The sequence below is a fragment of the Paraeggerthella hongkongensis genome (assembly GCF_003726035.1).
Taxonomy (GTDB): domain Bacteria; phylum Actinomycetota; class Coriobacteriia; order Coriobacteriales; family Eggerthellaceae; genus Paraeggerthella; species Paraeggerthella hongkongensis.
The window spans coordinates 55,439-112,586 of record NZ_QICD01000006.1 but is presented as its reverse complement, the minus strand read 5'-3'; the positions used below and the strand labels follow the sequence as shown (position 1 = coordinate 112,586).

General features: G+C 62.7%; 50 protein-coding genes (1 of these 50 only partly in view). 14 read left to right on the top strand and 36 right to left on the bottom strand.

Features of this window, described 5'->3' with window-relative positions; all coding sequences use genetic code 11:
- Positions 1-354: 354 nt before the first annotated feature.
- The 8 genes from rplW to DMP08_RS05090 form a co-directional block, all read right to left on the bottom strand.
- Complete coding sequence (rplW, locus tag DMP08_RS05125) at positions 355-639, bottom strand: 50S ribosomal protein L23 (protein ID WP_114567128.1); 285 nt, start codon at positions 637-639, stop codon at positions 355-357.
- Positions 639-1,262 (bottom strand): 50S ribosomal protein L4, encoded by a 624-nt coding sequence (gene rplD / locus DMP08_RS05120; RefSeq protein ID WP_123191880.1) that lies wholly within the window; start codon positions 1,260-1,262, stop codon positions 639-641. The genes rplW and rplD overlap by 1 nt, the downstream gene beginning before the upstream one ends.
- A gap of 31 nt (positions 1,263-1,293) precedes the next feature.
- Positions 1,294-1,914, bottom strand: coding sequence for a 50S ribosomal protein L3 (rplC, locus tag DMP08_RS05115; protein ID WP_123191879.1), 621 nt, complete (start codon positions 1,912-1,914; stop codon positions 1,294-1,296).
- A 15-nt stretch (positions 1,915-1,929) separates the two neighbouring features.
- A complete protein-coding gene (gene rpsJ / locus DMP08_RS05110) occupies positions 1,930-2,238 on the bottom strand; it encodes a 30S ribosomal protein S10 (RefSeq protein WP_009304899.1) in 309 nt (102 codons plus the stop codon).
- 33 nt (positions 2,239-2,271) lie between these two features.
- Positions 2,272-4,377: an elongation factor G gene (gene fusA / locus DMP08_RS05105; protein ID WP_123191878.1), complete on the bottom strand. Its 2,106-nt coding sequence runs from the start codon at positions 4,375-4,377 to the stop codon at positions 2,272-2,274.
- 14 nt (positions 4,378-4,391) lie between these two features.
- The gene (gene rpsG / locus DMP08_RS05100) at positions 4,392-4,862 is read right to left on the bottom strand and encodes a 30S ribosomal protein S7 (RefSeq protein ID WP_114567124.1); all 471 of its coding nucleotides are present in this window, start codon (positions 4,860-4,862) and stop codon (positions 4,392-4,394) included.
- A gap of 117 nt (positions 4,863-4,979) precedes the next feature.
- Entirely contained in the window at positions 4,980-5,351 is a 372-nt protein-coding gene (gene rpsL / locus DMP08_RS05095; RefSeq protein WP_114567123.1) for a 30S ribosomal protein S12, read from the bottom strand.
- Between the two features lie 525 nt (positions 5,352-5,876).
- Positions 5,877-6,992: a M20/M25/M40 family metallo-hydrolase gene (locus DMP08_RS05090; protein WP_123191877.1), complete on the bottom strand. Its 1,116-nt coding sequence runs from the start codon at positions 6,990-6,992 to the stop codon at positions 5,877-5,879.
- Between the two features lie 167 nt (positions 6,993-7,159).
- On the opposite strand from DMP08_RS05090, the gene DMP08_RS05085 reads away from it, so the two are divergent.
- Complete coding sequence (locus DMP08_RS05085) at positions 7,160-7,738, top strand: nitroreductase family protein (RefSeq protein WP_244596811.1); 579 nt, start codon at positions 7,160-7,162, stop codon at positions 7,736-7,738.
- A gap of 67 nt (positions 7,739-7,805) precedes the next feature.
- Here the strand turns inward: DMP08_RS05085 and DMP08_RS05080 are convergent, their stop codons facing one another.
- Positions 7,806-8,096 carry a hypothetical protein gene (locus tag DMP08_RS05080; protein ID WP_123191876.1) on the bottom strand — a complete coding sequence of 97 codons (291 nt, stop codon included), beginning with the start codon at positions 8,094-8,096 and terminating at the stop codon, positions 7,806-7,808.
- Positions 8,097-8,244: 148 nt separating this feature from the next.
- Between DMP08_RS05080 and DMP08_RS05075 the strand changes: the two genes are divergently transcribed.
- Entirely contained in the window at positions 8,245-9,135 is an 891-nt protein-coding gene (locus tag DMP08_RS05075) for a LysR family transcriptional regulator (RefSeq protein ID WP_123191875.1), read from the top strand.
- Here DMP08_RS05075 and DMP08_RS05070 read toward each other — a convergent pair.
- The gene (locus tag DMP08_RS05070) at positions 9,132-10,499 is read right to left on the bottom strand and encodes a putative manganese-dependent inorganic diphosphatase (RefSeq protein WP_114568004.1); all 1,368 of its coding nucleotides are present in this window, start codon (positions 10,497-10,499) and stop codon (positions 9,132-9,134) included. The genes DMP08_RS05075 and DMP08_RS05070 overlap by 4 nt on opposite strands.
- Positions 10,500-10,728: 229 nt before the next feature.
- Between DMP08_RS05070 and sdaAA the strand changes: the two genes are divergently transcribed.
- Entirely contained in the window at positions 10,729-12,378 is a 1,650-nt protein-coding gene (gene sdaAA, locus DMP08_RS05065; RefSeq protein ID WP_123191874.1) for an L-serine ammonia-lyase, iron-sulfur-dependent, subunit alpha, read from the top strand.
- Between the two features lie 96 nt (positions 12,379-12,474).
- On the opposite strand, the gene DMP08_RS05060 is transcribed toward sdaAA, so the two are convergent.
- From DMP08_RS05060 to DMP08_RS05030, 7 genes are all read right to left on the bottom strand, one after another.
- Positions 12,475-13,329 (bottom strand): DegV family protein, encoded by an 855-nt coding sequence (locus tag DMP08_RS05060; RefSeq protein ID WP_123191873.1) that lies wholly within the window; start codon positions 13,327-13,329, stop codon positions 12,475-12,477.
- Between the two features lie 236 nt (positions 13,330-13,565).
- Positions 13,566-15,917 carry an ATP-dependent helicase gene (locus DMP08_RS05055; RefSeq protein WP_123191872.1) on the bottom strand — a complete coding sequence of 784 codons (2,352 nt, stop codon included), beginning with the start codon at positions 15,915-15,917 and terminating at the stop codon, positions 13,566-13,568.
- A gap of 142 nt (positions 15,918-16,059) precedes the next feature.
- A complete protein-coding gene (locus DMP08_RS05050) occupies positions 16,060-17,790 on the bottom strand; it encodes a Na/Pi cotransporter family protein (RefSeq protein ID WP_123191871.1) in 1,731 nt (576 codons plus the stop codon).
- A 545-nt stretch (positions 17,791-18,335) separates the two neighbouring features.
- Entirely contained in the window at positions 18,336-19,136 is an 801-nt protein-coding gene (aroF, locus tag DMP08_RS05045) for a 3-deoxy-7-phosphoheptulonate synthase (protein WP_123191870.1), read from the bottom strand.
- Entirely contained in the window at positions 19,133-19,414 is a 282-nt protein-coding gene (locus DMP08_RS05040; protein ID WP_114568017.1) for a chorismate mutase, read from the bottom strand. Before DMP08_RS05040 ends, aroF begins: the two co-directional genes overlap by 4 nt.
- A gap of 177 nt (positions 19,415-19,591) precedes the next feature.
- Entirely contained in the window at positions 19,592-20,527 is a 936-nt protein-coding gene (locus DMP08_RS05035; RefSeq protein WP_123191869.1) for an undecaprenyl-diphosphate phosphatase, read from the bottom strand.
- Positions 20,528-20,593: 66 nt separating this feature from the next.
- Entirely contained in the window at positions 20,594-20,962 is a 369-nt protein-coding gene (locus DMP08_RS05030; RefSeq protein WP_123191894.1) for a propionyl-CoA carboxylase subunit beta, read from the bottom strand.
- Positions 20,963-21,195: 233 nt separating this feature from the next.
- On the opposite strand from DMP08_RS05030, the gene DMP08_RS05025 reads away from it, so the two are divergent.
- The gene (locus DMP08_RS05025; RefSeq protein WP_161555420.1) at positions 21,196-24,132 is read left to right on the top strand and encodes a DEAD/DEAH box helicase; all 2,937 of its coding nucleotides are present in this window, start codon (positions 21,196-21,198) and stop codon (positions 24,130-24,132) included.
- Here the strand turns inward: DMP08_RS05025 and DMP08_RS05020 are convergent.
- Positions 24,109-24,501, bottom strand: coding sequence for a (deoxy)nucleoside triphosphate pyrophosphohydrolase (locus DMP08_RS05020; RefSeq protein WP_123191893.1), 393 nt, complete (start codon positions 24,499-24,501; stop codon positions 24,109-24,111). The two genes, DMP08_RS05025 and DMP08_RS05020, sit on opposite strands and share 24 nt — an antisense overlap.
- Before the next feature lie 204 nt (positions 24,502-24,705).
- Between DMP08_RS05020 and guaA the strand changes: the two genes are divergently transcribed.
- Positions 24,706-26,304 carry a glutamine-hydrolyzing GMP synthase gene (gene guaA, locus DMP08_RS05015; protein WP_123191867.1) on the top strand — a complete coding sequence of 533 codons (1,599 nt, stop codon included), beginning with the start codon at positions 24,706-24,708 and terminating at the stop codon, positions 26,302-26,304.
- 617 nt (positions 26,305-26,921) lie between these two features.
- On the opposite strand, the gene DMP08_RS05010 is transcribed toward guaA, so the two are convergent.
- Positions 26,922-27,335, bottom strand: coding sequence for a helix-turn-helix domain-containing protein (locus tag DMP08_RS05010; RefSeq protein WP_123191866.1), 414 nt, complete (start codon positions 27,333-27,335; stop codon positions 26,922-26,924).
- Between the two features lie 140 nt (positions 27,336-27,475).
- On the opposite strand from DMP08_RS05010, the gene DMP08_RS05005 reads away from it, so the two are divergent.
- From DMP08_RS05005 to DMP08_RS04995, 3 genes are read left to right on the top strand one after another with little or no spacing between them, the layout of a single operon-like run.
- On the top strand, positions 27,476-27,679 hold the full coding sequence (locus DMP08_RS05005) for a hypothetical protein (RefSeq protein WP_006681531.1): 204 nt from the start codon (positions 27,476-27,478) through the stop codon (positions 27,677-27,679).
- A 1-nt stretch (position 27,680) separates the two neighbouring features.
- Positions 27,681-28,751 (top strand): site-specific integrase, encoded by a 1,071-nt coding sequence (locus DMP08_RS05000; protein WP_123191865.1) that lies wholly within the window; start codon positions 27,681-27,683, stop codon positions 28,749-28,751.
- Between the two features lie 5 nt (positions 28,752-28,756).
- Complete coding sequence (locus tag DMP08_RS04995; protein ID WP_123191864.1) at positions 28,757-29,182, top strand: plasmid mobilization protein; 426 nt, start codon at positions 28,757-28,759, stop codon at positions 29,180-29,182.
- Positions 29,183-29,185: 3 nt separating this feature from the next.
- Here the strand turns inward: DMP08_RS04995 and DMP08_RS04990 are convergent, their stop codons facing one another.
- From DMP08_RS04990 to DMP08_RS04945, 10 genes are all read right to left on the bottom strand, one after another.
- Positions 29,186-30,115 carry a DUF4268 domain-containing protein gene (locus tag DMP08_RS04990; protein WP_123191863.1) on the bottom strand — a complete coding sequence of 310 codons (930 nt, stop codon included), beginning with the start codon at positions 30,113-30,115 and terminating at the stop codon, positions 29,186-29,188.
- On the bottom strand, positions 30,112-30,459 hold the full coding sequence (locus tag DMP08_RS04985) for a hypothetical protein (protein WP_123191862.1): 348 nt from the start codon (positions 30,457-30,459) through the stop codon (positions 30,112-30,114). Before DMP08_RS04985 ends, DMP08_RS04990 begins: the two co-directional genes overlap by 4 nt.
- Positions 30,456-32,588: a hypothetical protein gene (locus DMP08_RS04980; RefSeq protein ID WP_123191861.1), complete on the bottom strand. Its 2,133-nt coding sequence runs from the start codon at positions 32,586-32,588 to the stop codon at positions 30,456-30,458. Before DMP08_RS04980 ends, DMP08_RS04985 begins: the two co-directional genes overlap by 4 nt.
- Before the next feature lie 142 nt (positions 32,589-32,730).
- Entirely contained in the window at positions 32,731-34,674 is a 1,944-nt protein-coding gene (locus DMP08_RS04975) for a DEAD/DEAH box helicase (protein WP_123191860.1), read from the bottom strand.
- Positions 34,661-35,872 (bottom strand): ParB N-terminal domain-containing protein, encoded by a 1,212-nt coding sequence (locus tag DMP08_RS04970; RefSeq protein WP_123191859.1) that lies wholly within the window; start codon positions 35,870-35,872, stop codon positions 34,661-34,663. The genes DMP08_RS04975 and DMP08_RS04970 overlap by 14 nt, the downstream gene beginning before the upstream one ends.
- Positions 35,859-37,172: a hypothetical protein gene (locus tag DMP08_RS04965; RefSeq protein WP_123191858.1), complete on the bottom strand. Its 1,314-nt coding sequence runs from the start codon at positions 37,170-37,172 to the stop codon at positions 35,859-35,861. The genes DMP08_RS04970 and DMP08_RS04965 overlap by 14 nt, the downstream gene beginning before the upstream one ends.
- A 4-nt stretch (positions 37,173-37,176) precedes the next feature.
- On the bottom strand, positions 37,177-40,560 hold the full coding sequence (locus DMP08_RS04960) for a DEAD/DEAH box helicase (RefSeq protein WP_123191857.1): 3,384 nt from the start codon (positions 40,558-40,560) through the stop codon (positions 37,177-37,179).
- A 2-nt stretch (positions 40,561-40,562) separates the two neighbouring features.
- Complete coding sequence (locus DMP08_RS04955; protein WP_211328387.1) at positions 40,563-42,650, bottom strand: Eco57I restriction-modification methylase domain-containing protein; 2,088 nt, start codon at positions 42,648-42,650, stop codon at positions 40,563-40,565.
- A 3-nt stretch (positions 42,651-42,653) separates the two neighbouring features.
- Positions 42,654-42,866 (bottom strand): YlcI/YnfO family protein, encoded by a 213-nt coding sequence (locus DMP08_RS04950; RefSeq protein WP_244596810.1) that lies wholly within the window; start codon positions 42,864-42,866, stop codon positions 42,654-42,656.
- A gap of 166 nt (positions 42,867-43,032) precedes the next feature.
- Positions 43,033-43,305, bottom strand: a complete 273-nt coding sequence (locus DMP08_RS04945) for a hypothetical protein (protein ID WP_123191855.1) — start codon at positions 43,303-43,305, stop codon at positions 43,033-43,035.
- A 543-nt stretch (positions 43,306-43,848) separates the two neighbouring features.
- Here DMP08_RS04945 and DMP08_RS04940 point away from each other — a divergent pair.
- The 6 genes from DMP08_RS04940 (at position 43,849) to DMP08_RS04915 (ending at position 48,600) form a co-directional block, all read left to right on the top strand.
- Complete coding sequence (locus DMP08_RS04940; RefSeq protein ID WP_123191854.1) at positions 43,849-44,220, top strand: YraN family protein; 372 nt, start codon at positions 43,849-43,851, stop codon at positions 44,218-44,220.
- Positions 44,221-44,425: 205 nt separating this feature from the next.
- Positions 44,426-45,190 (top strand): ParA family protein, encoded by a 765-nt coding sequence (locus DMP08_RS04935; RefSeq protein WP_123191853.1) that lies wholly within the window; start codon positions 44,426-44,428, stop codon positions 45,188-45,190.
- On the top strand, positions 45,177-46,133 hold the full coding sequence (locus DMP08_RS04930) for a ParB/RepB/Spo0J family partition protein (RefSeq protein ID WP_123191852.1): 957 nt from the start codon (positions 45,177-45,179) through the stop codon (positions 46,131-46,133). Before DMP08_RS04935 ends, DMP08_RS04930 begins: the two co-directional genes overlap by 14 nt.
- 210 nt (positions 46,134-46,343) lie before the next feature.
- A complete protein-coding gene (locus DMP08_RS04925) occupies positions 46,344-46,790 on the top strand; it encodes a CopG family transcriptional regulator (RefSeq protein WP_123191851.1) in 447 nt (148 codons plus the stop codon).
- Positions 46,778-48,049 carry a relaxase/mobilization nuclease domain-containing protein gene (locus DMP08_RS04920; protein WP_123191850.1) on the top strand — a complete coding sequence of 424 codons (1,272 nt, stop codon included), beginning with the start codon at positions 46,778-46,780 and terminating at the stop codon, positions 48,047-48,049. The genes DMP08_RS04925 and DMP08_RS04920 overlap by 13 nt, the downstream gene beginning before the upstream one ends.
- Positions 48,046-48,600, top strand: coding sequence for a hypothetical protein (locus DMP08_RS04915; RefSeq protein ID WP_123191849.1), 555 nt, complete (start codon positions 48,046-48,048; stop codon positions 48,598-48,600). Before DMP08_RS04920 ends, DMP08_RS04915 begins: the two co-directional genes overlap by 4 nt.
- Positions 48,601-48,698: 98 nt before the next feature.
- Here the strand turns inward: DMP08_RS04915 and DMP08_RS04910 are convergent, their stop codons facing one another.
- The 7 genes from DMP08_RS04910 to DMP08_RS04875 form a co-directional block, all read right to left on the bottom strand.
- The gene (locus DMP08_RS04910) at positions 48,699-50,636 is read right to left on the bottom strand and encodes a tellurite resistance TerB family protein (protein ID WP_123191848.1); all 1,938 of its coding nucleotides are present in this window, start codon (positions 50,634-50,636) and stop codon (positions 48,699-48,701) included.
- 250 nt (positions 50,637-50,886) lie between these two features.
- Positions 50,887-51,618 (bottom strand): class B sortase, encoded by a 732-nt coding sequence (locus tag DMP08_RS04905; RefSeq protein WP_123191847.1) that lies wholly within the window; start codon positions 51,616-51,618, stop codon positions 50,887-50,889.
- A 72-nt stretch (positions 51,619-51,690) separates the two neighbouring features.
- Positions 51,691-54,420 (bottom strand): VaFE repeat-containing surface-anchored protein, encoded by a 2,730-nt coding sequence (locus DMP08_RS04900; protein ID WP_123191846.1) that lies wholly within the window; start codon positions 54,418-54,420, stop codon positions 51,691-51,693.
- A gap of 12 nt (positions 54,421-54,432) precedes the next feature.
- On the bottom strand, positions 54,433-54,891 hold the full coding sequence (locus DMP08_RS04895) for a hypothetical protein (protein WP_042433176.1): 459 nt from the start codon (positions 54,889-54,891) through the stop codon (positions 54,433-54,435).
- A 109-nt stretch (positions 54,892-55,000) separates the two neighbouring features.
- A complete protein-coding gene (locus DMP08_RS04890; RefSeq protein WP_420541186.1) occupies positions 55,001-56,002 on the bottom strand; it encodes a VirB6/TrbL-like conjugal transfer protein, CD1112 family in 1,002 nt (333 codons plus the stop codon).
- Between the two features lie 2 nt (positions 56,003-56,004).
- Positions 56,005-56,724, bottom strand: a complete 720-nt coding sequence (locus DMP08_RS12520; RefSeq protein WP_211328386.1) for a hypothetical protein — start codon at positions 56,722-56,724, stop codon at positions 56,005-56,007.
- A gap of 9 nt (positions 56,725-56,733) precedes the next feature.
- A protein-coding gene (locus tag DMP08_RS04875) for a glucosaminidase domain-containing protein (protein WP_244596809.1) crosses the window boundary here: on the bottom strand, positions 56,734-57,148 show its end. Its footprint extends 1,187 nt past the window's final position; the window shows 415 of its 1,602 coding nt (coding positions 1,188-1,602); its start codon lies beyond the right edge, outside the window; its stop codon occupies positions 56,734-56,736.

Here is a 57,148-nt window from a genome sequence, read left to right as displayed (position 1 = left end):
GGCGGGTGGCGCGTCGAGGCACAAGGCGCGGGTGGGTACCGGCGCCGTTGTCCAGGCGGCAGGGCGGGCGCAGGCAGAATGCGGGGACGGGAGGCGCAGAACGCGCAGGAAGCAGGAAACCGAACCGCCGACTTCAACGTCGGGCATCGTCAGCGTCGGGCATCGTCCGAAAGCAACTCATGATGCGAGCGCGAAACGCGCCACCGGGAGTGAAAAGGTCCAGGTCGCTGCATCTTTCGCTCGTGCCGTCCGGCCGTGATCGCCAAAGCGGCCACCGCTCCCTTGCCTCTCGCAATCTAAAAAAAGCGCCCCGCGTGTGCGGGGCGCTTTCGGCAAACCGTATGGTGAAACGGCTTAGGAAGCGAACAGCTCGATGGTGTCGCCTTCCTTCAGCGTGACCATGGCCTTCTTCCACGTGCGGGTCTTACCAAGCTGGTAACGCACGCGCTTCGGCTTCGACTTCACGTTCAGGGTGTTCACCTTGACCACCGTCACGTCGAAGATAGCCTCGATGGCCTGACGGATCTCGACCTTGTTGGAGTCCTTGGCCACCTCGAACGTGTAGGTGTTCTTCTCCATCTGGTCGTAGCTGTGCTCCGTGATAACGGGGCGGATGATAACCTCGCGGGGATCCTTCATTATGCAAGCACCTCCTCGATGCGCTTCAGAGCGGCAGCCGTGAACACGATCGCCTTGTTGTCGATGAGCTCGTACGTGTTAGCAGCGCCAACAGGCAGGATGTTCACCGTGGGGATGTTGCGGAACGACAGGTAGGCGTTCACGTCGTCATCGGAGATCACGATGGTCGTGCGACCCTCAAGACCGAAGGCCTTCAGGATGGCAACGGCGTCCTTGGTGCAGGGCTTCTCGAAGTTGAAGCCGTCGATCACGTGCAGCTCGCCGTCAGCCAGCTTGGCGGACAGCGCGGAGCGCATCGCCAGCTTGACCTCCTTGTTGTTCACGCGGAAGGCGTAGCTGCGGGGATGCGGACCGAACACGGTACCGCCGCCAGCCCACTGAGGAGCGCGGATGGTACCCTGACGGGCGCGACCGGTGCCCTTCTGGCGCCACGGCTTCTTGCCGCCGCCGCGAACCTCGCCGCGGGTCTTCGTGTCATGCGTACCCTGGCGCCAGGACGCACGCTGAGCGCGCACAACCTGGTGCATGACGGGCACGTTCGGCTCGATGCCGAACACGGAGGGGGCCAGGTCGGCAGAACCGGCCTTGTTTCCCTTCGCGTCTTTGATGTCGATAGTCGTCATGTTGTTCAAGCTCCTTATTTCAATTCGCGCTCTACGCCATGCGGACGCGAACGATGCCGTTCTTGCTGCCGGGGATGGCACCCTTCACGAGGATCAGGTTCTGCTCCTCGTCGATGCGCACCACTTCAAGGTTCCGCACGGTGACGGTGTCGACGCCCATGTGACCCGGGAGCTTGAGCCCCTTGAACACGCGGGACGGCGTAGCGCACTGGCCGACCGAACCCGGAGCGCGATGGAAGTGCGCACCATGGCCGCCCGGACCGCCGCGGAAGCCCCAGCGCTTCATGACGCCGGCGAAGCCCTTACCCTTGGACGTGCCCGTGACGTCGACCTTCTTCGTCTCGGCGAAGGCGGCAACCATCTGCTCGTCGCCCACCTTGTACTCGCCGGCGTTCTCGACGCGAACCTCGCGCAGGTAGCGCGTGGGCTCCGTGCCCTGCTTGGCGAAGTGGCCAGCCATGGGCTTGTTGACCTTCTTCTCCTTGATGGTGCCGAAGCCCAGCTGCACAGCCTCATAGCCGTCGCTGTCCTTCGTCTTCACCTGGCACACCTTGTTCGGCTCAGCCTGGATCACGGTTACGGGGATGACGCGGTCGTCCTCGCCGAAGATCTGGGTCATGCCGATTTTCTTACCATAGATGGCGTTGATCATATCGCACATCCCCCTTTACAGCTTGATCTCGATGTCGACGCCGGCGGGGAGATCGAGACGCATCAGGGAATCGACCGTGTTGGGGGTCGGCTCCAAGATATCGATCAGGCGCTTGTGCGTGCGCATCTCGAACTGCTCGCGCGAATCTTTGTCGACGTGCGGGCCCTTGACGACGCAGTACAGGTTGCGCTCCGTCGGCAGCGGAATGGGACCGGACACTTTGGCACCCGTCTTCTGCGCGGTATCGACGATGAGCTTCGTGGACTGATCCACGATCTCATGATCGTACCCCTTCAAGCGGATGCGAATCTTCTGATTAGCCACTTACTTTACCTCCGTTATGCTCGCGCGCACGCCCTAGGCGTTGCCGCCGGCCTTGCTGATAATTTCTTCCGCCACGTTCTTCGGCACCGGATCGTACGAATCGAACTGCATCGTGTACGAAGCGCGGCCCTGCGTCGCAGAACGCAGGTCGGTGGCGTAACCGAACATCTCGGACAGCGGAACCTTCGCCTTGATGGTCTTGGCGTTGCCACGGTCGCCCATGCCCTGGATCTGGCCACGACGGCTGGACAGGTTGCCCATAACGTCGCCCATGTACTCCTCGGGAGTCTCGACCTCGACGGCCATCATCGGCTCGAGGATGACCGAGCCGCCCTTGCGCAGCGCGTCCTTGATAGCCATGGAACCGGCAACCTTGAACGCAGCTTCGGAGGAGTCGACATCGTGGTAGGAACCGTCGACCAACTCGACGCGGATGTCCACAACGGGGTAGCCCGCCAGCACGCCGGAGTTCAGCGCTTCCTGGATGCCCTTGTCGATCGGAGCAATGTACTCCTTCGGCACGACGCCGCCCACGATCTTGTTCTCGAACTCGTAGCCCTTGCCGACCTCTTCCTGCGGGTACATGTTGATAACCGCATGGCCGTACTGGCCGCGACCGCCGGACTGGCGAACGAACTTGCCCTCGGCGCCCATGACCGGCTTGGTGGCCGTCTCACGGTAAGCAACCTGCGGCTTGCCGACGTTCGCCTCGACCTTGAACTCGCGCAGCAAGCGGTCGACGATGATCTCGAGGTGCAGCTCGCCCATGCCGGCGATGATGGTCTGGCCGGTTTCCTGGTTGGTGGACACGCGGAACGTCGGGTCCTCTTCAGCCAGCTTCTGCAGCGCGACGCCCATCTTGTCCTGCTCGGCCTTCGTCTTCGGCTCGACGGCGATGTCGATAACCGGCTCGGCGAATTCCATGGACTCGAGGATGACCGGAGCGCTGTCGTCGCACAGGGTGTCGCCCGTGGACGTAGCCTTCAGACCCACGACGGCAACGATGTCGCCTGCGCCGCAGGAGTCGATGTCAACACGCTGGTTGGAGTGCATCTGCAGCAGACGGCCGATACGCTCTTTCTTGTCCTTGGACGCGTTGATCACGTAGGAGCCGGAATCCAGCTTGCCCGAGTACACGCGCAGGTAGGTGAGCTTGCCCACGAACGGGTCCGTCATGATCTTGAAGGCCAGCGCGCTGAACGGCGCCTTCAGGTCGGCGGGACGCTCTTCCTCGGCACCCGTATCGGGGTTCGTGCCCTTGATGGCGGGGATGTCGAGCGGGCTCGGCAGGTAGTCCACCACGGCGTCGAGCAGTTCCTGAACGCCCTTGTTCTTGTAGGCGGAGCCCACGAACACGGGGTTCATCTGGCAGTTGATGACGCCCTTGCGGATGGCGGTCTTCAGTTCCTCGACCGTCACCTCTTCCTCCATGAGCACCTTTTCCATAAGAGCGTCGTCGCAGTCGGCAGCGGCCTCCATCAGCTCCTGACGGCGCAGCTCAGCCTCCTCGGCGAACTCGGCCGGAATGGCGTCCATGGGCTCGGGGTAGGTCATGCCCTTGTCGTCGGCCTTGAAGTCCCATGCGGTCATGGTGACCAGGTCGATGACGCCCCAGAAGTTGTCCTCGGCGCCCATGGGCATCTGAGCGGCGATAGCGGCAGCGCCCAGACGGTCCTTCATGGTCTCGATGGCATGGAAGAAGTCAGCGCCCACGCGGTCGTACTTGTTGATGAACGCGATGCGGGGCACGCCGTAACGCTCGGCCTGACGCCACACGGTCTCGGACTGCGGCTGCACGCCGGCAACGGCGTCGAACACCGCGACGGTGCCGTCGAGAACGCGCAGGGAGCGCTCGACCTCGGCGGTGAAGTCAACGTGGCCCGGGGTGTCGATGATCTGGAAGCGGTACTCAGCACCGTCCTTTTCCCAGAAGCAGGTGGTAGCGGCAGCGGTGATGGTCACGCCGCGCTCCTGCTCCTGCACCATCCAGTCCATCGTCGCGGCGCCGTCATGCACCTCGCCGATCTTGTGGGTCTTGCCGGTGTAGTACAGGATGCGCTCGGTCGTCGTCGTCTTGCCCGCGTCGATGTGGGCCATGATGCCGAAGTTGCGCGTTTGGTTCAGAGGGGATTTAGCCATGAGCGCGTGCCCCCTTAGAAGCGGTAGTGCGAGAACGCACGGTTGGACTCGGCCATCTTGTACAGATCCTCGCGCTTCTTCACCGACGCGCCGGTGTTCTCGGCGGCGTCCATGATCTCAGCGGCCAGGCGGGCCTTCATGGTGTGCTCCTTGCGCTTACGAGAGAAGTCGACGATCCAGCGGATCGCAAGCGTAGTGGCGCGGCGGGAGTTGACCTCCATCGGCACCTGGTAGGTAGCGCCACCGACACGCTTGGGCTTAACCTCGAGCGTGGGGCGGACGTTGTCCATAGCCTTCTTGAAGACGGCCAGCGGGTCGCCGCCGGTCTTCTCCTCGATGATGGCGAAAGCGCCGTAGACGATGCCTTCGGCGGTGGCCTTCTTGCCGTCAAGCAGGATCTTGTTGATCAACTGCGTGACAAGGCGGTTGTTGTACTGGGCGTCCGGCTGTACTTCACGGCGGACTGCTGCTGCACGACGCGGCATGTGTTCTCCTTCTTGTTCCTGCGCGCTTCGAGACGGTTTTCATCCCGTCCATTAGGCCCCCGTCGCCTCCCCCTTTGGGAAGCAGCGGTTTCGCGGCCCGCGCGACTTAATGGTTACTTACTTCGGGCGCTTGGCACCATAGCGGCTGCGAGCCTGCTTGCGGTTGTCCACCGCAGAGCAGTCGAGCGCTGCGCGGATGACCTTGTAGCGCACACCGGGGAGGTCCTTGACGCGACCGCCGCGGATGAGCACCATCGAGTGCTCCTGCAGGTTGTGGCCGATGCCCGGGATGTAGGCCGTAACCTCCATGCCGTTCACCAGGCGCACGCGGCAGACCTTGCGCAGAGCCGAGTTCGGCTTCTTCGGCGTGGTCGTGTACACACGGGTGCACACGCCGCGCTTCTGCGGGTTGCCCTTCAGAGCCGGCGTCTTCTTCTTGTCGACCGACTGCTTGCGGCCCTTGCGGACCAACTGGTTGATAGTAGGCAAAGCTTCTCTCCTTTTACCTCTTACTTGTCCGATTGCCTTTATACTGAAATAAGGAATCGCTTGTCGCATCGCCTTCCTGTGTGCTCAGCTGATTCACACAGGAAAACGTACGTCATTAAGACGCGAACGAGAACTCTACCACCCGCCATCAGGGTTGTCAAACGCCACGCATCCGGGAGTATCTATAGGTATTGACATACGTTTCCGCAGGTAAAACAAATATCGAGGGCAAACAAGCAACAAAATGTCCATTGTTTTCCGAAGAATCGCGATGAATTCTTGACAAGCAGGCGGACGCACCGAGCAAACGCACCTGTTTGTCGCCTCGAGCGGCGGCGACATAGAACCAGGCGCGCCGAACAGCGGCGCGAACGGGGGCGCCACCCCGCTTCCGCGCACAGATGCGATGCGCGTGGAAGCGCGACGCTCGAGCCATCGACCATGCGGCAGCAGCACTCGGTTCGGATCGCCGACCACGCGGCGGCGGCAGCAGCAGCAGCCCGAGCCGCCAAGCCCCGCCAGCGCCTACGAGCGGGCGGCCCGCCGCACGAGCTCTTCGGCCAGGCGCGCGGTGCCTTCCAGATCCTGCACGGTAATGAACTCGTCAACGGAATGGAAGTTCGTCATGCCGATGCCCAAGGTCACGGCACGTACGCCACGCGCAGACAGGATGTTCGCGTCCGCGCCGCCGCCCGAGTAGCGAAACGCCGGTTCAAGCCCTGCTGCACGAGCCGCCGCGGCAACGCCCTGCACCAGCGGATCGGACTCCTGGTACAGCACGGGGCCGTAATCCTCGCGCCAGCTCACGTCCACCGAACCCCCGAAACGCGCGGCAGCCTCCTCGAGCGCGACGGTCATGGCCTGGCGCTGCGCATCGGCCCGATCGCGGTACAGCGAACGGCACTCCCCCGCCAGCGTGCACGAGTCGGCCACCACGTTCACCTCGCGCCCGCCTTCGATGAGCCCGATATTCGCCGTGGTCGCATCGTCAAGGCGCCCCAGACGCATGGCCGAAACAGCCGCCGCAGCCATCTGGATAGCGGAAACGCCCGCTTCGGGCTCCACGCCGGCATGCGCCGCGCGGCCGGAGAACGTCGCGCGCAGCGTGTGGTGGCACGGGGCGCCCAGAATGACGGTGCCCGGAGCGCCGTCGGCATCGAACACGTAGCACGGGGCTCCCGCAGGCAGTTCGCCTTCGGACAGCGCGCCCGAACCAAGCAGGCTCAACTCCTCGCAGGTGGTAAGCAGCACCGTCACCGAAGGCATGTCCTCGTCTGCTTCGACAAGCGAACGCAACGCCTCGAAGATGCCCGCGACGCCCGCCTTGTCGTCGGCGGACAGAATGGTGTCTCCGGCAGACCGCACGACGCCGTCTTGGACCTCCGGGGAAATCCCCGCGCACGGCTGCACCGTATCCATGTGCGCGGAAAGCACGATCTGGCCCTTCGACCGCCCCTCGCGATAGGCGATGAGATTGCCCGTCTCCGAACCCGTTTCGCTTGCAGAATCGTCGAAGCGCACCTTGAATCCCAGGTCGAGAAGCTCTTGCTGACAGCGCTTCGCCATAAGGCCCTCTTTGCGCGAGGGACTTTCGATGCGGACGATCTCCAGGAACAGGTCGAGCAAACGGTTCGGATTCATGAGCTTTCCTTCGGGACGTGCGGACGGCTGCGTTTCGATTTGGCCGCAACGGAGGCGCCAGGGCGCCCAATCGCAGCGAACTTCATTATAATCATCGGGGTAACCCGATGCGCGAAAACCCGGCAACGGGAGCGCAACCGCCGCCCGAACAACAAGGAGGAGGCACCATGCTGCACGACCTTGTCAAAGCCTGCCGAAGCTACCGCCGATTCGACGAAGCTACTCGCATCGAGCGATCGACGCTCGTTTCCTGGATCGATGCCGTCCGCTTGGTAGCTTCAAGCGGAAACGCCCAGCCCCTGCGCTACGCTCTGGTAACCGACGAGCTCGCCTGCGAGAAAGTCTTCTCTTGCTGCGCATGGGCGAAGGCCCTCCCCGACTGGCCGGGGCCGGAACCGGGTGAAAGGCCGAGCGCCTACATTGTGATCCTAAGCGACTGCGACCGCACGCTCGCCGACGTATTCACCGCCTGGGACGAGGGCATCGCCGCGCAAACCATCATGCTGCAAGCCGTTGAAGCCGGCTACGGCGGCTGCATCCTGGGATCTTTCAAGCGACGTAGCCTGACGCAGGCGCTGGGAATCGACGAGGATCGCTTCAAGCCCGACCTGGTGCTTGCTCTGGGAAAGCCCGCCGAAAAGGTAGTCGTTTCCACCATTTCCGCCAATGGAGCGACGGAATACTGGCGCGACGAGGCGAGCGTCCATCACGTTCCGAAGCGCCCTCTTTCCGACGTGCTTCTATAAGGGTCGTCAACGCAAGCGGAGGTCGTCGCCCGCACGGAACGTAGACCTCGAGCCGCGCGGGCAGAGGTTACAGGACGAGCAGTTCCTCTTCCCGCGCGGCATCCAGCCGACGGTTGCGCACGTACACGATCCAGTTCACCCCAATGCACACGAGGTTGATAAAGTACACGGCCAGCACCCAGTTCACCGAGCCCGAAACGAACTTCGCGGCAATGCCCGCCAGGTAGCCGGCCGTAATCAACCCGATGAACTGCCAGCTTGTGCCTGCAGCGGTTTCCGACCTGAAGCTCTTGTACGCGTTGAGCGGCCACGACAACCCAAAGCATATGAGCATCGCGGCCTCCAGTATTTCCGCCATCCGCAGACCATCTCCTACGCGCGGCCTTTCCAGTCGCGCTCGCGCTTGCATTCCGACGGTAACGGTATACCCGCGCCCCTTCTGCGTCAAATATATTGATTATACTGAATTCATAATGCTGAACGTATGAATGAAGAGGAGAGCCCTCATGGAGCTACAGCAACTGCGCTACTTTCACGAAGTGGCGCGCAGCGAGCATATTACGAACAGCGCCAAGAAGCTCCATGTAGCACAGCCAGCGCTCACGCAGACCGTCCACCGGCTGGAACAGGAACTGGGCGTAAAGCTGCTCGAACGAGCAGGACGAGGCGTGCGCTTGACCGCGTGCGGACGCGCGCTCGACGAACGCATCAGGCCGGTGCTGGCTGCCCTCGACGCCATTCCCGACGAACTCGCCGAGGTGGCGGGTCGCGAGAACGCCACGGTGAGACTGTCGATCTTGTCGGCCTCGGGCTTGGTGGTAGACGCGATAGCAGCATGGCGATCCCAGCATCCCGACACGCGATTCGTAATCACCCAGCAAGAGGCGCAGGAGCATTGGGACATACGACTGAGTACCGAAGGAGTGAACCGACCGCACGGATCGACCTCCTTGCACGTGGAGCCGCCGCATCTGTACCGCGAGCGCATTGGGATAGCGGTTCCCATCGAGCGGGCGGGACAAGGACCCATCGACCTGGCCGATCTAGCCGAGGATCCTTTCATCTGCCTGGCGGGCAGCCGGGCGTTTCGGGAGGCATGCGACCGTCTATGCGCCGAAGCGGGATTCCGTCCCAGCGTGGCGTTCGAAAGCGACGGCCCGGAAGTGGTCAGGAACATGATCGGCCTGGGACTGGGCGTGGGGTTTTGGCCTGAGCGCAGCTGGGGAGCGCTCGGGGACGGCAGCGCGCGCCTGGAGCCGCTTTCCGACGATCGCTTCGTGCGCACCATCAAACTGGAGACGGCGCACCCCCTTCGAGAAGAAGCCGCGGCATTCCACGGCTTCTTGGCAACGTATTTCGATGAGCGTTGGCGAGAAGCTTCCCCGCTTGACGGCTAAGCGCCGAGGATCTTGGCGGCCACCTGCTTTTTGCGGCTGAGCACGCCGGGCATCCACGTGCCGCCTTCGCCCGTGCAGTTGATGCCGAACACGCGGTTCACGATGCGGCGGTTGCCTTCGCACATGAACTGGCTGCCCTCCGCCACGATGTCGGTGACCAACAGCAGCACGAACTCGTAGCCGTGATCGTCGCGCAGCTGGCGCATGTGATCGCGAATTTCCTGCTCGCGCTTCATAACGGCCGGCAGATCGACGGTCTCGTGCTGGGCGATGAGAACCGTGGCGTCGCCGATCTGGAACTCCTTGGCGTCAGCGCCCACCAGCTTGTCGACCGGCATGTCGTCCTCGCCGCCGCGGCACTTGAACACGGCCAGTCCGAACTCGGTCGGATCGACGCCCGCGATGTCGGCCAGGTACTTCACCTGCTCGCGATCCACGTCGGTGGTCGTAGGCGACTTGAGGATAACCGTGTCGGTCATGACGGCGGACAGCAGCACGCTTGCGATGGACGCGGGTATCTCCACGCCATGGCGACGGAATTCCAGGGTGACGATGGTAGCGGTCGATCCCACGGGCAGGTTGAGGAACTGGATGGGGTTGACCGTCATGACGTCGGCAATGCGATGGTGATCGATGATCTCCACCACGTCGGCCTCCTCGATGCCGTTCGCCGCCTGGCGCGTCTCGTTATGGTCCACGAGCACCACCTTGCGACGGGGACGCACGGCCACGTCGGAGCGCGTGACGATGCCGATGGCCACGTCGTTGTCGTCGAGCACGACGGCTTCGCGCAAAGCGCTGGACATGAGATCTTCGATGGCTTCCTTGAGAAGCCCCTCCTTGTCCAGAACCAGCACGTCGGTTTCGGTCATGTCGGCCACCTTTTGGCCGAGCGACGCGATAAGGTCGCCGGCGACGGCCATTTCGTTCGCACCGCCCTCCTCCAGGGCGTCGGTAGCGGCGATGTAGCGCTCGGCGATCATGCGCGTGGTGATGAGCCCTCGATAGGTGCCGTCGTCGTTGGTGACCACCAGCGCGCGCACGTTGTGCTGGCGCAGCAGGCGACCGGCCTCAAGCAAGGTTGCATCATAGCCGATGGAAATAGGGTTCGGCGTCATGACGTCGGCCACGCGCGCATGCACGTGGGCGACCACCTCGGGGGCCTGCAGGCCGCTGCGTTCCAGGATCCAAGCGCTCTCAGGCGGCATGGGGCCCAGACGAGCGGGGACGTACACGCGCTTCGGATCGGCATCGCCCGAAGCGCGCTTCTCCAGCTCGTTCTTGAGATACGCGTACCCGACGGCCGCGCTGATGGAATCGTTGTCAGGATTCTTATGGCCCACGACGATGATGGGTGCCGGCATTGTTCGCTCCTTTACCGCGAGGCCCTTCCGCGCGTGCGGGGCCTCTGTTCTCCGCCCAGTGATGTGCTCGGGATCAAAACGCCCGATTATGACCAGTTCAGTATAGCGTTGAAGCTTGAAGCGCAAGCCCCTACGGGCTTTTCGTCGTTAAAACTCACGAAAGTGCGGGTAAAACGATGCCCCATGCGCTACCATGGCGGCGACGAACGCAACGCGAAGGAGGACGAGCATGGCGACGCTCGGCTTAACCGACATCATCGGCCCCATCATGGTAGGACCCTCGAGCTCCCATACGGCGGGAGCTTTGCGCATCGCGTTCATGGCGCGCCGGCTCTGCCTTGCCGAACCGAGAAGCGTCGAGTTTCGTCTGCTGGGATCGTTCGCGCACACTCTGACCGGGCACGGCACCGACAAGGCGCTCGTGGCGGGCATGCTGGGCCTGGCAACCGACGACCTGCGCATACGCGATTCGTTCGAGCTGGCCGAACAGGCGGGACTCTCGTTTCGCTTCACGACCCTGCCCGACGCCGACGACTACGAGCACCCCAACACCATCGACATTCTCATACAGGACGCCGCCGGCAACAAGATGAGCGTGCGCGGCGAAAGCGTGGGCGGCGGGGCGGCGGTCATCCGTCGCATCGACGGCATCGACGTGTACGTGACCGGCGAAAGCACGAGCATCGTCGTGCGCCAACGCGACGTGGCCGGCGTGCTGGCGCATATCGCACAAAGCCTGAGCGAACGCGGCGTGAACATCGCCACCACGCGCATGTATCGCGAGCGGCGCGGAGACACGGCCTACACCGTTCTCGAAACCGACCAAGACGTGGACGTTGCGGCAAAAGCGGCCATAGAAAGCAACCCGGCCATCTACGATGTGCGCATCATTCCCGGCGACGCGGGCAGCGCGGCTCCATGTGCCGGCGCCGGCGACGAAGGATGCAGCGCGCAGCAGAGCGCTGAAGCGCTCGATCGCGCACTTCAGCGATTCGCGGATCTCAACTTCGCATCGGGCTCGGATCTGCTTACCTGGTGCGAAACGAACGGCGCATCGCTTTCGGAAGCCTTTTTGGCTCGCGAGGCAGCTCTAGCAGCCAGCTTAGGGCAGGCCGATACATCAAAATGCTATCTTGACCTGGCTCTTTCCGTTATGAAGCGCGCCGCAACGCAGCCCGTTCGCGAAACGTTGCCCTCGATGGGAGGCCTCCTTGGCGGCGAGGCGCGCAAGCTGACCGATCTGCGCGCCCGCGGCGAAGCGCTCTGCGACGACCAGCTTTCCGCCGCCATGACCTACGCTATGGCCGTGCTGGAAACGAACGCGTCCATGGGCCGCATCGTAGCCGCCCCCACGGCGGGATCGGCGGGCGTGCTGCCCGGCGTGCTGCTTGCCCTGCAGGATTCCAGAGGCCTCGCCGATGAAGACCTGGCGCGCGGCATAGCGACCGCGGCAGCCATCGGATACCTGATCACGCGCAACGCAACGGTGTCGGGCGCAGAGGGAGGCTGTCAGGCGGAAATCGGGTCGGCGGCGGCAATGGCGGCCGCAGCTGCAGTGGAGCTTGCCGGAGGCACGCCCGCCCAATGCCTGGACGCAGCGGGCAACGCGCTCACGAACATGATGGGGCTTGTGTGTGATCCGGTTGCGGGCCTGGTGGAAGTGCCCTGCCAGAAGCGCAACGCATCCGGCGCCGCAACGGCGCTCGTCAGCGCGCAGATCGCGCTGGCCGGCATTGGAAACCTGGTCGATTTCGACCAAACCGTGGCCGTCATGGACAAAGTGGGCCGCTCCCTGCCCTTCGAACTGCGAGAGAGCGCTCTTGGCGGCATAGCCGCGGCGCCGGCCGCTTGTGCCTGGTGCGCACAGTGCGGAGCCTGACGACGCTCCAGCGCAAAGGCGAACGGCACTAAACGAAGGGGCGGGGCCGCAGTTCACGCCGGCCCCGCCCCTTTATCTCGTTCGCGTCGTCGAACCCTAGCCCATTGCGAGGTCGGGGAACGCTTTCAGATCGATGGATTGAATGGCGATGCACGCCGGACCGCCCTGCGTGATGAATGCCGGGCCCAAATCGTAGACGCCGAAACGGCAACCGGAGAACGCGGCCTTCAAGCGATCCATGGCCCAACCAGCACCTTCGGGATTGTCCGCATGGCTCACGCTGATGAAATGACCTTCGCCGACGCCGCGCTTCTCAAGCTCGGAGACTACCGCCTCAACGCCCTTCTTGAAGCTGCGGGCAATAGCCAAGCGCTCCAGGCGGGTGCCATCATCGGTTTGGCACATGACCGGAGCCGCTTTCACCAGATGCGCGAACTTCGCAGCCAGCGGCGTCAAGCGACCCCCACGACGCAGGTACTCGAAATCCTCCGGCAAAAGAAACGAGTGGGCGCTCGCGATCATGGGGCGCAGGCGCTCGATCACGTCAGCTGCATGCTCGCACCGCTTCGCCAGCTCTACGGCAGCCAGCGCCAACGCACGATGGGGCGCGCACAGCGTTGCCGAATTCACCACGTGCACGCGCTCGGGATGCGGAGCCTGCTTCGCCAATCCATGCGCCACGCCGTACGCGCCGGACAAACCGTCAGCCATGGTGATGTGCAGCACCTCTTCTTCGGTGTCGTAGGCTTCGAGCGTCAAATGCGGCGGAGGACAGGAGCTTTGCGGCATCGCGCCGGCACGCACGCGCGCGAGGAAGTCCTCCGTTGTGATCTCCTCGTATTCAAGCCACGTTTCGTTGTCGATAGTCACCGCAAGCGGCAGAATCTTCATACCGCGCGCTGCACCCTGTTCGATAGAGTACATGACGGAGGAATCGGCTACGATCCTCATGGGGGTCCCCTTCTCTCGTATATCAACCCTGCCTGCACTGAGGAATTCACTTAGCGCTACAGGAGTATTTTCATAATGACGGGCAAGGAAACCGATGGCAAGTAAAAATGTGAATTATGCACAGCTACACCGAAACTCGCACATCAGGCGGACCATGCGCACACGCTTAACGCACAGCGCCCGCCGCGTTGCTCGGCGGGCGCTGCATGCGCACGTTCTTGTTGGGAGACTGCGCGCTATCCGTTCAATTTGACGATAGGCGCGTAGTCCTTCAGGAGCTTCTTCGTCTGGCCCGTTTTGGCGAACTTGATGTAGAGCGTGTCGCCGTCCACCTTCGTCACCTTGCCGCGCCCGAACGTCTTGTGATCCACGGCATCGCCGGTCGCAAACGTCATTTTGGCCGCAGGCTTCTTCTCGGCGCCGGGACGCACGTACGAGGAAGCCACGCGACTCGCGCGCGCATCCGAACGGCCCGCCGAGCCCGATGCGCTCGAGCGCCCGAACACGCGACCGCCGCCCGCCTCGGTTCCCGACCCGGCAATGCCCTTGCGGCTGCCGCGCTTCTCCCAGCCCGTGCCGCTGAAGCCGGCCGAGCCCACGCCCGTGGTCTGACGCAGCTCCATAGGGATCTCCTGGATGAAGCGCGAAACGGGGTTCGACGAGGTCTGGCCGAAGATCTGACGCGCGTAGGCGCAGGTGAGGAACAGCTTCTTACGCGCGCGCGTGATGGCAACGTAGGCAAGGCGGCGCTCCTCTTCGATGCCGGCGGCATCGTTCACGCTGTTCATGTGCGGGAACAGCGTTTCTTCCATGCCCGCCACGAACACGCAATCGAACTCCAGGCCCTTCGACGAGTGCACCGTCATGAGCGTGACCGCCATGCCGTCTTCGGCCACGGTGTCCAAATCCGTGCGCAGGCGCACCCATTCGATGAAATCGGCCAGCGAGTCGCCGCGCAGCACGCGCACGGGAGCCGCCCCCGCGTCCTCGCCGGCGACAGGGGCAGCGTACTCGGCGTCCTCTTCGTCGTGCGTGTCCACGAACTCGTCCACAACGCCCAAGAATTCCTTGATGTTCTCGATGCGGCCGATAGCCTCGTCGGTGCCTTCGGCCTGAAGCGCGGCGATGAGACCGCTCTTGTCGATGACGGCCTCGATGACCTTGCGCAGGTCGCCGCCGTACGATTGCGCCTCCTTGATAAGGCCCACGAACCCGCCGATGGCCTGGCGCGTGGCCGCGCGCAGCTCCGGATCCACGATGGCCAGCTCGGCCGCCTCCATGAACGTCATGTCCATCTCGCGCGCGAACTGCTCGATGCGCTCGATGCTGGCCTTGCCCACGCCGCGGCGCGGCACGTTGACCACGCGCTTGGCCGCGATGTCGTCGGCCGGGTTCACGATGAGCGTGAGGTAGGCCATGACGTCGCGGATCTCGGCGCGATCGAAGAAGCGCGTGCCGCCGACGATGCGGTACGGCACGCCGGCGCGCAGCAGCATGTCTTCCAACATACGGGACTGGGCGTTGGTGCGGTAGAACACGGCCATCTGGTTGTACGTCAAGCCGCGTGCGCGCTGCTTCTCGATTTCGCCGGCCACCCAGCGGCCCTCGTCGCGCTCGTCGGACGCCATGTACACCTGGATCTTGTCGCCCTCTTCGGCATCCGTGAACAGCTTCTTCGCCTTGCGGTGCTGGTTGTTGGCGATAACGGCGTTCGCAGCCGCCAAAACGTTGCCGACGCTGCGGTAGTTCTGCTCCAGCTTCACCGTGTGCGCGTTCGGGTAATCCTGCTCGAACTCGAGGATGTTGCGGATGTCGGCGCCGCGCCAGCTGTAAATGGACTGGTCGTCGTCGCCTACCACCATGATGTTCTTGTGCTTCGCGGCCAAAAGCCCCGTGATGGCGTACTGGGCGTGGTTGGTGTCCTGATACTCGTCCACCATGATGTAACGGAATCGGTCCTGGTAGGCGTCCAGCACGTCCGCATGGTTCTTCAGCAACAGAAACGCGTACAGCAGCAAATCGTCGAAGTCGAACGCGTTCGCGGCCTTGAGGCGCTCCTGCAGCTTCGCGTAGACGCGCGCCGCCGCCTTCCCCACCGGGTCGCTGGCCTGCTTCTCGAACTCGGCGGGCACCACCAATTCGTTTTTAGCCGTGGAGATGCGGTTCATGAGCGCGTTGATCGGGAAGCGCTTCGGATCGATGTCGAGCTCGGCCATGATCTCTTTGTACAGGCGCTTCTGATCGTCCACGTCGTAGATGGTGAAGTTCTTGGTGAAGCCCAGCTTTTCCGCGTCCGCGCGCAGGATGCGCACGCACATGCTGTGGAACGTCGCCACCCACATGCCGCGGCTGCGCGGGCCCACCAGGCCGGTCAGGCGTTCGCGCATCTCGGCGGCCGCCTTGTTCGTGAACGTGATGGCCAGGATCTCCCACGGGGCAACGCCCAGGTTTTCGATCAGGTTCGCGATGCGGTACGTCAGCACGCGCGTCTTGCCGGACCCGGCGCCGGCCAGCACCAGAAGCGGCCCGTCGGTGGTCACGACCGCTTCGCGCTGCGGTCCGTTCAGGGTTTCGATATCGATTGGCATGTGAGCAGTCTCCTTGGCATGGAGGTGAAATGAGCCTTCGTATTCTACCCCTTTTCCCCAAGGCGCCCAAGCAAACGCGCGCAATCTGCGTAAGGAGGACGATGAGACGAAGGGACGGGGTCAATGTCTCATTTTCGCCTCACTAGGCGAGCGCCCCCGCAAGCTCGTCGGATCCGCCGCCGCGCGAATCCGTGCGATCGGCTCCCAGCGAGTCGCCCCACATGGACAGTTCGGCGCCATGTTCGACCAGGTTGGAGCACTCGTTGCCCGCGCGCTCAAGGCACAGCAGCAGCTGGTTGTACACCGCCTTGTTCTCAGGGGCGCACTGCTGGCTGCTGACCCGACGGAAGTGGTCCTTGCGCGCCTTGCTCTGACGTTTGATGATCTGGCGGCGGCGCTCGTCGAGCACGCGCTCGGACGCAGCATCCTGATCGCTCAAGAACTGCAGGACCGCGCCGTACATCTCCGCCACCATGGCCGCGCTCTCGCTCAGCTCCTGGCGCGCTTCGTCCGAGAACGGCTTCTTGGACGACAAGCGCTCCCCGTAAAGCGCCGACACCTCCCCGCAACGCGACCCGATGCGGCCCACCGCGTCCACGATGAACATGAGGTCGGAAATCTCGGCCGCCTGCTTTTCGCTGGTCGCGCCAGCCGACAAAAGCTCTACCGCGTAATTTGCAAGCTGCGCTTCAGCCGCCTCCACCGTAGCGCAATCCGCCTTGAGAGCCTTGAACGCAGCGGCATCCCTGCTGGCGATGGCCTCGGGCAGAACCGCCAGCATGTCGCGCACCTTGTCGCAGTACTTCTGCAGCTCCTCGCCGAACATCCTGATGGCGAACACCGGCTGACCCACGATCTTGTCATCCAGGTACACCAGATCGCCCTGGTCCTGCGCGCCGCCCTTTCCGGGCACCAAGAACGTGACGATCTTCACCATCACCCCGATGAACGGCAGCCACAACAACGTGCAGACGACGTTGAACGTGGTATGCGCGTTCGCGATCTGGCGCGCGATGACGTCCAGCTCGGGGCCGGGAGTGAGAAACTGCACGAACTGCGCGATCACGGGAACGAACCAGATGAACACCAGCGCGCCCGAAATGTTGAACACGCTATGCGCCACCGCCGTGCGCTTCGCATCGCGCGATTGCCCGATGCAGGCAAGAAGCGCGGTGATGGTGGTGCCGATGTTGTCCCCCAGCAGGATGGGGATGGAGCCCGCAAGGCCCAGCACGCTGGTCACGCCGTCGGGGCCGGGCTGCGAGGCGAAGCTCTGCAGCACGGCGATGGTGGCGCTGGAGCTTTGCACCACAAGCGTCATCACCGTGCCCACCACCACGCCGAGCGCGGGAACGTCCTTCACCTGATCGATCATGGTCAAGAACACGTCGCTTTGCGCAAGCGGCTTCATGACGGCGCCCATGGTGTCGATGCCCACGAACAGCAAGCCGAACGCGAACACGGTCTGGCCGATGTTCTTGATGCGCTCGTCTTTGGCGATGAACCACACGATGAAGCCCACGAACACGATGAGCCAAATATAGTCGCTCAGCTTGAAGGCCATGAGCTGCGCGGTCATCGTGGTGCCGATGTTGGCGCCGAAGATGACGGCGATGGCCTGGCGCATGGTCATGAGGCGGGCGCTCACGAATCCGATGGCCATGACCGTGGTGGCGCTGGAGCTTTGCAGCACGGCGGTGGCCACGGCGCCGGCCAACACGCCGAGCACGGGATTCGAGGTGAGCAGGGAAAGAATGGACTTCATTTTGGCGCCTGCGGCTTTTTGCAGGCCCTCGGACATCATGTTCATGCCGAACAGGAACACGGCCAGTCCGCCCAGCAGGCCGAACACGGTTTCCATCGGAGCGTTCACGCGGGACTCCCCTTCGCATCATCGGTTACAAGCGTCAATGCACGCGAAGCGAAAGGATACCGGGCAGACGGTAAGGCCATTGTCAAGAGAGTGTAAAGTTCAGGTAAAGTTTTTACAATTGGGCGAGTGAGGGGATCGACGCCATGTTGCGAGGGGCATGGCGCAGCGAGCGAGAGGCGCGCCGAAGGCGGGTCGGCGGCGGGACGGGTCGGCGGCGGGCGCCTTGCCTGGGCGCACGGTTTTGCCTCCGATGTTACGCTCAAACGCACGTCGAGGCCCGCCCGGCGACGACGAGCATTTGCGACCAGGCAAAACGCAGGGCCATATTGAAGCCGGCTTCTCGGTTTGCTCCCCGTGCGCAACATTGAGGGCAAAACTGTGCACGAAGGGGGGAGTAACGTACCCACTCGACCCCCTGCCCATTCGCCCGAACAGCGCGGAAGCGAGCGGCCCCCTTCGGCGGAAAAGATTGGGCCCTTCGGCTGATGCGCCAAAGGGCCCGGATCCAGCATCGAAACGCTTTGCCGTTTTCTGACGGCGAAGCGCTACACGATCTTCTTCCCGAACACGGCCGCGATCTCGCGCAGTTCGGCGATAAGGTCTCTGAACTGGGACGGGGTCAGCTGCTGCGGGCCGTCGGACAGAGCCGCCGGCGGATTGGGGTGCACCTCGATCATGATGGAGTCGCAGCCCACGGCCACGGCGGCCTTCGCCAGCGGCGGCACCAGGTCGCGCACGCCCGCCGGATGCGAAACGTCCACGCACACCGGATACAGGCTCTGCTTGTGCACGACCGGCACGGCCGAGATGTCCAGCGTGAAGCGCGTGGCCGTTTCGAACGTGCGCAGGCCGCGCTCGCACAGCACCACGTTGTCGTTGCCTTCCATGGTGATGTAGTCGGTTGCCGACAGCCACTCGGAAATGGTGCCCGCGAAGCCGCGCTTGAACAGCACCATCTTGTGGGAGTCCTTCGTCACCTGGCCGATGTTCTTCAGCAGGCTGAAGTTCTGGAAGTTGCGCGCGCCCACCTGCAGGCCGTCCACGTAGGAGTGGACCATCTCGCAGTGCGCGGAGTCCATGACCTCGGTCAGGGTTTTCAGACCGTACTTTTGCCCGGCATCCTGCATGATCTTGAGGGCTTCCTCGCCCAGGCCCTGAAACGAATGCGGGTTCGTGCGCGGCTTGAACGCGCCGCCGCGAATCCAGGTAAGTCCCAGGTCGGCGATGCATTCGGCCACTTCTTCGAACTGCTCTTTGCTCTCGACGGAGCACGGTCCGGCGAAGATGGTGATCTCGTCGGATCGAGTGCCGTAATCCGGCAGTTTGGTTGCTATCTGTTCGCTCATACCGACGGGGTCTCCTTCATCACCTTAAGAATGCTGGCATAGATCTCACGCAGGTTCTCGTTGTACAGGGGACCCTCGTTATAGCTGTTCAGTTTCGCGAAGATCTCCTCTTCGCGCCGCGGATCGTACAGGCCCAGATGAGCACCGGGCTTGAGACCGCGAATGACCAGCGAATGACCGGCGCGCTTGTTGAGCAGCGCGACGATCTGACGATCAATCTCGTCGATCTTGGCACGATGTTCTTGGATCTCCGCGAAGGAGCTGTTCTCTTCAGACATCGGCTTTCCTCTCATGACTCTTGCGTGGTAACGAGCATGGCCCTTGGCGCCCGGCGGGCGGCCGGCCCTCGTGTGGTTCAGTATGATAGCAAAAGCGGCGGGCCAGAACGGCCCGCCGCAGCAATATTTACTAGGAAGTTCCTAGGTGAATGGGCGTCACAGCCGACGGGCGTCGCTTTACGGCAGCATGCCCATGGACTCGAAGGCGAAGTAGCCCAGCACCAGCACGCCCACGATGATGCGATACCAACCGAACGCCGTGAAGTCGTTCTTCTTGATATAGCCCATGAGGAACTTGATGGAAACGACCGACATCGCGAACGCGGACACGATGCCCACGACCAGGACCACGATCTCCATCTGCGTCATGGCCAAGCCGGCCACGAAGAACTTGAGGGCTTTCACCAGGCCCCATCCGAACATGATGGGAATGGCCAGGAAGAACGTGAACTCGGCAGCCGCGGTGCGCGAGCAGCCCGACAGCATGCCGCCGATGATGGTGGCGCCGGAGCGGCTGGTGCCCGGGATGATGGCCAGAACCTGGAAGCAGCCGATCTTGAGCGCGGTCTTCCAATCGATGTCGTCGACGTTGGTGATCTTGAACACGGACGCCTCGGCCTCTTCGGCGAGGTCGGCCTGCGAAGCGCGCGCATGGCGGCCGCGCGGCGCCTCCAGCGCGGCTTCGGCCTCGCGCAAGCGGCGGCGGTTGCGGCGCTCGAGCACGATGAACACGATGCCGTACAGGATGAGCATGGCGGCGACGGTCACTTTGTTGTAGAAGTGCTCGTTCACCCAGTCGTCGAACAGGATGCCGATGATGGCCGCGGGAATGCAGCCGATGGCGACCATGCCCCACAGGCGCCACGTGCTTTTCTTCTCGACCGAAGTTTTCTTCGGCGAGAAGGGATTCAGCTTGTGGAAGTACAGGATGAGCACCGCCAGGATGGCGCCCAGCTGGATGACCACCAGAAACAGCGCCAGGAACGCATCGGACACTTGCAGCTTCACGAATTCGTCCACCAGGATCATGTGGCCGGTAGACGAGATGGGCAGCCATTCGGTGATGCCCTCGACAATGCCGATGAGCAGGGATTTCAATGCTTCGATGATCATGCGTGCAGTACCTCTGATTGCTTTCGGGTCGAATAGATGCGCGCGGACGTTGGCCGCGCCTGGTTGCTAGCGCCGGCGTTGGTGGTGATCCTGCAGCGCCGCGATGGCCAGCAGCGCGACCGACAGGCACAACCCCATGAGAACGAACTGGGGAAGCTCCTGACCGAGCGCCATGGTGGCAAGCGCGACGAGCGCGATGACGAGCGCGACGAGCTTGCACAGGTAGGAGATGCGATCGTTGAACGAGGCGTGCAGATCGCGACGATGCCGGTCGGCGTCGGGACGCTCCCCTGCTTGCGGCGAGGCCGCCAAGGGTTCGGGCGCTCCCGTCGCGCCAGGTGCGGCCTTCGCTTCCGCAGACGCGGATGCAGGCGCAAGCGCAGACGCGGACGCTGGCTCGTCGAGCGTCGATATGTCGTCTCGCACGTTCTCCATGGCAGGGATTGTACCCGAGGATGAGCGTCGGGGTCGAAGAAAACAGAGGGAGGACACGATCGACGACCGCCCTGCCCCGCCGATGCACGTTCCAAACCTGGGAGGGAGCGGGCTTCGTGCAAACTACGATTCGAGCAATCGATCTCCTACTGCGCTTAACTGCTAGAATGACTTCCAGCATCCTTGAACCTCCCATGAGTTTCCGCAGCGAGAACGCGAGAAAAGAGATCGGCATGAGCGAAGCTTTCGAGTACGGCGTAGTCGAATTCATCGACTGCTTGAAAACCGGGTTCGTAGATGCTTCGGTCGAATCGGACGCACGCTATACCCCAAAAATCCTTGTCAACGATGTAAAAAAGGCGACCAACGTTCTTTCCGCGCTAAAAAACGAAATGAGGACTTGCGAGCGATTCGATCTTTCGGTTGCCTTCATAACTTCAAGCGGAGTACAGGCCCTTGTCCAGATCCTCAACACGCTACGTGAAGAAAATGTTCCTGGACGTATCCTTACGACCACGTACCTGAACTTCAGCGAACCCGACGCGCTTCGCAAATTAGGAGAATATCCAAACATCGAAACGCGTATCTACCAAGGCAATATGCACGCTAAAGGCTATTTCTTTAAGCAAGGAGAAATCAACACCGTCATTATCGGAAGCGCTAACATCACCCAATCCGCATTGACCAGCAACAAAGAATGGAACGTCCTTTTTCATTCTTTCGACGACGGCGACGTTCTTCAGGCCGCCCGTTCGGAATTCGATGCTCTCTGGAACGCGCCAGAAACCATCCCCTCCCATGAATCATGGATAGCTGAATACGAGGACTATCGCCACGCTACTCAGCAAGAAAGAACCGCTCAAAAGGATTCTTTTTCATTCGGCACTGCTGGCACGTCAGCCACCAAAAACGCTTTCGGAGAAACAAGAACCGGCAGCCCTTCCCCAAACGCCATGCAGAAATCGGCTCTCGAAAAGCTTAAGAAGCTGCACGAGAACATGAAGCCGCGAGCTTTATTGATATCGGCAACAGGCACTGGCAAGACCTATCTATCCGCGTTCGACGTAAAAGAATCGAATCCCCAGCGCATCCTGTTCGTTGCGCATCGCGAGCGAATTCTGGAAGCCTCCGAAAAGAGCTATCGAAATGTACTAGGAGCGCGCTACACTTACGGAATATTCGCAGGACGGAGCAAGCAAGCCAACAAAACATGCCTGTTTGCCATGGTGGGAACCCTTGCTAACAATTTAGACAAATTTGACCGCGACGCTTTCGACTACATCGTCATCGACGAGGCGCATCGAAGCGGAGCAGAAAGCTACCGGAGAATAATCGACTACTTCAAGCCCGATTTTCTCCTCGGCATGACGGCCACCCCCACAAGAACAGATGGCTATGATCTTTTCCAACTCTACAATCACACCATTGCCCACCAAATCACCCTTTACGACGCACTGAAGCACAACATGCTGACGCCATTCCATTATTTCGGTATCGCAGACCTGGATATCGATGGAAGAAAAGCGGACGACCTCACCCTTTTTACCAAATTAGCTTCCGAAGATCGAGTCTCGCACATCATCGACAAGATCGAAACTTACTCAGTATCGCAGCGAAACCGCCGCGGGTTGATATTCTGCTCCAGAAACGACGAAGCCAAGGCTCTTTCGGAAGCGTTCAACAAACGAGGATACCGCACGGCGGCCCTAAGTGGAGCGAATAGCGATGCGGACAGGGACCGCGCCATCGAGCTGCTGGAGCAAGGAGACCTCGAATATATATTCTCAGTTGACATATTCAACGAAGGAATCGACATCCCCTCGTTGAACCAAATCATCATGCTCAGAGCAACACAATCCGCGATCGTGTTCGTGCAACAACTTGGTCGAGGCTTGAGAAAGGACCGGGACAAAGAATACACGCTTGTTCTTGATTTTATCGGCAATTATCAAACCAACTACCTCATCCCCATTGCCCTTTCCGAGGATAAAACGTACGACAAAGACAATCTGCGAGCGTTCGTCAAGGAGGGCAGTACGGTGCTTCCCGGATGTTCCACGCTTAACTTTGACCGAATATCTGAAGCCCGAGTGCTACGATCCATCGACGCAGAGAATTTCTCAAACGCAAAGCTCCTAAAAGACGAGTACAAAAACCTTAGGCACATGTTGGGACGCGTACCAAGTTTGAAAGACTTCGACGAGAGTGGAAGCGTTGATCCTCTCTTGATCTTGGAGAAGTACGGCTCCTATCATGCATTCCTTCTCAAGTACGAAAATAGCTATAGCGTTTCACTCTCAAAAACTCAATCTCGAATGCTGAGCTACGTTTCCCAGAAGCTCGCAAGCGGCAAACGCCCGATCGATCTCGTTTTGCTTAGACAGATCATCCTACATGAATCAGCGAGCGAAAGAGAGCTCTTGACCGAATTCGCTCCGCAGTCCGTGGCGTCAGCGCTCTCTATGCTCACCAATCAGTTTACGCTTAGCGCCCAAAAGAAAAGCTTCGAATGCTGTCTGTTTGCGGAGAGGCAGGGTGGAAACATCGTAGCAACGCACCAATTTCTTGAAGCGCTGAAAAACAACGAGTTCAAAAGACAGCTATTGAAAGTCGTAGCCTTTGGCCTCGACCGCAACCAGCGTGACTACAGGGACACATATCGAGATACCAACCTGGTGCTCTTCAAGAAATATACGCTGGAAGACGTCTGCATGCTGCTCAATTGGGAGCGGAACGAGGTTCCATTAAACGTTGGTGGCTACAAATTCGACAAGGGAACGAATACTTTCCCCGTATTCATAAACTACAACAAAGACCCCCACATTAGCGAAACCATAAAATACGAAGACCGATTTGTGTCCGACCGGGAACTTATCGCCATCTCAAAGCAGCCCCGAACACTTGAGTCACCTGAAATAAAACGCCTCGCAAGCTATAGCAAAAACAACATGAAGGCATACCTCTTCGTAAGAAAAGACAAGACCGATGGAAACGAAAGCAAGAAATTCTACTTCCTTGGTGAAATAATCCCAACCGGATTGTTCAGACAGATAACCATGCCCGGAACGCCAAAACCAGCAGTAGAGATAACCTACAGGCTTGACGTTCCAGTTCGAGCCGATCTTTACGACTATCTCACTAACGACCTAACCGGCCAGACGGATCTTTAAATCTTCGATAATGCCAACATCCGCCGGAAGCCATTCAACGTCATAAAGCGAACGGCTATCGAGCCACTTCATCGAAGAATGGTCGTGAAGCTCAAGCTTTCCGGATTCGATCTCACACGTGAAGCAATCCATATCGAGAAAAAAGGTCTCGTATTGATACCTTACGTTTTTGAAAAACTCTATAGAGCGAATGCCCAATCCGAGCTCTTCCTTTATTTCTCGCTCAAGCGCTTCTTCGGGCGTTTCTCCTTGCTCAATTTTGCCGCCCGGAAATTCCCAACCACCGGCAAAATCACCGTAATTTCTCTGAGTCGCCATCACTCGATTCCCGTCTATGATAAGAGCCGCTGCAACTCTAACGGTCTTCATGATTGCCTCCATTCGCCCCTGTTTCCGCTGTGACGTTATCCCACGATCGCATGAACCTGGCAGGATACCCCGCACACCAAAGCACTAAGCACGTGGTGAATACTTGCAGAGCGCATGCAAAACCGCCAGGAAACACACTTGTAACAGCTTTTCGGGTAATATGGCCGCATATTCAAGCAATCATCGCAAAGCTAGGAGTATCCCGTGTCGCAACGCACCTCCCCCGACCAGAAGGTTATCGTCGTCGATTTCGGCGCGCAATACGGGCAGCTGATCGCCCGCCGCGTGCGCGATCTGGGCGTGTACTCGGAAATCGTCCCGTGCGACATCGCCGCCGCCGAAGTGCGCGAAATGAAGCCGGCGGCCATCATCTTGTCGGGCGGCCCGGCCAGCGTGTACGCCGAGGACGCACCGTCCATCGACCCTGAGATCTTCGAGCTGGGAATTCCGGTGCTGGGCTTTTGCTACGGGCAGCAGATCATGGCCGTGACGCTGGGCGGCACCGTGGGCCATACGGAAAAGGGCGAGTACGGCGCGGCCGAGCTCGAGCGCTGCGACGCGGGCGCATCGCAGCTGTACGGCGAGACCCCGGCCGAGCAAACGGTGTGGATGAGCCACCGCGACGCGGTTTCGCACGTGCCCGCAGGGTTCGCGGTGACGGCGAGGACCGAGACGTGCCCCGTGGCCTCGATGGAATGCGCCGAGCGCAGGCTGTACGCGACGCAGTTCCATCCCGAGGTGCGCCACACGCCGCACGGCGACGAGCTGCTGAGGAACTTCCTGTTCGGCATTTGCGAGCTGGAGCGAAACTGGACCATGGACTCCATCATCGACGACGCGGTGGAGGCCATCCGCGCGCAGGTGGGCGATGCCCGCGTGATCCTGGGCCTTTCGGGCGGCGTGGACTCCTCCGTGGTGGCCGCGCTGTGCGCGCGGGCTATCGGCAAGCAGCTGACCTGCGTGTTCGTGAACCACGGCTTGCTTCGCAAGGACGAGCCCGAAGAGGTGGAGGCCGTGTTCACGAAGCAGTTCGACGTGGACTTCGTGCACGTGCACGCCGAGGATCGCTACGCGGCGCTGCTGGCCGACGTGGTGGATCCCGAGGAGAAGCGCACGATCATCGGCACCGAGTTCTGGAAGGTGTTCTTCGACGAGGCGCAGAAGCTGGACGGCGTGAGGTTTTTGGCGCAGGGCACCATCTACCCTGACATCATCGAGAGCGGCGCGCGCAAAACCGGCGGCAAGGCGAGCACCATCAAGAGCCACCACAACCTGATCCCCTTCCCCGAAGGCGTGCATTTCGACCTGATCGAGCCTTTGGACCACTTCTTCAAGGACGAAGTGCGCGCGCTGGGCACGGCGCTGGGACTGCCCGATCACATCGTGCATCGCCAGCCGTTCCCGGGGCCGGGTTTGGCCATCCGCATCATCGGCACGGTGACGCGCGAGAAGCTGGCCATCCTGAAGGAGGCGGACGCCATCGTGCGCGAGGAGCTGGACGCGTACAACGTTGCTGTGTTCGAGCAGACCGGCGAGCGCAACGGCGAAGGCAGCGTGTGGCAGTACTTCGCGGTGCTGCCCGACATCAAGAGCGTCGGCGTGATGGGCGACGAGCGCACGTACGGCTATCCCGTGATCCTGCGCGCCGTGGAGTCGAGCGACGCGATGACCGCCGACTGGGCGAAGCTGCCCTACGAGGTGCTGGCGCGCGTGAGCGGCAGGATCGTGGCCGAGGTGCCGGGCGTGAACCGGGTGGCCTACGACATCACGAGCAAACCGCCGGCGACGATTGAGTGGGAGTAAGCCGATAGGGCTTTGACCTGCATTTTTGAGTGCCGCACTGTGCCTCTGAGTTTTGTTTCGTACGAGGGTCACGGCAAAGCCACCAGCGACATTGGTGAGTAAAACCGATTATCGAGCCTCCGTTTCCATGTTGGGACGGAGGCTTTTTCTTTACCTTTTTACTCCCTTTCACCTGCGATTTCGCTATTTACTCCCCGTATTTCAAGATGGCAAGGAACGGGGCGGCATTCGGGGGAATGGGAGTAAGGATTTATCTCAAGTGAGTAGACGCGCGGTTTTTGTCCCCGAGGGCGAAACAAGGCCGTTTCGGGGCCCGTGAAACTCAAATCGAACTCAACGGTCATTTTTGCAGTCTCCGTACGGCGTTTCCCCAGGTGGTTAATGGGGAGTAAAGAATCTCGCCCTTTCAATGTAAACGGGAGTAATCAGGAGAAATGCCGCGGTGTACTGTAGTGTGCCGCCGTGTAAACCACCGCGTCATTTACTCCCCAGGTGCGCCGAAAATGCCTTTGCATGCAATGGGGAGTAAAAACTCAGCATACGCAGGTGTGAGCGGCGCTCACAGCCTAGCTTGGCGTCCTGATTCGGTTGCGTTGATTGCAAAATGCGGGGAGCCGCTACAGCAAGGCTTTCCAGTCCTCGTATTCGTCGGCGTCGATCTCGCCGTTCTCGACCTGCGCGCGCTTCTCTGCCCACAGCTCGATCGCCATCGCCGCTTTGGGCGCGTGCGGAGCCTTGGGGTTCAGAGTGAGACCCGAACCGTCGGCTGAGGGAACGATACCGAAGGAGTCCTCGAGCCGCACGAGAAGCGACATGAGGTCGCTCGCGTTCTCGACGCCGTAATCCTTGAGGGCGTTGACGGACACGCCGAGCGTATCGGCGATGGACCCGAGCAGTTCGGGCTTCACCGCGCGGATGCCGCTCTCGTAGTGGCGCACGGCCCCCTCGGTCAGGCCGACGGCCTCGGCGAGCTGCGCCTGCGTCATGCCCCGCAACTTGCGGTACCGCCTTATGTTCTCGCCTACGGACATGCGCCCTCCTCCTGAAAATACGTACCCGCACATCTTATCAGCGTACGCAAATGTACGCAATTCTATTGACAGTACAGATATGTACGTTTACTCTAAATCTGTAAACCGTACATATCCGTACGCTAATGATTGGAGGAGTCATGGATGAGAAGGTGGCGAAGACGCCGAGGCCGCACATGCTGGACGCCGACGAGGTCGCGGAGCTGCTGAGGATCAAGAAAGGCAGCGCCTACGAGGTGATCAGGAAGATAAACGCCGAGCAGGAGGCGCGCGGGCGCGTGGTTATCCGCGGGCGCGTTCGAAGCGACGTCTTCGACGCCCTGTATTTCCCGGAGGTGGACTGACATGCCCGTGTACAAAGATGACAACAACGGCACGTTCTACGTGCAGTGCTACTACCGCGATGCCCGCGGCTCGAAGCGCCACAAGACGAAGCGCGGCTTCTCCTCCGAGGTGGAAGCCGCCGTGTGGGAGGGCAAGTTCAAGAGCCTTAACGGCGGGGCCATGGACATGACGTTCTCCGAGTTCGTCGAGGTGTACGCTTCCGAGGTGAAGCCGCGCATACGCGAACACACGTGGATCACCAAGGAGTACATCATCAACGACAAGCTCGTGCCGTTCTTCGGGGACATGCGCATGTGCGACGTGAGGCCGATCGACGTCATCAGGTGGCAAAACGAGCTCACCGAGCACCGGGACGCCGACGGGAAGCCCTGGGCGCCGACGTACCTGCGCACGGTGAACAACCAGCTCAACGCCATCTTCAACCATGCCGAGCGCTACTACGGCCTCACCGACAACCCGGTGCGCAGGGTCGACAAGATAGGCTCGAAAAAGGGCAGCGAGATGCAGTTCTGGACCAAGGACGAGTACCTGAGGTTCAGCGAGGCCGTAATGGACAAACCGCTGTCGTTCCACGCCTTCGAGCTGCTCTACTGGACGGGCATCCGCTGCGGCGAGCTCCTGGCGCTCACGCCGTCCGACTTCATGCTGGAGACTTCGCGGCTGCGCATCAACAAGTCGTACCAGAGCCTCCACGGCGTGGACACCGTGACCGACCCCAAGACGCCCAAGTCGGTGCGCACGATCGTCATGCCCGCCTTCCTGCGCGACGAGATGGCCGACTTCATCGAGATGCGCGACGACGTCGCCCCCGACGAGCGCCTGTTCGCCGTGACCAAGCACTTCCTTGCCCATGAGATGGAGCGCGGGTGCAGGGCGTCGGGCGTGAAGCGCATCCGCATACACGACATACGCCACAGCCACGTGAGCCTGCTGATCGAGATGGGATTCTCCGCGCTGGCCATCGCCGAGCGCATGGGCCACGAGGCGGTGGACATCACCTACCGATATGCGCACCTGTTCCCCACGAAGCAGGACGAGATGGCCGCCGCGCTCGACGGAGCAAGGGGGTAAGAAAGATGCCATGCGAGAACAGCGCCCGCAAGCGCAGCAAGACGATGGCGTTTCGTTGCACGCCCGAGGAGCACAAGCTCATATGCGAGATGGCGGCCTGGAGCGGGATGAGCAGGCAGGACTACATCATCGCCAAGCTCACCGATACCGAAGTCGAGGTGAGGCCCTCCGTGAGCGTGCAGAAGGCGTTGAAGGACTCGATGGCGGAGTTGGCCAAGGATGTGCACCTGGCGGCCTCCTACGGCGAGCTGAGCGAGTTCCTCCAGCGGAGGCTCGAGCTGGTGATGGGGTTCTTCCTGGCGCTCGGCGAGCCGGTAGACGCGCCTGCGGAAGAGCCATCGCCACGAACCACCCCTTTGGAAGAGTCGGTGACAACCGTAATGGATGCAGAATCCAACACTGCGAGCATCTTCGGAATGGGACGTAGATAGCATCTAAAGTCCCAGCTCGGCGATTAGCTTCTTCATGGCGAGAGCCCACTCGAGCTGCTCCGATATGAATCCCGGCCAGGCGGTCTCGTTGTCTTTGATCTTGCAGCCGTCTTTGTAGAAGCGAAGCCCCGATGCCTTCTTGGCGTCGAAGGGCGTGGCCGCAAGGCCGAGACGTTCTTCGAACAAATCGGCGTTGTCTATAGCTTTGTGACCGATTTCCTTGTCGTCGGGCACGTAGAACTCGATGCCGATGCGGCCGCGCTGCGTGTCTATAAGCAGGCCGATGTGATAGGCGGACGTGTCGCAGCGCAAAGTGGTCCAGTGGTTTTTCGAGGGCTTTTGCGGGTTGAAAACCTTCAGGAACTCGGGAGTCGCCTGGGCTACCTCGCGGTACTTGGTCCAGTACGAGAGCTTCACGCGCTCGGTCTCGGAGAGGCCCTCGCTGAGCTTGATGGCCTTCGTCCACTCGTTGGGCTGCTCGACCACGGAGAAGCGCGGCGCGGGCAGGGAGTCGCCGATGGACCATAGCTCGATCTCCACCAGGAAGAACCCGAAGTCGCTATCGGTGTGCTGGTTGAGCCACTCGATGGCCTGACGGTGCTCGTCGCGCGCGCGGGCCACCACCCATATGACGACCTCGGCGCCCTTGCCGGCGGCGTAGGTGATCACCTTGCCCAGGTGGTCGTGGTTGGTGTCCTCGAGCTGGTTCTCGATGATCACCTTGCGTCCGGTGCCGGCTTCCTGCGCATAGATGTCGACGTTGAACGAACCCACCGACGACTCGGTCTCTATAAGCTCGAGCTCAATGCCGACCGCGGAGCTCAGCATGGCAAGGTTGGGCTCCTTGGAGAGCCACTTGGTGAAGTCGAGTGCCTCGTGCGGCCACACGTCGCGCAGCTCGACCTTCTTGAGCTTGTCGAGGTTGTATTTCATCGGGGTTCCCTCTTGTTCCCATCGAGAGCTGGTGCCGACTCATTTACCGGTAATTTCTCTTCGAGGATTTTCTCTCGAGCCGCTATGAGTTCCTGATTCAGGACGCTCACATACTCTCTGCAAACGTCTTCGTAGATTCTGGTTTTGTATCCGTCGGTTTTGACAAACTTAATCTCGACGTCATCTTTGAACAGTTCTTGCAGCAATTGTGCGAAAAGATTTTTGAGGTCGTTTGTTCCATTGTCTTCGGTAAGGACAACGTCGATATGCTCTGGCTCTGTCTTTAGCCTAAAGACATCCTGCGCTCTTTCGTTTGTGGTGACAGTCATCTCTATGTGCTTCATTGTTTCCCTGCCTCGTATATCCTTTGCCTGTCGTAAAACGCCTCGAATCCACCTTCGAGCGTCGTTATGCTTGTTTCGCTCCAACTTATCCGATCGTTCTGGTCGTCAATATTGGTCAGCTCATTCAGAAACGGGTTGCCCAGATATGTTCTGTATTCATCGCCTTGCATGTGCCTTCTGTAAATAGAAAGGTATGGTAAGGTTCTGACCGCAATGTTGGCGTTGTGCGTAGCAACAACGACTGTTTTTCTTGACAGGGCCAGTTCCATCAGCTTTGGCCTAATGACCGAATCAATATAAAGATTGCCCATCCCTAGTTCCGGCTCGTCAAGGAGATATGCATCAGCCTCTTGGTTCAAGGTTCTCTCTATGATGAGAATGCCTTTTTCGCCGTCAGATGGGCTGTAACGCTTCCCGTCCTCGGCTCTAATGACATACTTTTCAAGACCGATAAACGCAGAGAGACCCTTCACCCCCGATTCTTGGTGTACTGTTTTGAACTCTTCTACTGTCTCTGGCAGGCTGGAACAACATATCGATGACGCAATAGCATCTAGCTTTCCTCGCCAATTTTTAAGTGTGGTTATTTTCAGGCCAAACTCTGCGGTTTTTGAATTCGAGCATAGCCATCGGCTTTGAAGAACAATGTTGAGTCTGCCTTTATCTTCAAGAGTTCCGAGATAGCTCGGCGTCTCTCTGGTCTCCTCTTTCATATTCTCTTTGATCGTTTCGACAGCACCAAGGAGGCTCATACGACCTAGCGCGAAGCGAAGAAATCCAGTATCGCTTGGCTTCGATTGAGTGTCCGACTTTTTATCGATGCAGTTCTTGATTTGAATCAGTGCATTGTTGGCAAGGACGATGGATTCCTTATTTATGTACTCTCGTTTGACGACGGAGGCGGCTGACCGACGTAGCATTTCAAGCAATGATAATAGCCTCGCGGCATCTTCTGCTTTTAGATACTTGCCCAGATCGCGCTCACTGCAGTCTGTTATGAAGAGGTCTATCGATTCGCAATCGTCTTTAGCCGTCTTAAGGGCAGTGTCGCTCTCCTCGGGAAGCGATTGGCATTCCGACAGCTTGAATCGATCCTTCTTGTCGCTGTTGCCGACCGTTTTTAGCCATTGGACGTAATGAGAGATGGGGGTTGGAAGTTCGTCCGCCCAGTCGATCACCGTTTGTATCTCCTGCAGACATTCCGACCGCCCGAAGTCTGAGCAAGATCGCTCTTCGTTCTTTACGGTCATCAGCTGGTCGAAAGCGGTATTTTTCTGTCCGCCAATATAGGAAGCGATCTTAATACCGTCAGCTTCGAATTGCGAGCGAATCGACTTAACTATCTCGGACTTGCCAGTTCCTTTTTGGCCGAATAGCACATTTACATCCTGATAGAGCGGGAGTTCGATTGCTACTGAATCATGCGGACGAGCAATGACTTTCGTTCTCCCTTTCCTGTTCAGAAGCGTTTCGACTACTTGGTGGTCTCGCATGGCAAGAAGATAGAACTGCTCGAAACTGTCAACATTGACTCTGAGCGAGACGAAATCCTCTTTTTCGTACCTGTTCCAGTCTTTAATGTCGCTTCCCATGAGCATATTGCGGCCGTGGTTTGACCATATTCCAAGCGTCATCAGCGATCTCGGCTCGAAATAGAGCCGCCAGTCGTTGTTTGTTATCTCTCCGACACGCGCAATCTCTTCTTCGGTGATGGCGGGCGCCTTGTCATGGCAATGCGAGATGAACAGAGCGTTGGAATCCTTGAAGGCTTCCCATATTTCTTCAAATGACCAACTGCAATCCTTTGGGCTCCGGCCATTTTGCAGAGTCTTGATAGACTCGCTAAACGGGACCTTTGAATCAGGGCTCGTTATCACAATCATATGCCAGGGTTTCCCACCAGACCAACGCTCTATATCGAGTTCGACGCCAGGCCAAACCTGGGCAGCTCCATCGACCGCGCTGTGTAATAGCTCATACTGATCAAGGTCGAAATGGTTATGATTGGTTACCGCAACGATGTCGACTTGCGCCGCATCGATTTTCTCAGCGAACAGTTCGGGGGTAACATTTCTTTCCCGTCCCTCGCCTTTGGTCGCCAACGTATGGCAATGTAGGTCAATTTTCACGCCCAGTTATCCTCCTTACGGTTTCATGCCAGCGCAGCTGGCATGTTCATAAGTCCCCAAAATGTTGACTACCTCACGAAAACCTTCGCTCAAGCGAATACGAGTTTTAAGCGATCGAGGGTCTTACGTTCCGTTCTGTTTCTTAATATTTCAAACCTTTGGCATCTTCTCCCAAAAGGCGCTCGAAGATGATGCGGAGGTCCTCGTCATCGAGATAGCCGCCCTCGAGGCAGCCACGGTCGATGGCATCGAGCATCGTCTGCTCCTTCTCTCTCAAGCGGTCGTAGATCACCGCATCGAGGGATAGCTCCCTGTCGTTGCGCATGAACTTCTCGCGCATGAAGTAGTAGCGGGTCTTCTGGTCGTCGGGCAGGCCCAGACGGTGTATGCGGTCTTTCGACTGCAGCAGGTGCACCAGGTTGTAGCTGTACTCGAAATACACCGCGTCGTGGCAGACGCTGTGCAGGGAAACCGACTCGGCGAGCGTCTGCGGGTTGGTCACGAGCACCTTGAAGCGCCTCGCACGGAAGTCGTCCAGAATCTCGCGTCTTTCTTCCTGCGGCGTTGCGCCATAGATCGCCTCGGCAGAAATACCCATGGCGGCGAGGTCGCGGCGAAGATTGCTGATACTTCGAACAAAGATGCACCACACGATAACGGGACGGCCTTCAGCCACGATACGCTCCACCAACCGCTCGCACGCAACAAGCTTCGAGCTCGGGCGGCTTCGCTCGATGGCCTCGTAGAACGTCTGCGAGAAGTCGACGTAGTCGATATCCGAGTAGTCGTCGCCGACCTGGTCGAGCACGTACTCGAGGTCGCCTGGATCCACTGCAGAGCAGAGCATCTCGGGATCACTCTCGAGCTGCAGGGTGCGTATGATCCTCGCGAGCGCGTTGGGGCAAGACGCGTACAAGACTCGCAGCAACGTGTCCTCATCGGGCGTCGCCTCGACCTTCACGATTTCGTCGGGCTCCGGGCGCGGCACGCCGAGCTCGTCCTTGTTCGTTCGGCAGAAGAAGGGCGCCAGGCTGTCGTTGAGGCTTGCCTGGAGGTCCGCATCGGGCGCGCGGAGCTCGCCCGGCTCGTAGTCGAAGAACGTGTCGTAGTCCTCGGGATACAGGATGTGCAGCAGGTTGTAGATGTCCTGGTAGGTGTTCGGGATGGGCGTTCCCGTAAGGGCGATCACGAACTTCGCGCCGTCGGCCGCCTCGAGCGCGGCTTCCGCGCGCCTGCCGCCGATGGCCTTCACCCGGTGCACCTCGTCGAAGACGAGCAGAGTCTGGTCGGGGATGATGGCATGCAACTCCCGCACGTAGCCCGAGAGCGACTCGTAGTTGAACGTGAACAGGTTGCATGCGCCGCTGTCGAGCGACAGCGCGTTGCGCCTGCGCTCGGTCGACATCGCCGCTATGGCGGGATCTCCCAGCGAGAAGCAGCTCAAAGGCAGCTTATCCCCGAAGGTGGCGACCCATTCCTTCTCCCACGACTCGAAGCCGTTCTTGGGACAAACCACCACGATGCGCCGTGCGTGGCCCAAATGGCGCAGGTAGGCGAACACGCCGAGCACCGTCGCGGTCTTGCCGGCGCCGGGCACCGAGAAGTCGGCCGCGCGCCCAACCGTCGCCATGAAGAAGGCGTCGAGCATCTGCCGGTCTCGCAAGGGGCGCACCATCGATGCGTTCACCACGTCGCGGAATTCCCGGAAGCGCGGCCCCAACTGAGGGTCGTCGGCGATGCCCTCGGCGGTCTGCGACTTGATGGCCAAGCCCACCTCGGAGCGCTCGCGGATGTAGGTCTCGCCGGCGTTCACGAAGGCGCCGAAGCTCGGGTCAACCGCGACCTCGACGCCGTGGCCGTCGGCCTCCATGATCGCCTCTAGCATGTCCTGGCACTCGCGAAGGCCCATGCCGCCATCGAGCAGGATGCGGTCGCGGTCGGTGCCGTCGACGACGCTCGCCGGGTAGTACAGCCAAGCGCGCCATGCCGCCGAGGCCATGAACGAGGCGACATCCTGCCCCTCGATGCGAAGGTACATGCCGGGGCGCACCTCGTCGTAGCAGACGACGGCCCTAGGCGCGCTCATCGATCTCACCGATCAACTCTTCCACCTTGTCGGCGACGGCCACGAGGTTACGGCGCACCTTCTCGAGCTCGTCGGGTCCCAGCACGTCGAGCATCTCGGGAAGGATCTTCTCAAGCTCGGAGAGGCAGTCGGCGGATTTCTTGGCGGGCGTGTCCATGAGCTTGACGCGGCGCACGGTCTCCCTTGCGCGGTCGCCGGCGCGCTTGAAGCCGTCGACGAGGTTGCCGTCCGAGCGCAGCTCGCTCACCTTCTCGCGCGTAAGGGCGTCGGGACCCATCTTCTCGAGGAGCTCGGACATGGCCTGCAGCTCAGCGGCCTTGAAGTCGGCCTCCGCATCCGTGCCCGCAACGCTGCCGAAGTCTCTCACGTATCGGGTGATGTCGCCCTCGGGCTGCACCACCATGTTGGCGAACATGAGCCGTTTGACAAGCTGCTTGTCGCGCCTGTTGTCGTACTTCTTCAGCACGCGGCTGAATTCGCCCAAGGGGCCGTCGACCTTGAGGGCGCGGGCGAGGTGGTATTGCTCGGGAGCCTGACAGAATTCGAGGAACTCCTCCATGTACTGGGCGCGGTCGACGAGTTTTTTCACCTCCGCCTCGGTCATGCCCGTCGCGTTGCCGTACTCCGCAGGGGTTATGAGGTGGTTCTTAACCACGTCGCGGTATACACCGACGAGTCGGTCGACGGGGTCGTACGCCACCTTCTCCTCTTCGCCGATCTGAATGGCGAGCTCGAGCAGCTTGATGCGCTTGGGGTCGCTGCCGGTGGCGTCGTCGAGGATGGCGGCCTCGAACCAGCCCGCCTCGTTGTTCTCCCTCGCAAGGCGGCGGACGCAGGTCAGGCGTCGGTTGCCGTCGATGACGCGTCCGTCGTTGAGCACGATGCCCGGCCTAAGCTGGCCGCGAAGGGCGATGCTCTTCTCGGTCTTCCTGAGCGCGCCGGGGTTGCTCTCAACGATGAAGTCCTCGATGACGCCGTTGTACTCGTCGCGGCCGAGGGCGAGCAGGTCCGCGCCCTGCGCGGAGTTGTACTCGCTCACCCAAGTGGCGATGCGGTCGTTCTGGTCGTTGTAGAACAGAAGGTCGCACTTGATGCGGTAGATGTCGAAGTCGCGCGTCACGTTGTCGATGGAGTGCTTCTCCTTGCGACCCGTCGGCAGGACGTTGCCAGTCGCGATTCCTTCCTCAAGCAAGCTCATTTCGTGCCTCCTTCTTCCATGCCTCCATGGATGAATAGTATGCGTCCCCGATGTCGTCGTAGTAGACGTCGGAGTTGTAAATGGTCGTGGTCAGAAGCGGTGCCGGGCACGTGATGCCCAGATCGTTTGCGAGCAGCCTCGGCAGGTCATCACGCTCAATTCCCTCGTTCTGGGAGACGATCCACTCGATGAGGTCGGCTGCGGAAAGCCGCCCCTCGCCGCCGGCGACGAACACCTTTGTTCCGGCGAGCGTGCAGCTGCGCAGGAGCCCGCCCGCGTCAAGCAGCCCCTCGTAGAAGTCGTCGGGCATGTCCAGCCCGTACAGCGGATGCGGAGTGGCGCCGCCCGCGCGCAGGCTTGCCACGGTAAAGGGCTCGCCCTCGGGCACATCCATGCTCACCGCGGGCGCGTACGACTCGATGTCCGCCATGCGCGCGCCCAGCACGTCGTGCAGCCGCGCGAACGAGATGTAGCTGTCGCCCTCGTAAAGAAGCACGCGGTGGTCCGAAAGCGCCTGGCGCAGCACGTGGCGGAAGGCTGGATGCTGCCACACTGCGTTCTCGAAGCCGGCGTCGCCTTTCGCGAAGGACGGATGCTCGGCCAGCAGCCGCGTGAAGTGGTCGCTCGGGGTGCTTCCTTCTCGGAAGAGCAAGACGCGGTCCTCGTAGTAGCCCATGCCCTCGATGCCGCGGTCAAGCACATCGGGTGGATCGTCGGGAAACTCGAAGGCAAAGCGCCTGCGAACGAGCTCCGCGTCGCAGATGCGGCCGGCAAGCTCCCGGGCGAGGAAACTCTCGAGGGTGGGTGCCTCGCGTTCGGCGCCGCGCGTCTCGGGCGTATCCTCACGAGAGGCCTGGGCATCCGTCGAGCATTCAGAGACCTCTGCGCCGAGCCACTCCGAGACGCTCACGTTCGCGGGTTCGGCGAACAGGTCGAGCCATATCGCGGCGATGCCCGCGCTGAAGCCGTATTCGCGCTCGTAGGCTTTCGCGACGACGTTCCTGGGCTCGTCCGCATGGCGCTCGGCGAAGGCGCGCACCTGGCGGCGGCGGTCGACCTTGCCGAACCCGACGGAGAGGTGGTCGCCCAGGATGATGCCCTCGTCCGCGTTCCAGAAGACCTGCTTCAGCTCATCGTAGAGCGCGGCGGGCGTGGCGATTCCCGCGCGCCTCAGTTCGTTGCGCGAGGCGCGGAAGACCAGGCGGGCGCACAGCTCGGTGCCGTCGCTCCGAACGGCATCCGCCGCCTCGCGCGCCGCCTGCGCGCGCTCGTCCTGCTGGCTGTCGACTACTTCCGCCACGCGCCTACGCCTCGTTCATCTTGGGCCCAAAGACGCGCTCGACGTAGGCGTCCAGCGTACCCTCCTTGGCAAGCTCCGCGGAGTCCGCGAGCTCGAAGTTCGAGTCGCATCCCTGGCCGACCTCGTCGTGGAAGCCCAGGATGAAGTGAGTGGCGATCTCGTAGATGATCTTGGTGGGCGCGATACCGAAAACCTGGTGCTCCAGGATGTGATCCAGCCGCTCGCGGTCGTCCGGGAAGGCGGCCTTCATGCCCTCGCTTTGGTACAGGCGCTTGATGATCTCGGTGATGTAGAGGCCCGACTTCATGTACAGGTCGGCGAAGGTGTGGCTCGGGTCGTCGAAGCAGCCCGGGTTCTCCTTCTCGAAGAGGTCCACCATCTGGACCACGACGTTGCGCGGCGTGAAGATCTGGTTGGTCTTCTGGGGCGGCACGTAGTCGAAGATGTCCTCCGTCTGGGACTCGTCGAAGTAGTTGGCCAAGCGCTCGCGCAGCTTGATGAACTCGCTCACTGAGTCGTTGAACACTACCTCGTCGAAGAGGTGCCCAACAAAATGCCTTGTCTCGCCGGTCTCGGCGTCGGTGTAGTCGCCGCCGTCGCGCAGGAAGCGGAACTCGTCCGCGGTGATGCTCGTGACGTCCAGGAAGACGTCGGCGGGAATCACCGTGTCGAAGTTCGCGAGCGTCGTGCCCTCCTCGCCGTACGCCATGAGGAACGAGGGAATGGTGCGAGAGAAGCCTCGCAGGTGAGCGCGCACCTTGTCCTCGATGCCTTGCTTCTCATCCTCCTTCTTCGCCGTCTCCACCTCACGCACCACCGTCTCGCCGGCGCTCTGCACGAGCTCCTCGCGGGAGTCCTCGAGCTTCTGGGCGAGCGCCTGGAGCGCCTCTGCCTTCTGCTCGTCATGCCGCTGGTTCACCTCGGCGCGCTCGGCTGCGCTGCTCGCCGCCTTGAGCTCGTCCTTGCGCGACTGCTCGATGCGGCGCGCCTGGATCTGGTAGTCGCCGACCTGGCGGTTGAGCTGGATGTCGGCGTCTGCCTGGACCTTGCGCTCGATCTGCTGTTGCTGGCGCGGTTTGAGCTCGCTGCCATAGCTCTCCTTGGCTGCCTGAACCAGAGGCGCGGTCACGCTCTGCTTGAATGCCTCCTTGAGGTTGTCGAGCATCGCCCTGTCGTCGTCATCGGCTGCGTGCGCCTTCGCGATATCTTCGACGTGGCTTGAGAATTCGACGGTGATGTCGCCGTAGACCTTCGGCCCGAAGATGTCCGCCGCCTTGCCTACGACCTGCTCGTCGGGAATCTCCACCTCGCCCTCGTCGTTGATGGAAAGCTCGTCGGCCGTTCCTCCGTCGATCTCGACCTTGTTCTTCTCGGCGTTCTGCGCTTTTCCCTGCTCGTAGGGGTCGAAGCGCTGGATGATCTCCACGACCTCTGCCGGCGCGCGGAAGACGCTCGCGATGTTCTGGAACAGGAAGTTGCTCATGAAGCCGCGCTTGACCACTTCGCGGGCGTGGATGCGCCTCGGCACGCTGAGCACCTGCTCGGCATCGAGCTCGACCATCTGGCCCTCATCGTCCTCGCCATAGACGGGGAAGAAGTTCAGCAGCTGGCGGATGTGGCGCTCACGCGTCTCCACGTCGCCGCCACCGCGCGCGGCATCGCCGTACAGATCGTTGGCGAACTGCTCGAAGATGGTGAGCGTGCGCGCCGGGTCGAAGTCGAAGACGTAGGTGTTCTCCTTGCGCGCGTAGTTGCCGCCGCCCAGGTCGAACAGGCACGGGTTCTGGCTGCGGAAGGCCGCCTGCATGTACAGTGCGGGGCTCGCCATGTTCGAGAGCATGAGCACGGCGGTCCACTCCGGCACGGTCACGCCCGTGGTGAGCTGACCGACCGAAAGGGTGATGGTCCTGTCGTGGTCCTTGATCGCACGGCGCACCTTGTCGAGCGACTTCTCGTTCTCGTCGTCGGCGTCGATCTTGCCGTCGCCGGCGGCGAGAACAACCTCGTAGTCCCCGAAGACGGGGTGCGCCTGAAGCTTCTTGGCGAGGGCGCGGGCGGAGTCCACGCGATTGAGCATCCAGAACGTGTGGCGCAGCTCGTCGCGCAGCTCGGGCGTCGAGAACGGGAACTTCTCCTGCGTGGTGAGCGCGTCGAGGAACTTGTCCACGTCGGCGTCATGCACGAAGCCGCCGTTCTGCTTGGTCGAGAAGAACTCGTTGAGGTCGAAGGCGAACTCGGTCTGCTCGCCGTCGATCTCCATGCCGCCGCGGGCCTCTTGCTCGACGATGTCGCTCATCTGGTAAGTGAGCAGGTTGAGCTTGGGGAGGTTGGCGTAGGGGTTCGGCTGCTCGGAGTCGGCAGGCCAGTCGCGCTTGGCCTGCTGCTCGTCGGCGTAGGTCCAGTTGTAGATGGCGTCGTCGGCGAACTTCTCGTTGGCGATGGCCTTGAAGGGCGTACCGGAGAGGTGCAGCGTGAAACGGCGCTTGATGTGGTCGAACGCCACGTCTGTCTTGAAGGTGTCCACGCCCTCGTGCGCCTCGTCGATGATGAGCACGTCCCAGTTGAGGTCGGCCACCTCGTCGAGCTTCTGGTACACGCCACCGAAGCGGATGGAGCCCTTGAGGTCCTGAAGGCTCACGAACTCGATGAACCCCTTGGGGCCTTCCGGGTCGTTGCAGATGGCGCGCAGGTACTCCTCGCGGCTGAGGCAGTAGGGCTTGCCGGCCAGGGTGTCCACGCCGCTGATGAAGCGGTAGCCGCCCTCCACGCCCACGAACTTCACGTAGTCGTCGTACCAGGAGTTGGCGATGGCGGGGCGGTTGGTGACGATGAGCACCTTCTGCGCGCCGATGCTGCGGCATAGGTCGTATGCGGTGAGCGTCTTGCCGAAGCGCGGCTTTGCGTTCCACAGGAACTCACCGCCGTGCGCGCCGCCCTCGTCCCAATGGGCGCGGGCGAAGGCTCCCGTCTGCTCCACGGCGCGCTGCTGCTCGTCGCGCAGGGTGTAGGAGGCAGCGCCGGGTGCGTCCAACACTCCGTCGGTATCGCGGAACCGGTAGAACTGCTGGTGAGACTCCTCGCCGCTGATTTTGAACCATTCCTTCTTGGGTTCGCGCTCGACGCCCTGCTTCTCGAGGTATGCGTGGAAGTCAGTGTCGTGGAACGTGCCCGCGCGGTGCTCCCACGTGGCGTTGCCGCTCCATTCCAGGTGCCACTGCACATCGGCGGTATGCGTCTGCTGCTTGATGCGCTCACGCACATCCTGCTCGGTGTAGCCGATTTTGGTCCAGCCGTTGTGGCGGGCGATCTCGGGCGTGGTGTAGGCATAGATCTGCGGCACCGCGGGAGCGGTGGTCTCGATGATCTGGGAGATGTCGATGCTCGCCATGGCTAGTCCATCTCCTTCACATGGGATTCGATGAACTCAATCTCCTTGTCATCGAGGCCGTACTTCGCGTAGAGCTGTTTATCAACATCAGCAACAGGCTGAGACCAGTCAATGTCAGAATCAGAGGTAAAGTCCTGAAGAGGAACGTAGGCCCACTTTTCTGGCGTATTATGCTGCGTTATTTTTAAAATGCCAAGCAATGTACGAGCGAACTTAGTCTTGATGTACTTCATTATGGCCTTGGCGTCATCAATTTCGTCACATGCGCCAATGCCCATAAATGATTGTGTGTACCCGATAAGGGGTTCCCCGATAAGGGGGGTAGATAATACTTCCCCGATGGCTCCTGAGCCGTTCGCCATTGGCAAAATGACCTTGAATTTTGTTAGGTTTCCATTGTCTTCAACGTACTTTCTCTGTATCCACCTATATCTGCGTTTGTTGCCGGTTAGAAGACCAACGATTTGTATGGAGTCATCGCTTTGCTTTTCGTCGCTGAAGCAATTTAATTTATTAAAGGAGCTGGTCACGATTCGACGTTCTTTCCCGTTGCTGCTAATCGAATCGCGTGCTTCGGGATAATCCTCATATAATGCAGCAAGATTGAAACGGTTCTGAAGGTACATGACATCAGAGAGTAGTCCTTGTTTTGCAAGCCACGGTGAAACCTTCATTTGAATAGATCGTAGTTCGTTGTAGGGCGAAAAGACGCCAATTGGTCCAAGTACTTTACCGCCTTCCCAATACGTAACTGCAACTCCGCCCTTAATGTCAGTGTTCGGGAATACCGTGTCGCTCTTTTGCTGGTAGTTGACAACCTTCAGATGTGGGTCGTCGAGCATCTTTCGATTCCAATCCTTAGGGGTTTTCCCCGCATTAAAGAGGAAGCGCGCCGGCGTAATAAGTTCGGTTCGCTTGGAAACCTTGTATGCCTCGTCAATGAAATAGTTGTATATTGGCTTGTCACTCGTACCTTCAACTGTTTCCTGATAGGGCGGGTTTCCGATTACGGCATAAAATTTCTTCCCCATGGCTGCTGCCTTGCCTTTCAATGTGGCGAACTCGAAGGGCTCGCCGTTCTGCCAGTCGTATATCACGCAGAGGGGAACCGTCTCCTTCGGCTCCTCTTCCTCGGTTTCTTCGGTTGTCTCGTCGAGGAATACGTCGTCGAACAGGTCGAAAAGCGACGGCTGTATCGGTTCCGGCTCGGGCTCCTCGAACGTCCCCAGGGTCGACTCCACCTCGGCGCCCATCTTGTTGGTGGGCACGGCGTCGGTGAAGCCGTTCATCTGCCAGAAGTTCCAGGAAACGATCCATGCTGCCTGCTCGAGCTCGTCCTGTTGGGGGTCCGAACCCCAGCGATTGCGTAGATGTTCGGCGAACGTCTCGAGCACGTTGATTCGAGCGATAAGCAGGTTGTCGCCCTGGTACTCGAAGCCGTATGTCGCGCGCAGCGCGTCGAGGGCGCGCCGCACCCACTCCTTGCGAGTCTTGGTCTTCTCGGTCACGACGCGAAGCTTGCGATCAAGGAAGCCCACGCGCTCGCTTACGGGCAGCTCGTCGCCCGTCACGGTGTCGTAGCGCGAGCAAACGAACGGCGCCTCGCCACACGTAATCTCGAGCCGCGGCGCTTCCACGTATGCTCGCCAGCCGTGTCCCTTTGACTTCAGAAATTCGATCGGATCACTGGTCGGCGTCCATGTATTGGCGCCATCATCCGCAACAATCTCGGTGTTGAAGACGTCGCGCCGGCCAAACCATGCCTCGTCCAGGTCGTTGTTCATCTGGTTGCATAGCCAGGACGGAGTGAACACTTCAGCCCGGCTCTTGGTGCGCTGGGATTGTTTCTCCTGCTCCTTTGCGATGCGCGGCTTGATGACGCCGGAATTCATGCCCGTGATTTTCTCGACGGTTATCTCGTCGTCGCCCATGTAGCCGTCGCCCAGAGCCTCGTATTCGTTGTCGGCCCATATGATGTTGCGCCCCGTAGTGCGGTCGCACAGCAACGTCTTGAGAATGAAAGTCGGGTATCGTCGGTCGAAGGACTCTATGAAGCCTTCGACAGAAATGTCGTGGGTTGGCTCGGTCACGGGCTATTGTCCCTTCTTCGCGAGCTCTTCGATCATGCACGTACGCACGAAGGCGGAGAAGCTCATACCCCGAAGGGCTGCCTCCTCCTTGGCCGCGTCACGCAGAGTATCGGGGATGCGCAGGGTCACGGATACCTGATCGCCGTTTACCAGGAAGCTCCTGATCTCGGTCTCGTCGGGGTTGCTCTTGATGAGTTCCTTGTAACCGTCAGACACTTGCGCCTCAATCCCTCGAAATGCAATACAAATGCGTTTTCAGCATTATAACGCAGCGGTACGGCGCGGTACTGGAAATAAGAGGGACAGCCGCTTTCCAAGCTTTATGCGAGCGGCAAAGGAAACCCCAGTTGGTTTAGAGAACAGCTTCTGATTCGAGCTGCGCTCATTGGTTTCCGCAAGGCTTGGCGTTTGCCCGCTCCTCGGCGTAGAGGATCTCGTTCTGCGCCTCCAGGATGCGTGCCGCGTCGCCGATGCGCGCGGCGCACTTCTCGCTTATCGACCTGAGGGCTAGGATCCCCTCGACGTCGAGCGGGTCCAGCTGGTCGGCATGCGCCAGGGACTCGAGCAACTGGTCAAGGCCCCTCGCAAGCCTCCCGGCGTCGCATACGGCATCGATGAGCTCGATGCGCTCCAACTTCTCTTCGTAGTCCAACATCGGCTCGCCTCCTTCTCTCAACGGACGTGTCGCGCAGTACCGTAGCCGTTCCATGCGGAGAGCTGGCCCGTCGCCAGCGGTCCCGTGCGCACATCGGCTGCAAGCGGCGCGGGAAATGCCGTCCCGTTCCGGACCGAAGCGCCGCGACTCGGGAACTCGCCTCCGCCACTGCCACGTTGTCGTCGCCAATCCCCGCGGGAGCCCAGCAACCGCCGACGGGTCGCATCCCATGCCCGGAAGCCTCGGCACCCACGCCGGATTTCATGCCGCACGCCTTCGCCCCATTGATCCGAAACACCGCCCCGGCGCTCCTTGGACGCGCAGGGTCGCACGCCGGCAGGCGGCCCGCAAGGGCCGCGACACTTTTTCGGGTTCTTCGCCCCATGCGCTGCGCGCGCGAACAACGCGAAAAACTGACGTCGGGAGATTTCTATAACCACGTCCGACTTCGCTTCCTCCCTTGCCGGCACGCCCGCGCTGCATGCGACTCACGCGGCGCAAGGCACGCCACAGGGGCGGGCCTCAGAGTCTAAGGAGCAAGACATGAACGACATGAAGGAAAAGGCGATGGACGCGGTCAAGGCCTTCCTCGAGCGCAAGGGCTACGAGATCGTCGACGAGGCCTGGCAGGGTCCCGAGGGCATCGGCGGGATCGACCTCGTGGCGGTGGACGAGGACGGAACCCTGGTCTTCGTCGACGCCACGGTCCGCATCGGGACGGACGGCTTCCCCGAGGCCCACAGGGCGCGCGGGCTGCGCGAGGCGCTGGCGGCGACGTGGCTCGCCGGCAACGGCGACGACTACGCCGACACCCCGGTCCGCTTCGACGAGGTGGCGATGATGCTCGTCAAGGAGAACCGAGCGCTCCTGCGCCACCACGTCAACTGCTTCGGCGAGATGGAGCCGCTCTCCTAGGCGGCGCGCCCGGCCCCGGGCTCCCGGGGCCGGGCTTCCCCCGAAACCCGGCCCCTGTACCACGAAAGCGTACATAACCGTACGTTTTCGTGGTACACTCCGCTTGTCGGACAAATCCGTACGGTTTTGTCCCGACGCTCCGAGACTCGGGGCGCGCCGGACCGGATGCGGCGAGGCGCGCCCCACGCTAGAGAGGACGCGACCCATGCGCACGATAGCCATTTCCAACTACAAGGGCGGCGTCGGCAAGACGACGACCGCCGTGAACCTGGCGGCGATCTTCGCCGCCCGGGGTCTTCGGACCCTGCTCGTCGACCTCGACCCGCAGGCGTCGGCCACCGACTTCTTCGGCCTCTACGACCGGGCCGCCTCCGAGCGGCGCACCTCGGTCGAGCTGCTCTACGGCGGCGCGCCCGTGGAGGAGGTCGCCTACGCCGCCGGGGAGGGCCTCGACGTGGTGGCCTCGACCATCGACCTCGTCGACCAGAACGAGATGCTCCTGCGCGAGCAGCGCCTCAAGTTCGCCCTCGACGACGCCTCGGCCTCCTACGACGCCTGCCTCATCGACTGCAGCCCCGTGATGCGCAGGCTCGCCTTCAACGCCTACCTCGCCGCAGCGGAGGGAGGCATGGTCGTCATCCCCGTGAAGCTCGACTCCACCGTGATGCGCGGCACGGCGCTCACCGTGGAGGCGACGCGCTCCATCGCGGACGCGCTCCGCATGCCCACGCCCCGCTGGAAGATTCTCCGCACCTGCGTGCCCGGCCGCATGACCAACGCCGAGGCCACGGGCGCGGCCGTGCTCGACGGGTTCTTCCCGGACGAGCAGTTCGAGACGGTCATCCATGCGAGCAGCAAGGTCTGCGAGGGCAGCTGGCAGTGGAAGCCGGTGGCGGCCTTCGAGCCGGGGAGCCGCCCCGCGCGCGACTACGAGGCTCTCGCCGACGAGGTGTCCCGTGAGCTCGCCTAGCCAGGTGGCCGCGGGCTTCACCATCACGGGGCTCCTCGACGGCGCGTCGCGCACCCGCGGTCGCTACCCGGTGTCCGAGATAGCGGTGGCCGACATCGCCGACCACCCGGCGAACGCCGCGTACTCCATGGACCCGGCGGGGATAGCCGAGCTCGCCGAGTCCATACGCGAGGACGGTCTCACCGACCTGCCGCTCGTGCGCAAGGTCGGCGACGGCTCGTGGCAGATGGTCTCCGGGCACCGCCGCAAGGCAGCCTACGCTCTGCTCGCGAAGGACGACCCCGCCTACGAGAGGATGCCCTGCCGCGTGATAGAGGGCATCGATGACGAGCGGGCGGTGACGCTGCTCCACGCCGCGAACTACTTCACCCGCGCGCTCACCGTGACCGAGCGCGCCGCCGCGACCGAGGCGCTCAGGGGCGACGCCGTTCGCCTGCGCTCCGAGGACCCATCGCTTTTCGGCATGCGCGTCGACGACGTGAAGGCCGCCATCATCGAGCGGCAGACGGGGCGCAAGGTCTCCGGCAAGACCATCGCGCGCGAGGAGAGGCTGGCCCGACGGATCGCCGAGGACCTCTCGCCCGAGTGGGCCGCCGAGGCCGACCGCGGCAACCTCAGCGCCGAGGCGGTGCGCTCGCTCGCGGGCATGCCGAAGGAGCGACAGGCGGAGATGCACGCCGCCATGGAGCCCTGGCGGCGCACCAAGCGTGAGCTCTCCGACTACGTGAGGAGCGAGGGGAAGGCGCAGCCCGGCCCCGACGGGCGCATCGCGAAGGCCGCGAGGCTCGTCGCCGACTTCCTAGAGAGCCCGCCCGGGAGCCCGAGCGCGGCCGACCTCTCGCTGCTGCGCGAGATGGCTCTCATGACGGCGCCCTACGCGGATGCGGGCACCGATGCCCGAAAGCGCCGTATGAGGGCCTCACACTCGAAATCCAGCAAGTAGCCTATGGCGTCCGACATCGCGTCGGGCGTCCATAGCACTTGGGGACCGGGCGGCCTCGGACCCGTCATGCCGCGGGCCGTTTGGGAGCCCGCTTTCGCGAGGCCCGGTCCCAGAGACGGCGCCCGAGCCGGGCCGCCGCCTGCGGGGGATCCCCCGCGCCCCTAGAGAGACGCGCCCGCCGTGCGGCGGGCCCGAGGAAAGGAATCCGCAATGGAAGAGAGCACCGGCGGCGCCGGGGGCAAGGAGCGCCGCGTCACGTTCCGCATGGAGGGAAGCGACTACGACGCGCTCTGCGAGCGGTGCGAGCGCGCCGGCCTCAGCAAGTCGGAGTACCTGCGCTACCTCGTGCGCATACCGCTGTCGACCGAGGCCAACGCGGGAGACGAGCACCGCATACTCGTGGACCGCAGGGCCCTGTGGGCGATGTCCCGGGAGCTCACGAAGTGGGGCTACCACTACAACCAGGCGGTGCACGCGATGAACCTCATCAACTTCCACGCCCGCCACGGACACGTCGACCGGGACCTCGTGGCGGAGAGCATCCCGACGATCGAGCGGGAGCTCGCCGACGTGAACATCGCTGCCCGCGAGATGGCGGCGGAGCTCGGTCGCATCGGCGCCGACTCGCTCGTGAAGGGCTCGCCATGCCGATCCTGAAGCCGATAAGCGGCCACGGCTCGACCGGAGGCATCCGCCGCTACCTCGAGAAGGGAGGCCGCGCCCTCGCGCGAGACCTGTTCAACCTGAGCTACGACGAGCGCGACGCCGACGCGCTGGGAGAAGGCGCCAAGGAGGCATGCGCCTGGGACGCCGAGATGGACGCCACTCGCGCCGCCTTCGGCACGGATGCACCCTGGAGGGGAAAGCCCGCGCGCACGTTCAAGCACTTCGTGCTCTCGCCGGACCCCGGCGACGACATCGACCTGGCGGCGCTGCGCGAGCTCGCGTGCTCGTGGGCGCTCAAGCACTTCGGCGACCACGAGATCGCCATCGTTTACCACGACGACAACGCCCGCGGCATACCTCACGCGCACATCGTTGTGAACAACGCGAACCTCCGCACCGGCTACCGCATGCAGACCCAGCACCCCGAGGACCTCAACCGCGACCTGCAGGACATGGCCCGCGAGCGCGGGCTGTCCGGGCTCTCCAACGACAGGGCGCCAGAATCGCCGGCGAAGGCGCGAGGGCGCGCCGGCGCGGGCGGACCCAGGAGCCGCAGGAGCGTCTACCTGGGCCGTGCCGAGAAGGAGATCATGCGCTCTGGCGGCTACTCGTGGGTCGGCGACATCCGCGCCCGCGTCGCGCTCGCCAAGACCACGGCGCGCGACGAGGCGGAGTTCCTCGGCATCCTCGACGCCCTGGGCGTGCACGTCGCCGACAACTCGGCCAAGGCGCGACGGGACGACTGGGTGTTCAGCCTGGCAGAGGAGCCGTCCAAGAAGGTCAGCGGCGAGCGCCTGGGGTTCGTCTACGGAAAGGAGATGCTCCGCCGCCGCTTCGAGCGCGAGGGCACCTACCGCCCCACGGACGCGAGCGCCGCGCGCATCCGCGAGGTCGCCGAGCGCGCCCTCGAGCTCAACGACCTCTCAGAGCTGAGCAGGCTCTCCTCGGCGCTCGAGACCTGCGCGAAGTTCGACGTCGAGTCCATCGAGGAGTTCGGGCTCAGGATGAGGACGCTGGAGCGGCGCGGCCAGGCGGGCGGCGAGGGGTACCGCCGCCTCGCCGCCGCGCGCGCCTACATGGCGGAGAACGGGCTCATGCCGCTCAAGACCCGCTACGGGGACGATCGCGGGCGCGGTGCGGTCGAAGGAAGCTCGCGCGACGGCCGTCGCGAGGACGAGCGGCAGCGAATCCTCGTCGCCGAGCGGCAGCGGGCCCAGCAGGACCAGCGCAGGGAGAGGGGCCGGAGATGATGGTGAGGATAGAGTACGAGGGCGGCAGGACGACGCTGTTCGACACGCTCTCGTTTACGGAGGGGTCGCCGTTCTCCGGCGCGAACATGCTCACGGAGTTTGAGCTCGAGATGCGCGAGGAGCCCGAGAAGGGGCTCTGGCTCACGGCTAACTGGCACCAGGTGCGCGACGACTGGCGCGCCGACGCGCCCGCGGACGGCATCCCTGTGGCGCGCAGATCGCGCGGGTGGCGCTTCATGCTGGCCTCGGAGGCGGAGCTCGGGCATGCCCGCCGCGTCCTGATCGACGGCGACGAGGCGTTCGCCCGGGTGCGGGGATTCCTGTGCGACTCGGCCGCGATCGGCGCTTGCTACCGCGAGCACGTGGGTCCTCCCTCAAAACCGCTGAAGTCGCAGATAAAGGACCTGCAACGCGCGCTGGGGAGGGCGGAGGTCCCGGGCGTGCCCGACGAGCTGGCGAGGCTGCTCGCGCAAGAGAAGGAAGAGGGCGCCGACGAGGGCGCCCGCAAGGTCAAGGAAGATTGGGGTGACGTCGATGAAGAGGCTTGGTAGGTTCCTCGTGGCGGCGCTTAAGGTCACGCTGGGCTTTTTCGTCTGGCTGTTCCGCGCCGTTTTCAAGTGGGTGATGTGAGAATGAAGACGCCTGGTGCCTAGAGTAGCCCCTTGGCTCGCTCGTCGTAGATCTTGTCAAGCTCCGATTGGAGGAACTCCTCTTTGAGCTTGGCAATGAAGCGGGCATCCGAGAACAGTCGGTAGACGAGCACCGCCGCCCCTCCGAGGTCGAGGCACTTGGGGTTCTTCGTGATCGATGCCTGCACGACGCTGCTCGAGGTCGCGATGGTGTCGGAGATGAGGATGATCTTCTTGGTGCGCGCCTGGTACATCTCGGTGCAGTAGTCCGACCCGTCGTCCTTGAATATCAGCGAGCAGCCGTGGAGCGCCGCTATCAGCCAGTTGATGAGCACCGTCATGCCCGCCTGCATGCCGACTTTCAATACGTCGCCGGTGCTGACGTATTTGGTGAGGGCCTCGGTGTGCGCCTTGTCGAGAACGAGGTTGGCGAACGGGACCTGTATCCCGCACGGCGTGTAGAGGTCCGTGCCGATGTGGATCAGCTGCTTGATCAGGGCCGCCGCGGCGGCATCCGGCTCGCTCACGATGCGCCTTCCCGCCGCGACCAGCATCTCCACGGTCCCGGTGGGAGCCCCGATCAGCGGGTTTTTCCCGAAGGCGTCGTAGGAGACCGAGTAGGTCGCGGGGATCCGCGCGCCGATTCCGAAGACGTTGGCGTCCTTCACGCAGGTGATGCTGTTCGTCATGATGTTTGAGGTTCCGAACACGAGGCCGAGCACCGGATCGTGGCCGAGGGTCGCGAACCGGTGGTTCGCCCCCTTGAATATCTTGAGGTTCTCAGCCTCGTAGCGTGTCGCGTCGTACGGTACGCCGCGCGAGGAGAGGATGTGGCTTTTGGAGGCGAACAGGCGGCCCGATTCCGCCGGACCCCCATCGTCGAAGCCGGAGAAAACGCGGTCCTGGAAGCTATGCAGGGCGTCTTCCTTAGCGTTGCCCGCTCCCGCCCGCTCGACCTCCATCAGGGAGTTGATGACGAGCACGCGGGCGACCTGGAGCATGGTCGCGGCGACGACGAAGGCCGCGTCGGCGTCCTGCAGCCTCGTCCGCTCCTTGAACTCGCGGTCGATGCGCTCGAGGTTTTCGCCGTACTCGCGGACGGACTTCTCGACCGCCTGCTCGGCCCAGCTCTCGTCAACCGCCACGCATGCCGCCCTCGCGGCCATGTAGTCGGCGAAGAGCCTGCAGGCGTGCTCCTCTTCCTCCGTCACCTGACCGTCCGAGGCCGCGGCGACCTGCAGTTGCTCGGCGATGGAGCCCAGCGACACGATGCTCACGTTGTCCAGGCAGTCCTTGACCCGGTCGAAGGACAAGCCCTCGTCGTCCGCGATTGCCTGCACCTTCGCCTTCACGTCGTCCGGAAGGCCGCCGTCCAGCTTGAGGTAGTCGAGGCCGTCCTCGAGCCACCCCCGCTCCTCTTGGGAGAAATCGCCGTCGCAGCGCATCAGGAAGCAAAGCGTCGCCACGTAGGCGTAGATGAAGTTGTGCCGCTTCTCGCCCGCAAGGTAGGCACCCTGCTTGATGCCGTCACGGAAGCCCTTGATGCGCGCCTTGCGGAGGCGCGCGGAGAACGAGTTCTCCTTGATGGCGTTGATGCCGCCCTCGACGGTCGACGCCGCGCCGGACGCGAGGGACGACGCCCCCTGGGCTAAACCCATTGCGGCGCCGACGGCGATTCCGCCCACCGCGTTCGCAGCCCCTGAGATCGCCTTGCCCGCATCGGACGACGCGATCTGCTCGCCGGCGCTCGACACGCCTTCCGCAGCCGAGCACATGGCGCTTCCGACGGCTTCGGATGCCGAGGCGGCCGTATCGACGATGGCGTTCCCCGCGCCCTCGGCCGCATTCGCGACGCCTTTGGCGGCGGACTCGACGGTCGCCGATGCTCCTTTTGCCATCTCTCCTGCGGCGTGGGCGGCTTGGGACAGGGCTTCCCCGAGATCGAATTTGAGCGCCATTCTGTATCTCCTGACGAAAACGAATCTTGCGTAAGGCGCCCATGCGCAACCGATGCAACCCAGCACACGCGACGCGTCTCTCGTGCTCTTCATTATCCCACCATGCGCAAGCCCCTCGTCCGGTCATCGGAGCGAGGGGCTTGATCGTCCTGCTTGGTTGCGATTTCGGTTTTCTGCTCCTAGTCCCGGTCGTCGTCGCCGGCCGCGCAGCAGGCGTAGGCCGTGAGCGTGAGGAGCCCCATGAGGAGCCCTATTCCGAAGGGCGCGAATCCCATCCTTCCACCTCCTTCGCGTAGACGACGGTGCGCGAGTTGCTCGTCTGGTAGCTGCACGTCACGAAGGCCCAGGCCTGCGCGACGTCCGAAAGCTCTTCCAGGACGACCTCGCACCGGGACAATTTGTCCCCGAGGTAGGCGTCGAGAGCCGCCGCGTCGGCGAAGTCGGTCTGCTTGCCCTCCGAGCTCGCGTCGACCACGTCAGCCGCGAAGACCTCGAGCTCGATCTCCTTCTCGCGGGTGTAGACCCGGATGGTGCGGTGCCCCTCGGCGAAACCGCGCGAAGAGTACTGCGCGAGCGGCGCGAACATGGTGCCGTCGGACATGTGGTGCCCGTACACGATGACGAGCGGGCTTTCGGCTCCCTGCGCGCAGCCTGCGTCGATGTAGGGAGCGCCCCATGCGGAGCGCTCGCCGTTGGCATCGTGCGTGAGGTAGAAGTCAGGCGATTCCGGCCGGCCCTGGACGATCGGGTAGTCGACGGTCGTGCCCGGCACGCGCACCCATGCGACGACGGAGGCGGGAAGGGCGTCCCAGTCGATGCCGCCTCCCGCCTCTTGCGCCCCCATCGCCTCGTCCTTTTCCGCAGCGGGCACCTCGCGCACCCCGTACGGGTTCCTCTCGGGCTGCGGCAGGACGGCAAGCGCCGCCAGCGCCAGCAACGCCACTGCGACGGCGAGCGCCGTGCCAGCTTTTCCCTTGCTCATGTCCTCCCCCGTTCGCAGGGGAGGCCCCGGGCGAGCGCCCAGGGCCTCCAGGTTGGTATCGATGCAGCGCCGTTATTCTTCCGGCTCTTCTGCCGCCTCTCCCTTGCTCGCGGCGACTGCCTTGCGCTTGCGGTACGCGAGCGCTCCGCCCGCGCCCGCCGCAGCTGCCAGAGCGATGCCTGCGGCCACGGCGTAGCCGGTTCCGTCGGGAGCGTCGGCCCCGGTCTTGGCGTAGGGCTCCTCGGGGACCTCGGGCGTGTCGGGGTTGTCCACGACGACGCTCTGCTCGGCGGAGTCGATGTCCTCGTGCGCCGCAACGACGTTGCCGGCGGAGTCCAGGACCTTCTCGAAGACGACGAGCTCGTCTCCCTCGGCCAGGCCCTCGGTGTCGAACTCGAATGTCACCTCGACGGTGCCGGAGGGCGCCTCGGGCTCGAAGGGCGTGCGCGCAGTCACCTCGTTGCCGTCCTTGTCGAGGAACGGCTCTCCGGTGCGCTTGTCCATGAGCGTGCCAACGGCGATGTAGGTCTCGCCGGGGACGAGGCCCTTGTAGGCCACCGTGTCGACGACCTTGGCCTTGCCGGCCTCGATGACCTGGTCGCCGTCGGCGGCGTCAGCCGCCTGGGTGTCCACCTCGACGGCGACGTGGACAGTCTGGCCCTCGTCGGAGAGGTCCGCGTGCGACGCCACCTCGGCTCCGTCCTTGCGCAGGCTCTCGAACACGACCAGGTCGCGGCCGCCGAGCAGGCTCGCGTCGAAGGAAATCTCTACGTCCTGGCTGCCCGTCGAGAGCGCGGGCGCGAACCCGGTCTTGGCCTCCACGGGCTTGCCCGAGGCGTCGGCCACGGGCTCGCCGGTCGCCTTGTCGACGAGGGCTGCCGAGAGCTCGTATACCTCGCCGGCCTTCAGCCCCTCGTAGGCCACCGCGTCGACGACCTTGGCCTCGGCGTCGGCCGAGACGTCCTTGTCGCCGTCCGCCCCGTCCTTTGCTGTGGTGGAGATGCGCGGGCCCTCCTGGTCGTCGAGGCCCATCCACACGGCCTTGGCCACCGTCGAGTCGCGCTCGATCCAGAAGCTCCTCGTGATGAGCTCGAGGCCCTCGTTGGCATCGCAGCGCAGCTCGGTCATGGTGTAGGCGCCGTACGGCAGGGCCGCCAGCGAGTCGTCGACCGGCGCCGAGGAGCCGTCCTCGCCGAGCGAGAACCAGATGCCGGCCTTCGGGTCCATGTCGGCGGCCCCGATCGGGCCCTCGTGGCCGAGCAGCGCGTCGTTGGAGTTGGTGCCGCTTGAGTGCCTGTTCCAGCTGCTCGCGGTCGACGCGTCGCCGTTGCGGTCCGTCACCAGCACGTGCGTCTCGCCGGTGGCCGCGTTCTCGATGGCGAACGGGACCATGAGGCCGGCGTTGTCGGCCTCGCTCTTCTTGGAGACCTCGAGGTCGTTGCGCACCACCTGGTCGCGGAACTCGAGCGCGGCGCCGTCCGCGGAGGCGCTCACGATCTCGCCGCCGGCGCGGACCTCGAAGGTGCGGGGCTCGCCGTCGGTCAGCAGGTAGCTCCCGTTGGTCGCCGTCTCCCGCACGTCGTAGGTCCCGTACGGCAGGGCGTCGGCCGCGGTCTGGGCGGTGTAGGCGCCGGCCTCGTCGTTCCATGCGGTGGTCAGCGTGGCCACGGCTTCGCCCGGCTCGCGCCACTCGCCGTCAACGAGGACCTTGTGCGCCGAGCGGTTCGTGACGGTGAGCTCGATCCCGTCGAGGCCGGGGTGCTCGCCAGGCGCCTCCTTGTGGCCGTTGCCCGCGAGCGCCTCGGACGCCTGCAGCTCCTTGTCGGACTTGGTCACCTGCACGCCGCCGCGGAAGACCTCGTCGGTCACGGGATCGCCCGTGAGGTCGGCCACCTCGCCGGCCTTCACGGTGAACGCGACGGAGGAGTCGCTTGCGCCGTAGCCCTCGGGCGCGCCGGATTCGACGATGCGGTAGCTGCCCGCGGGCAGGGCGTCGGCGCCGGTAGCGGCGACGTGCGACCCGTTCTCGGGCGCGGTCTTGATTGTGGCGCAGACCTCGCCGTCGGCGTAGTACTTGCCTCCGACCAGCACGTAGCGGCCGCTCTCGTTCACGACGGAGAAGCTCGCGCCGTCGAGGGAGGCGTCGCCCTGGGGCTCGGCGCCCGCCTCGGAGTCCGTTTTGGCGACCTTGACTCCGCCCGTGGACCAGCTGAAGCTCACGAGCGTCTGGGAGCCGCCGCCGGTCCTGACGCAGAACGCCTCGAACCCGGCGGATACCTTGCCGGCGCCCGCCTTCATCCGGGAGTAGGTCCCGCCGATCAGCTCGGATTTCGCCCAGGAGGCGAACTCGGCGCTCGTGCCGTGCGTTGCGGCCGACTCGGACCCCGAGTAGGCGTAGGCGATCAGCACGTGGCTCGCCGCGGCGTACTTGGCGTCGTCCCAGCCGCCGCCGTCGTACCAGCTGCCCGGGAACATCGACGCGTCGAAGCCGGGAGAGCCGAACGAGTACCAGATCGCCGCCGTCACGTCACCGCTCGGCACGGGGCTCGTCGAGTAGGAGCCCGGCGCGGGCGTCGGGGACGAGGGCTCGGCGCAGTAGGCGATATTGCCGTCGGCGCTCATCCACGTGGTGGCGAAGCCGCCGTATGGGATCTTGCCGCCTATGGATACGTCGACCGTGCTCGGCGCGGCGTAGGCAGGCGAGGCCGCCACGGAGGCGAGCAGCGCCCCCGCCGCCAGGATGAGCGCCATGGCGCATCGGAGGAGCCTTTCCTGCAGGGTGCAGTATTTCGCTGCGTTCATCTTTCCGCCTCCCTATCTCTCGACGCTTCGCTGTGCGCGGGGCGCCTCGTGCTCGGCGGCGCGGCTCGCCTGGCGGGCGTGCTCGGCGCGCTCCGCGAGGTAGCGCGAGCGCCCTGCGTCAACGGCCTCCTTGAGCTGCGCCGGCATGACCTTCACGGTGTCCTTGACCGCGCGGCCGCCCTCGTCGAGCTCGGGCTGGCCGTCCGGGCCCATCACCGTCTTCCTCAACCAGACCTCGCGGTTCGCGAGCAGCGGTATGTCCCGGAAGTCGGCCCCCTTGAAGCGGCTCTCGTTCACGAACATGGGGCTGAACTCGTAGCCTCCAACGTCCACGCCGTCGACGACGGTGCCCTTGGGAAGGGTCGCCGAGTTGAAGGTCCTGGCCTCGCCGGTCGCGCGGTCGGTGTACTCGATTCCCTCGCGCACGAAGCTCTTGTGCAGCGAGAGGTACACGTTCTTCCTCTCTTCCATGTCTTTCCTCCTTTTCGTCGTTCGTCTGTGCTTGTCTTCTTCCGCCGGGACGCGTGCCCCGGCGCGCCGCCCCTATCTCATGGCGACCGCCTCCTTCCTCGCTTTTCCGCTAGAAGCCGCTCACGATGTCGCGCGCCCAGGAGCCGCTCTTCACGAGGGCCAGGATGAGCAGCACGCACATGGCCAGGTACTGCAGCGCGTAGGTGAGCCCGTTCGCGACCGCGTCGGCAGGGGTGCCCGTTCCGGGGTTCGCACCGGTGAGCCCGCCGAGCACGAGCGGGAACGATATGAGCAGGACGAGGATGATGACGCCGGCGATGCAGACTGCCCCGAAGCTCTTCAGGTAGCCGACGCCTATCTGGCGCGTGGCGTCCATGCCGAGGAACGCCAGCGGGATCGGGGCGAACGCGGCCATGATGTAGAGCTGGAGCGCGCGGGCCCAGCAGACCACGAGGGCGATGACGTAGGCTGCCAGCACCACGACCCAGCTGATGAGGCTCACGACGAGCATGGCGATGAGCGACGGGATGTCGTCGTCGGTGGTGACGACTGACACCTCGGGCAGGTCGAGCGCGCCTCCGGCGCCGAAGAGCGCCTCGACTCGGTCGATGGCGAGCCCGCAGACCTCGTAGATCGACGCCATCAGGTCGAAGCTGTTCTGTATGAGGAACAGGAACACGGCGAAGAACACGAGGAGGAACACGACCTCCTTGACGCCGGGAAGGCTCTGGCTGCCGTCCATGCGCTGGGAGATCTCGATGAGCTTCAGGGTGAAGACCAGGCCGAGCACTCCGCACCCGATCGGCAGGATGGCCACCTGCCACACGCCGCGGGCGACGTCGTGCATGGTCAGGTCGCTCGAGCTCGTTAGCATGTGCGCGAAGTCGGCCGAGAGGATCCCGTTCGCGCCGATCGACCCGAGCACGCCCGTCTGCGCCTTGAACATCCAGTTGCAGCAGTCGTGCAGAAGGCCGCACAGCCACTCGTTTACGTCCCCGGCGATGTCGGCGTATGCCGGCTGCGCTGGGACGAGAAGGAGAGCGCAGAGGGCGAACGCCGTCGCGGCGGAGATGGCGAACGCCCTGCGGCCTCGCGATTCAAGCGCCCGCACGGCTACATCGCCTCCAGCGAGCCGCCGCGCGAGACCACGGTGACCACCGTCGAGGCGGGGTCGTCGAGCGTGAAGGTCGTCGACGCGACGTTCCCGGCGTAGTCGAGCCACACCTCCTTGTCCCAGGTGGCTCCCGTCGCCTGCGGGGACACCTCCGCCGCCTTCCCGGCGACGGCCTCCTCGATGGCGGCGGCATCCGCGCCCAGCGCCTCGGAGAGGCGGTCGTCGGTGCCGGTCACGGAGAACGCTCCGTCTTGCGCCCTCTGGGGCACGTAGGCCTGCGTCAGGAGGTCGCAGGCCAGGGTGCGGGCGTCCCCGTCGCCCGAGACCTGGATGAGCGACAGGCCTCCCGCCTTATCGCCGGTTCCCTTGACGTCGATGGGCACGCTGAGCACGCCGCCGGCCTCGGAGGGCTCCTCGGCCGAGAAGAACCAGGCGCGCTCGGAGTCGCCAGCGCTCTCCACCATGGCGCCCTCGACGATCCGCAGCGTGGCCGTTGGGTCGTCGGCGCCCGTCCATGCGGTGTTCCAGAGCGCCTCGGCGCCCGAGGCGGCCTTCCCGGTTGCCGCGTCGGCGCCTGCAGCCGCGGGCTGCTCTTGCTTCTGGGGACTATCCTGCGCGCCTTCCTGCGGGGCGATGGCGCAGCGCGCCGCGCCCGCGCCGAGCGCCACGACGAGCGCGCCTGCCGCGACGGCGGCCATGACCCTTGACTTTCCCTGCATTGGTTTCTCCTATCTCGCGGTGAGCGCGCAGCTGAAGCTGCCGATGCCGCTCGCTATACGGCACACGTCGCCCGTTCGCGGCTCGTGTATGTACCTGTCGTCGCCGATGTAGATGGCCACGTGGCCCGAGCGGTAGAGGATGTCGCCGGGCTTCGCCTCCGAGAGCGGTATGCGCCTGAGCTCCTCGTACTGGGAACCCGTGTAGTGGCTTATGCGGATGCCCGCCTGCGCGTAGCAGTACTGCGTGAGCCCGCTGCAGTCGAGCGCCTTGCCGGGGGTCGAGCCTCCCCACACGTAGGGCACGCCGAGCTGGCTGTACGCCGCCTCGACGATCGCGTTCCCGCTCGCGGCCGGGTCCTTCAGGTCCTCGACCGTCATGAAGTCGAGCCGGTAGAGGCCCCATTGCGCCATGATCGACTTCAGG

Coding starts and splice junctions, on each gene's coding strand:
- rplW (WP_114567128.1), bottom strand. CDS start 639: ATGAAGGATCCCCGCGAGGTTATCATCCGCCCCGTTATCACGGAGCAC.
- rplD (WP_123191880.1), bottom strand. CDS start 1,262: ATGACGACTATCGACATCAAAGACGCGAAGGGAAACAAGGCCGGTTCT.
- rplC (WP_123191879.1), bottom strand. CDS start 1,914: ATGATCAACGCCATCTATGGTAAGAAAATCGGCATGACCCAGATCTTC.
- fusA (WP_123191878.1), bottom strand. CDS start 4,377: ATGGCTAAATCCCCTCTGAACCAAACGCGCAACTTCGGCATCATGGCC.
- rpsG (WP_114567124.1), bottom strand. CDS start 4,862: ATGCCGCGTCGTGCAGCAGCAGTCCGCCGTGAAGTACAGCCGGACGCC.
- DMP08_RS05090 (WP_123191877.1), bottom strand. CDS start 6,992: ATGAATCCGAACCGTTTGCTCGACCTGTTCCTGGAGATCGTCCGCATC.
- DMP08_RS05085 (WP_244596811.1), top strand. CDS start 7,160: ATGCTGCACGACCTTGTCAAAGCCTGCCGAAGCTACCGCCGATTCGAC.
- DMP08_RS05080 (WP_123191876.1), bottom strand. CDS start 8,096: ATGGCGGAAATACTGGAGGCCGCGATGCTCATATGCTTTGGGTTGTCG.
- DMP08_RS05075 (WP_123191875.1), top strand. CDS start 8,245: ATGGAGCTACAGCAACTGCGCTACTTTCACGAAGTGGCGCGCAGCGAG.
- DMP08_RS05070 (WP_114568004.1), bottom strand. CDS start 10,499: ATGCCGGCACCCATCATCGTCGTGGGCCATAAGAATCCTGACAACGAT.
- sdaAA (WP_123191874.1), top strand. CDS start 10,729: ATGGCGACGCTCGGCTTAACCGACATCATCGGCCCCATCATGGTAGGA.
- DMP08_RS05060 (WP_123191873.1), bottom strand. CDS start 13,329: ATGAGGATCGTAGCCGATTCCTCCGTCATGTACTCTATCGAACAGGGT.
- DMP08_RS05055 (WP_123191872.1), bottom strand. CDS start 15,917: ATGCCAATCGATATCGAAACCCTGAACGGACCGCAGCGCGAAGCGGTC.
- aroF (WP_123191870.1), bottom strand. CDS start 19,136: ATGAGCGAACAGATAGCAACCAAACTGCCGGATTACGGCACTCGATCC.
- DMP08_RS05040 (WP_114568017.1), bottom strand. CDS start 19,414: ATGTCTGAAGAGAACAGCTCCTTCGCGGAGATCCAAGAACATCGTGCC.
- DMP08_RS05035 (WP_123191869.1), bottom strand. CDS start 20,527: ATGATCATCGAAGCATTGAAATCCCTGCTCATCGGCATTGTCGAGGGC.
- DMP08_RS05030 (WP_123191894.1), bottom strand. CDS start 20,962: ATGGAGAACGTGCGAGACGACATATCGACGCTCGACGAGCCAGCGTCC.
- DMP08_RS05025 (WP_161555420.1), top strand. CDS start 21,196: ATGAGCGAAGCTTTCGAGTACGGCGTAGTCGAATTCATCGACTGCTTG.
- DMP08_RS05020 (WP_123191893.1), bottom strand. CDS start 24,501: ATGAAGACCGTTAGAGTTGCAGCGGCTCTTATCATAGACGGGAATCGA.
- DMP08_RS05010 (WP_123191866.1), bottom strand. CDS start 27,335: ATGTCCGTAGGCGAGAACATAAGGCGGTACCGCAAGTTGCGGGGCATG.
- DMP08_RS05005 (WP_006681531.1), top strand. CDS start 27,476: ATGGATGAGAAGGTGGCGAAGACGCCGAGGCCGCACATGCTGGACGCC.
- DMP08_RS05000 (WP_123191865.1), top strand. CDS start 27,681: ATGCCCGTGTACAAAGATGACAACAACGGCACGTTCTACGTGCAGTGC.
- DMP08_RS04995 (WP_123191864.1), top strand. CDS start 28,757: ATGCCATGCGAGAACAGCGCCCGCAAGCGCAGCAAGACGATGGCGTTT.
- DMP08_RS04990 (WP_123191863.1), bottom strand. CDS start 30,115: ATGAAATACAACCTCGACAAGCTCAAGAAGGTCGAGCTGCGCGACGTG.
- DMP08_RS04985 (WP_123191862.1), bottom strand. CDS start 30,459: ATGAAGCACATAGAGATGACTGTCACCACAAACGAAAGAGCGCAGGAT.
- DMP08_RS04975 (WP_123191860.1), bottom strand. CDS start 34,674: ATGAGCGCGCCTAGGGCCGTCGTCTGCTACGACGAGGTGCGCCCCGGC.
- DMP08_RS04970 (WP_123191859.1), bottom strand. CDS start 35,872: ATGAGCTTGCTTGAGGAAGGAATCGCGACTGGCAACGTCCTGCCGACG.
- DMP08_RS04960 (WP_123191857.1), bottom strand. CDS start 40,560: ATGGCGAGCATCGACATCTCCCAGATCATCGAGACCACCGCTCCCGCG.
- DMP08_RS04945 (WP_123191855.1), bottom strand. CDS start 43,305: ATGTTGGACTACGAAGAGAAGTTGGAGCGCATCGAGCTCATCGATGCC.
- DMP08_RS04940 (WP_123191854.1), top strand. CDS start 43,849: ATGAACGACATGAAGGAAAAGGCGATGGACGCGGTCAAGGCCTTCCTC.
- DMP08_RS04935 (WP_123191853.1), top strand. CDS start 44,426: ATGCGCACGATAGCCATTTCCAACTACAAGGGCGGCGTCGGCAAGACG.
- DMP08_RS04925 (WP_123191851.1), top strand. CDS start 46,344: ATGGAAGAGAGCACCGGCGGCGCCGGGGGCAAGGAGCGCCGCGTCACG.
- DMP08_RS04920 (WP_123191850.1), top strand. CDS start 46,778: ATGCCGATCCTGAAGCCGATAAGCGGCCACGGCTCGACCGGAGGCATC.
- DMP08_RS04915 (WP_123191849.1), top strand. CDS start 48,046: ATGATGGTGAGGATAGAGTACGAGGGCGGCAGGACGACGCTGTTCGAC.
- DMP08_RS04910 (WP_123191848.1), bottom strand. CDS start 50,636: ATGGCGCTCAAATTCGATCTCGGGGAAGCCCTGTCCCAAGCCGCCCAC.
- DMP08_RS04905 (WP_123191847.1), bottom strand. CDS start 51,618: ATGAGCAAGGGAAAAGCTGGCACGGCGCTCGCCGTCGCAGTGGCGTTG.
- DMP08_RS04900 (WP_123191846.1), bottom strand. CDS start 54,420: ATGAACGCAGCGAAATACTGCACCCTGCAGGAAAGGCTCCTCCGATGC.
- DMP08_RS04895 (WP_042433176.1), bottom strand. CDS start 54,891: ATGGAAGAGAGGAAGAACGTGTACCTCTCGCTGCACAAGAGCTTCGTG.
- DMP08_RS12520 (WP_211328386.1), bottom strand. CDS start 56,724: ATGCAGGGAAAGTCAAGGGTCATGGCCGCCGTCGCGGCAGGCGCGCTC.